We start from the raw sequence: 55809 nt of genomic DNA, 5'->3' as shown, positions 1-55809 counted from the left end.
CGAGCGGATGAAGCAGAAGGTCAACGACGAGCTCAAGAAGCATTTCCGGCCCGAGTTCCTGAACCGCATCGATGACATCATCGTCTTCGAGCAGCTGACTCAGCAGCAGATCATCGAGATGGTCGATCTGATGATCGGGCGGGTGGGCAAGCAGCTCAAGGTCAAGGACATGGCGATGGAGCTCACCGACAAGGCCAAGTCGCTGCTCGCCAAGCGCGGGTTCGACCCGGTGCTGGGTGCGCGGCCGCTGCGCCGGACCATCCAGCGCGAGATCGAGGACACCCTCTCGGAGAAGATTCTCTTCAACGAGATCGGTGCCGGCGAGCTGATCACGGTCGATGTCGAGGGCTGGGACGGCGAAGGCGCCGGCGAGGACGCGAAGTTCACGTTCGTCGGCCGTCCGAAGCCCGCGCTGGTCACCGGTGAGGAGCCGGCCGCCGACCTGGCGGCCTCCGCCTCGGAGTAGACAACCCACAAAGCGCCGGGTGCGAGCCTCACAGCTCACACCCGGCGCTTTGTGCGTATTGGGACCTCAGGCGTGCAGCAGGGGTCGCACTTCCTGGCCCAGGCTGTGGATGTATCCGATGAGATCGGGTTCGTTTCCGGTCGGTGATGCGATGAAATCCGTGACGCCGAGGTCTCGTAGCGCGTGGAGCTTCCCGGCGACCTCGGCGGCATCTCCGCCGATGCTCGCCGAAGCGTCGAAGGAGATCCCGGGGTAGTGGCCGGGGTCGTTCGCGATGAGTTGGGCGGCGCCGGGCCCGACACTGATGGTTCGGCTCAGGAAGATCCGGTGATCGGGGCCGGGGTCAATCAGAGCGCAGTGCGCGGCGATGGTGTCGGCGGGAACCATGCTGGTCAGCAAGGTGCCATCGCCCAGGCGGCCGGCCAGTCGTAGCGAGCGGGGCCCGTTCGCGCCGATCATGATGGGCAGCGGTTCCGCGGGCGGCCAGTCCAGCCGGACCTCTTTCAGCCGCACATATCGCCCGGCGGCACTGACCTCCTTGCCCGCCAACAGATCCCGCAGTGCCGTCGCGTACTCCTGGAGCAGCGTCAGGGGCGAGCCGACCTTGGCGCCAATTTGTTCCATGTGAGGCTGCCAGCCGTGCCCGATCCCCGGCAGCACCCTGCCGGGGAAATTGCGCGCCAGGATGCTGTAGTCCATTGCTGCCGTCACGACATTGCGTACCGGTGCCGAGAGGAAACCAGTTCCGACACTGATCCGTTCGGTGGACGCAAGGGCCAGGGAGGCGTACGCGATCGATGTGGTGGCGAAGCAGTCCTCGCAGACCCACAGGTGGTCGAGCCCGGCGGCTTCGGCCGCACGCGCGATCTCGAGCAGCCGTTCCGGTGGAAGTGATGGCGGCACCATGAGGCCGAGGGTGGTGGGCGAGCTCATGTCGCCACCCTAACTCCAGAAGCCGACAGCGTTCAGAATCCCTTGTCGCGCAGATAGTTCGCCAAGGTGACGATGGCATCCGGATTGCGCGGTCCCTCGACCAGGGCGGCGTAGGGCAGCACGATGAAGTTCCCATCGCGGACCGCCTGGGTGTGCTTCATCAGTGGCTGTGCCTTGAGCAGGTTGATCTTTGCGTCGGCCGTGTTGTTGGGGCCCACCCCGTAATCGCAGATGATGATCACCTGAGGGTCGCGCTGGGCGGCCGTCTCCCACGCGCTGGTGGTCCAGCTGTCGTCGAGATCTGAGAAGACGTTCCGGCCCCCGGCCTTCTCGATGATCTGTTGGGGTGCGGCGTTCCTGCCGGAGGTGAACGGTTCGGCCTCGCCGCTGTCGTACAAGAAGACACGTGCGGGCGGCTTGCCCTGCGGCAGACGTGACTGTACGGCCTCAATGGTCCTGCGGTATGTGGCGATCAACTCTGTTGCGCGGTCCTGAACTCCGAAGATGGCCCCGAGGTTGGCCAGATCCTCGTAGAGCGCGTCAAGGGGAGGCTTGATACCGCGCCGGACGGTTCCGGGCTGACGGCACGCCTCGGTCAGCTGATAGGGCACCGCCCCGATGGACCGCACCCAATCCGGGGTCAGCCCGGAGGTCTCGTTGAATCCGTAGCTCCACCCCGCGAACACGAGATCGGGACGCGCGGCTTGCACTGCCTCACGAGTGAATCCCTGCCCCAGGTTGGTGGCGGACTCGAACTGCGCCTTCCACGGCGAGGTGTTGATGTCGCGATCTTGTCCGGCGTCCAGGAAGTAGCCGGCCATCCGGTCCTGTAGGCCGAGCGCGAACATCAGCTCGGTTACCCCGGTGTCATTGCTGACGGCTCGGGTAACCGGGACCGGGACATCAAGCGGTGCACCGCAATTATCGACGGACACCCGCTCGGTTCCGGGGCTCTGCGCCTCGATGGTCGCGCAGCCCGCTGAGAGCACCGACACCACCACCGTCACGCCGATGAGTGCCTTCATTCCTTCTCCTGTCTTTCGGGCTGAGCGTCGAAGATGATCTGCGGAACACCGCTTCGTGGGTGTGCGATGACATGACAGCCGATGCCGAACCACTGGCCGATGGATTCGGCAGTGATGACCTCGCGCGGTGGGCCCGAGAGCACGATGCGCCCCTCGGCCATGACGTGGATCGTGTCGCAATACTGTGCCGCGAGGTTGAGGTCGTGCAGAGCGGCGATGACCGTAACGCCCAGCATCTGTGCCGAGCTGAGTATCGAATACTGATGGCGCACATCCAGATGATTGGTGGGCTCGTCCAGCACCAAGACACGCGGTTGCTGTGCGAGCGCGCGGGCGATGAGAACCCGTTGGCGTTCCCCGCCCGAGAGGGAACTGAACCTACGGTCGGCCAGCGCGGTCACATCCGCCGTCTCGGTCGCCTCCGCGCAGATGCGCCGGTCCTGTTCGGAGGTGCTGCGCAGCGACGTGCCGTGCGGCAGCCGGCCGGTGGCGATCACTTCTGCGGCCGTGAAATCAAAATCCAAGGACATGTCCTGAGTCAGCGCCGCCACCTGACGGGCGTTCTCCCGCATGCTGATGGCCCGTACCGACACGCCGCTGACCGCTACGTCGCCGGTGGTGGGAGTGAGCGCGCGGTACAAGCAGCGCAGGGTTGTCGACTTGCCGCTGCCGTTGGGGCCGACGATTCCCACGAACCCCCCGGCCGCGACCCGCATGTCGATGCCGGAGACGATCCGGTTGCCGGCGATGTCGACCGACACGCTCCGATAGGTGACGTCCATCAGCCGACAGCTCCCGCAGACATCGCGCGCCGGCGCATCAAGCCGACGAAGACCGGTACTCCGACGGCCGCGGTGATCGCACCCAGCGGAAGCTCCTGGGGCGGAATCATCGTCCTTGCAACGAGATCGGCGGCGACGAGGAAGCACGCGCCCAGTACCGGCGCCACGATCAAGACCCGGCGGTGGTCCGCGCCGACCAGCAGCCGTGCCGCGTGCGGAATGACCAGTCCCACGAATCCGATGGCTCCGCATATGGAGACAAAACATCCGGTCATAGCGGCCGACAGCACGAACAGTGCCACCCGGAACCGCCCGGCGTGCAGACCCAGGGACGCGCTCACCTCGTCGCCCATGGACAGGGCGTTCAGTTGGCGGGCCAGCCCCGCGACGCAGACGATCCCGATTACGGTTGCCGCGAGCGCCACCGGAACCTTGTCCCAGGACGCCGCCCCCAGGCTGCCGAGCAGCCAGAACATGACGCTGCGCGCCGCTTCGCCGTTCGGCGCCAAGAACACCAGCACGGTCGTCACCGCGGACAGTCCGTAGCCCACCGCGGTGCCCACCAGAACAAGTCGCAGCGGCACCAAACCCTGTGGTGTTCGAGCGATTTGGTACACGAGTGCGGTCGCTGCGAGGGCGCCGAGGGATGCGGACAGCGACAGCGCGTAGGCGCCGAAGGTGCCGAGCACCCCATAGACCACCACGGCGGTGGCGCCCACCGAGGCCCCCGACGAGATGCCGAGAACGTACGGATCGGCCAGGGCATTGCGGACCATTGCCTGCACGAGCACGCCCACCACTGCCAGTCCGGCGCCGATAAGGATCGCAAGAATCACCCGGGGCAGCCGGGACTCGATGACGATCCGGTAATTCGCCGCGTCGGCGGCCCGAATGGACCCGCCCGTGGTGCCGACCCAGAGGAAGTGCAGACAGTCGCGCCAGGGCACGTCGGCGGTACCGAACGCGAGCGCACCGACAGACAGCAGCACCAGTGCCACCAGGCCACCGGCCGCCGCGAGGACCACCGGCCGCTCGTGTTGTGCTGCGGGCATCGGTCTTCCTGCGTCGTCGGGTCGCCGACCGCGGGGCATGACGGATACGCCAAGTCAGGCACTACCCACCAGGCGATCCCTCGGCACTGGCGAATGACTGCACCGGGTGGTGCGGCCGCGTTGGCAGGTCTTCGGACTCGTGGACACGAGGCCTTGCGAGCCTCACCTACTGGCGGCTGCTTCCCGGGCCTGGACCCAGTGCTCTTAGGTGCCGCTGTCGTTTCCACATACCGCTGCGGGGCAGTTCCGGATTCACGCCGGATTCCCTCTTGCGATCTCCGGGAGCACTTCCCTGGCGCTCTCGGAGAAACCAATGCGGGGCCAAAACTATCACTCGAACGCGCAGCCCAGCCGCGTCGACTAAGCTCAACTGGTCCTTCGACAGGACGGGAACCTGGTGTAATCCCAGGACGGTCGCGCCACTGTGAGAGTCAGACCCCGCCGTCGACAAGAACAGATCGGGACGCGGTATTCCGAAAAGGAGCAACATGGCACACACAACGTCCGCCAGCCATCCGGTTGCGGTGTCGATTCCCCAGGCCGCGCTGTGGTTGAGCGTGACCACCCTCCTGGGTCTGCTCGCCTATTACTTCATCGGCATCGACCAGGGTGCGGTGTCGATCTTCGGCAGCGATATGCACGTTCACGAGTTCGTGCATGACGCCCGCCACCTGCTCGGCTTCCCCTGCCACTAGCAGCGGGCCGAATACATGGAAAAGTCAATAATTCTGCGCGGCTTAGGTTTCGGCGCACTGGGTGGCCTGCTGTCCTTCATCTTCGGATGGATCTTTGTGGAGCCCGTCATCAACAGGGCGATCGCCTATGAGGAGGGCAGAGGCGAGGCGCAGGGCGTGCTCGATGAGGCCGCCGGTATCCACGCCCATCACGAGGGCGCGGAGCTGTTCAGCCGCTTCGCACAGGCCAATGCGGGCCTGGCGCTCGGTGTCATCGGATTCGGAATCGCGATGGGCGCGCTGTTCGCGGTGGCGTACGTGGTGGCGATCGGACGGGTCGGCAATCTGAGCCCGCGCACGCAGGCTCTCGCCGTCGCGGGCGGGCTGTTTCTGGTGCTGTATGTGGTGCCGTTCCTGAAGTTCCCGGCCAACCCGCCTGCGGCCAGCGCAGAGGGCACCATCAAGGAGCGCACCGGGTACTTCGTGCTGATGATCCTCGTCGCCGCGATCGCGTTGGCGGTGGCGCTGTGGGCGGGTCGAAAGCTCTCCGAGCGCGTCGATACCTGGACGGCCACTCTTGTTGCCGCTGCGGTGTTCATCGTGCTGGTCGGGCTCGTCATGGCTGTGACGCCGGGATTTGTCGAAGCGCCGCAACCGCTGCTCGATGCCGACGGGAAGATCGTCTATCCGGGTTTCCCGGCGCACGATCTGTATCTGTTCCGGCTGTACTCGTTCACAACGCAGGCGATTATGTGGGCGACGATCGGTCTCGGGTTCGCGACGGTTATCGGGCGTAAGCCCGTCAATGCCGAGACATCCGTTACCGGCTAGCTAGAGAGCCACGGTGGCCGCGCGGGTGCTCATCGGGGTGTGACGGTCTTCGCGCGGGCGCTCATCCCAGCTTCTTGAAGACGCCCTTGGCCAGGCCGATGACCCATCCGGCCGCGCCGGGGCCGAACGCGCGGTCCCAATTCAGCTGGAAACTCACCACATACGGCTGGCGGTTGCGATCCTCGGCGTACCAGCTGAATGTGAGGTCGCCGGGCAGGTTGCCACCTTTGGCGCCGATGTAGCGCCAGTTCTCGCTGTGCAGATCGATACCGGGTTCTGCTGACAGGATGCCGCGAATCGGAGCCGCCGGGCCGACGGCGACCTTCTGTAGTGCCGCGTGGACCCGGCAGATGTCTTCGGCGCTGCCGTACCACTCGATGCCGAATTTCGATGCGGGCGTGGTCGTCCGGTCCGGATCCAGCTTGTAGTCGTGGGTGTCGGCTTCGGCGAGCATCTGCCCGCGCTGGGCCGGTGTGGTGGCGTCCTTCCATTGCTGGCGGACATCGGGTATTCCCCACCCAATGTTGAACAGCTCATGCATGGTGGGGAAGGGGGTCATCGATGCCGGGTCATGATGCCCGCCGTCGGCAAGGGCCTTTTCTATCGCCTGCCGACCGAGGCGGTTGATCAGCATGTCCGTGCCCATGTTGTCGCTGACCGAGATCATCTTCTGGGCGGCGGTGCGCACCGACACCGTGGAGCCGGTGGGGAGCTTGTCCATCGAACTTCCGAGCGCCTTGCCGCGATCGGTGACGGTGAGTTGGTCGTCCCAGGTGAGGGTGCCCGCATTGATGGCGGTACCGGTGGCCAACAGCACGTAGAGCTTGAAAACCGAAGCCAGCGGCATGGATTCGGAGGTATTGGTTCCGGCGACCTGCTCGCATTGACCGTTGACGATCTTGGACGCCCGGTAGGAGTACCGGCCGCCCGATGCCGACAGCACGGCGTCGACGTCGGACCAGTCGGCGATGGTCGGGGGCTGCTGATACGGAACCAGCCTGTCGACATCCCCCTTGGTGTTGGTGCGCAGCCCGATATCGACATTGGCGCCATAGGGTGCGATCAGGTGGACGGTGGAGCTATTGGCAGCCAGATCCACGGAGCTCACCTTGTATGGGCGATCGACCCACAGTTTGGTCATGATCTCGGTGTAGTCGTCGACCTTGTTGGCGGCGGCGAGCGTCGCCACGCCCTGCTTGCCGATCGGCCAGTTGGAGTTCAACATGTCGATCAGCTGTTGTGAGCGCAGGCCCGGGGGCGTGCTCGTATCCACGTCGCCATGCGGCACCTGTCGCAGCTTGATGCCACACCCCGCTGTGCTGCCCACCGATAAGGCCACCACTGCCACCGTGCATACCGAAACGGCGCGCGTCATGCGCGCGCGCAGCAAACTCCTACTCACGCCTTGGCGGCGGCCCCGGTCACGTCGAGCACAACCTCGAACTCCAGCAGGTGGGCACCCTTAGCCACGGGCTTGGCCTGCTGGCCGGCATGTGCTTCGACCGCCGGACCGGTGGCCCAGGCCTGGAAGGCCTCTTCGGACTCCCACTGGGTGACCACGAAGTAGCGGTCTTCTCCCTTGACGGGGCGCAGCAGCTGAAAGCCCAGGAATCCTGGCTGGTTCTCGACTGCTCCGGCGCGGTGAGCGAACCGCTTCTCCAGCTCCGGACCTGCACCCTCGGGGATCTCGATTGCGTTGATCTTCACCACGGACATGGGTTCAGGCTACCGTGCGGGCTCCCGCATGATTCGGGGCGATGATTGGGGCGATGATGACAGACATGGACCCAGACCGTCTGTTCGATCAAGGCGGTCTGCCGGAAGACTCGGGGGCGCCGTCCATCGTCCTTGTGCACGGTCTGATGGGCCGTGGAAACACGTGGTCACGGCAGTTGCCATGGCTGCGGGAGCTGGGCCGGGTGTACACCTATGACGCGCCGTGGCATCGCGGACATGACGTCGTTGATTCCCAACCGATTTCGACAGAGCGTTATGTCGAGGCCCTCGCGAATGCGGTGGGTGCCCTTGGCGGTCCGGCCGTCCTCGTTGGTCACTCCATGGGTGGACTGCATTCGTGGTGTCTGGCGGCGGAGCATCCGGAGCTGGTGTCGGCCCTGGTGGTGGAGGACATGGCCCCCGATTTCGTCGGCGGCACCACGGGCCCCTGGGAACCCTGGCTGTATTCCTGGCCAGAAGTCTTCACGTCTGCCGCCGACGTCACCAGTAGGTTCGGAGCTGTTGCGGGACAGTACTTTCTGGAAGCGTTTGACCGAGTACCCGAGGGCTGGCGATTGCATGGCCCGATCGACAAGTGGATATCCACCGCCGCGGAATGGGGCGTCCGTGAATTCTGGGACCAGTGGCGGGGAGTGCGTTGTCCATCGTTGTTGCTGGAGGCGTCAGTCACGGTGGCGCCGACCGGGCAGATGCGCCAGATGGCTGAAACAGGTTGGAAGACAACTTATTTGAAGATTGAAGGAGCGGGGCACCTGATACACGACGACGCTCCCGAACGGTACCGGTCCGCGCTCACGGAATTCATCGCCGCGCATCGAGTCCGGTAGTCCGCTAGCGCCGAGAGTGGATTACTTCCATTTCGTGCAGCTGCCGTTGTAGGTCGCGGTCATCGGCGAAGGTTCCGCCGAGGGGCGCTGCGACCCGGAACTGATCGAGGTGGATGCGAAAGGTCTTGTTTCGGCGGGCGATCCAGCTCAGTGCGACCGCCAGGGCGAACGGGGATATAAGGACGAGGATGGCGGCGAAGATGGTCATGGCAATAATTGTGTGCTGGTAAATATCACGCCAACAGTGGCGGTATTGACGATCTTCGATAATATTCAGCCATGTTGCGTTCGGTGGCGGCCCTGGTCCTCGATCAGGTTGCCGTTTTCGAGTTCGGGGTGATCTGCGAGGTCTTTGGCATTGACCGCGCCCGAGACGGCGTTCCGAACTTCGATTTCCGCGTCTGCGGGGTAGAGGCCGGTGTTCCACTGCGCACCACGGTGGGGGCGTCGATCATCCCGGATCGCGGACTCGAGGGGCTCGCCGACGCCGATCTGGTGGCGGTTCCTGCCCGCCCCTTTACTCATGGCTATCCGCCGGAGGCTCTGGAAGCACTGCGTGCGGCGGCAGACCGCGGAGCCACCGTGCTTACCGTCTGTTCGGGTGTCTTCATCGCGGGAGCGGCGGGGCTGCTGGACGGACGCCGCTGCACCACGCACTGGATGTACACCGACGAGTTGGCCCGCCGGTATCCGACGGCGACCGTCGATCGCGATGTGCTGTTCGTCGACGACGGCGACCTCATCACCAGCGCGGGGACGGCCGCCGGCATCGATGCCTGCCTGCATCTGGTGCGGCGTGAGTTGGGTAGCGAAATCACCAACAAGATCGCGCGACGCATGGTGGTGCCGCCACAGCGTGCGGGCGGTCAACGTCAATTCATCCCACAGCCAGTGCCCGATGTGGATACCAACGGCTTTGGCGGGCTTTTCGATTGGTTGATCGAAAACATCGACCAGACGCATACGGTGGCCGATCTTGCTGCACGCGTGCACATGTCGACCCGCACATTCGCCCGTAAGTTCACCGATCAGACCGGTGTGACGCCGATGCGCTGGATCATCGACCAGCGGGTGCTGCTCGCCCGGCGATTGCTCGAAGAGACGGATCTGGATATCGATACCGTCGCGGCGCACAGCGGTTTTGGTACCGCGATCCTGCTGCGTCATCACTTCCGCCGTGGCGTCGGCATCACACCCACCGATTACCGCAAGACCTTCGCGGTGGCTGTCGGCTAGCCGCCCTCGCCAGCCAGCGCGAAGCGCCCATCCGCGGTCTGCTCCACCAATCCATCGACCAACAGTGAATCCAACGCGCGGTCGCGCTGGGCGATGTCGGAAAGCCACACCACGTCGAGCTGTGCCCGCGTTACCGGAATGCTGCTGCCGCGCAACACATCCAACAGTCGCCCACGTACCTGACGATCGGTGCCGGCATACTTCTGCACCGCCCGCACCGGTGTGTCCAATTCGGGGTGTCCCGCCTCGTGCCACCCGCAAGAACTGAGCGGACACAGCGGGCACTGCGGTGCGCGGGCGGTGCACACTAGGGCGCCCAACTCCATCAGCGCCGCTGAGAACCGTGCCCCGTTGTCGACGGGCAGTAGCGCCTCGGCGTCCCGCAAGTCCCGCGCCGAGGGTGCCGAGTCCGCGACACCGTGCACCACTCGCGCGATCACCCGGCGAACATTGGTGTCCACCACGGGAACCCGCTGCCCGTACCCGAAGCAGGCAATGGCGCGCGCCGTGTACGCACCCACGCCAGGAAGCGTGAGCAGTGTCTCCACATCGTCGGGCACCTGATCGCCATGGTCACGGGCCAGCACGGTCGCGCACTCATGCAGCCGCATGGCGCGGCGCGGATAACCGAGCTTTCCCCATGCCCGTAACACCTCTGCCACAGACGTTTTCGCCATCGCTGAGGGCACCGGCCAACGTGCCACCCATTCCCGCCACACCGGCTCTACCCGGGACACCGGGGTCTGCTGGAGCATCACCTCGCTGATGAGGATGTGCCACGGTGTCGCCCCGGGGTGACGCCACGGTAGGTCACGCTCGGCGACATCAAACCAGTCCAAAAGTTCGTCAGGGCACAATGACGGGTATGACAGCTGATCCGAGGTCCGCCTGGAAGGCACTCAAAGAGGGTAACCAGCGTTTTGTCGGCGGTTATCCGCAGCACCCGAGCCAGAGCGTCGCGCGTCGTACCGAGCTGGCTAATGGCCAGAACCCCCATGTGCTGCTGTTCGGCTGCTCGGATAGCCGGGTGGCCGCGGAGATCATTTTCGATCAGGGCCTGGGCGACATGTTCATCGTGCGCACCGCGGGGCAGGTGATCGACTCGGCAGTGCTGGGTTCGATCGAATATGCGGTGGCGGTGTTGGGTGTGCCGCTGATCGCGATCTTGGGGCATGACTCCTGCGGCGCGGTGGGTGCCACGGTGCAGGCTCTGGACACCGGTGAGGTACCGGGCGGGTACATCCGGGATCTGGTGGTGCGGGTGATGCCCTCGATCCTGGGCGGCCGCAAGGACGGGCTGACCCGGATCGATGAGTTCGAGGCCCGCCACGTCGAGGAGACCGGCATCAAGCTGCTGCAGCGCTCGCAAGTGGTGGCCGATGCGGTCAAGGCCAAGAAGCTCGCGCTGGTGTATCTGACCTACAAACTCGCCGACGGGCGCGTCGTTTTGCACGGACACGTCGGCGACATCGGCCAGTAACAAGCTCTAAGCCCCAGGTCAAAGCCTGTTCGGCAAACGTCACATGGCATCTTGCTGTCTGTGATGGGAGAATTAGAACGAATGCAGATTTCTCTGGGGGAGGGATGGGTAGTTCGGTGTGTACGTTGCTGCCACATCGGGGTAGTAACCGATGAGCCGCGACACTGGTCGCAGTCGGCCAAAGCACGCACTACCTAAGTCGAATAACCGCTGGTTGGTAAGCAAAACCGCGGCCGGTCGGGTCATCTTCGCACTGCTGGCCTGCGGCAGCCTGGTGGTAACCGGCGCCGGTTGGCAGGTGTTCTACAAGGCGTTCAGCCACGTCCCCACCTCGGGGGCGGAGGCCGAAGGTGGCAAATCGAGCGACGGCTCCATGAACATGCTGCTGATCGGTCTCGACTCGCGGAAGGATCAGGACGGCAACGACCTGCCGAAAGCGGTCCTGAACCAGCTGCACGCCGGTGATTCGGATGCGGGCGGCTACAACACCAACACCCTGATCCTCGTGCACGTCGGCGCCGACAACAAGGTCACCGCGTTCTCGATCCCCCGTGACGATTGGGTCCCGGCCGACGGCATACCGGGCTACAAGCACATCAAGATCAAGGAAGCCTATGGCCTGACCAAGGCCAACGAGGCGGACAAGCTCGTCAACGAGGGCATCACCGATCAGGCGACACTGGAGCAGCAGAGCCGTGAGGCGGGCCGCCGAGCCACCCTCAATGCCGTACACCGTCTGACCGGTCAGCCCATCGACTACTTCGCCGAGGTCAATCTGGTCGGCTTCTACGACTTGGCCTCCGAGCTTGGTGGGGTCACCGTGTGCCTGAACAATGCCGTCTACGACAGCTACTCGGGCGCCAACTTCCAGGCGGGAGAACAAACCCTCAACGCCTCACAGGCATTGGCGTTCGTGCGTCAGCGCCACGGGCTCGAGAACGGCGACCTCGATCGCACCCACCGTCAGCAGGCCTTCCTGATCTCGGTGATGCAGCAGCTGCGTAATGCCGGCACCCTGACCGACATCACCAAACTCACCGGACTGATGAACGTCGTCCACAAGGATGTCGTGCTGTCAAAAGGCTGGACCGAGAAGCAGTTCCAGCGCATCGGGCAGATCGCGGACGGCAACGTGAATTTCCAGACGTTGCCCGTGGTGCGATACGACACCATCAACGGTGCGGACGTCAACATTGTTGACCCGGTCGCGATCCGGGCCAAGGTTGCTGCGGCCTTCACGGGTTCGGATTCTGCGCCCGCGTCGACCCCGGCGACGCCCACCAGCACCGTCGATGTCGTGAACGCCACCTCCACCTCCGGTCTGGCGTCGACGATTTCGTCGGCGCTCGTCAGTCGCGGCTACACCAAGGGCGACGTGCGGGATCCGGAAAGCGGCGAATCGACCACTACCACCATCGATTACGGCGCAGGCGCCGATGCCGATGCCAAGGCGATGTCCACCATGTTGGGTATCGATGCGAAGCCCAGTGTGGATCCGACGTTGGCGCCCGGACGAATTCGCGTCATGTTGGGCGTCGGGTACTCCGCGCCATCCGATGTATTGAGCGCTGAAGACAGTGGCACCGCGAGCTCGATGTCCAGCTACTCGAGTTCGGAGTCCTCGAGTGATTACGCGCCGCCGGACTCGGGTAAGCCGGTGGTCGGCAGCAGCAGTGGCGTTCCCTGCGTGAACTGACGTGGGATGGCTGTAGATAGCCCCAAACGGGGCCCAAATAGCACTGTGAAGTCTGCGTAGCTCGCCGACACGCCGAGCGAGGTCGGCCATCCCGTAGTGACCTGCGCTTACCGTTGAATCGTGATTGACATGCACCCCTCAGGCCCGCTGCCTTCAGAGATCTACTGGCGGCGCCGCGCCCTCGCGATCGGCGTGGCGGTGGTCGTGGTTGCCATCGTCGCCGCGGTGATCTTTGCGCTGGTAGGTGGCAGTGCAGGAGCCGATACCAAGGCCGCGGATCAGCCCGCCGAAGCGGCGGCCCCCGCCGGTCAGCCGGTCATCCTGCCGCCGAACGAGATCAAAAAGCCGTCCGACAAGCCCGCGGATGCCCCGGTCCATGACGGACCGCCCATTGCCAAGCCCGAGCTGGTGCCGCCGGTGGCGCTGAACCCCGGTGATGACTGCCCCGACGCGACGCTTGCGGTGAAGGCCTCCAGTGATAAGCCCAGTTATCTTGCCGGTGAGCAGCCCAAGTTCACCATGGTGGTCACCAACATCGGCCTGGTGCAGTGCAAGCGGGATGTGGGCGCAGCCGTGCTGGCCGCGTCGGTGTTCAGCGTCGACAACAAGCGGATCTGGGCCAACTTGGACTGCGCTCCGTCGCAGGAGAACTCCATCAAGACCTTCAACCCGGGTGAGCAGGTGACCACCGAGGTCACCTGGACCGGAATGGGCTCCGCGCCGAACTGCCCGCTGCCGCGTCCGGCCATCGGTCCGGGAACCTACTCGCTGGTGGTGCAGCTCGGAGATCTGCGCAGCGCGCCAGTGCCTTTCATCATCGGTGAGAAGCCCGCCGACGCACCTCCGGCGGCGGGGCCACCGGCCTAGCCGGTCTGCTCGGTAAGAGTCGATTCGGCGAGTCGGGACAGACCCTCCCTGATGTGCCGGGCCCACATGGCCCCGATGCCTTCCACCGACTGCAGGTCTGTCGCGCTGGCGGCCAGGAGCCCCTGTAGGGATCCGAAGGCTCTGACCAGCCTGTCGATATGTGCGAACTGCAGCCGTGGGATGTGCGTCATGACCCGGTAGCCGCGCGAGCTCATCGCGGTGTCCTGGGCTTCGACAGTGGAGGGGTATCCGAATGTCCGGGACAGCACCGTCAGATCCAGCAGATCGGTGTCCGAGAGGGCGTCCAGATCCTCAAGAGTTGAGGCGATCTGCGCTTGCGTCGGTGGCTCGGGGTTGGCGTGATAGTCCCGGACCAGCAGCTCGCGTTCGGTGTCGTTATCGCCGACTAGCTCGCCGATCTGCAGTTTGAGCTGCCGTCCGTCGGTACCCAGCTCGATGACGTCGAGCTCGATGTCCTGACTGATCCGGCGCACCAGCTCCAGGCGCTGCGCCACCGTCATGACATCGCGCAGGGTGACGAAGTCCTCGATCTCCGCGGTGGACAGCGACGAGGTCACCTCGTCCAGGCGCGTTTTGTAGCGCTCCAGGGTGGACACCGCTTGGTTGACTCGCGACATGACTGTCGCCGAATCCATGACCACGTGCCGGATACCGGCGGTGTACACGCTCACGATGTTCATCGAATGACTCACGGACACAACGGGGTAATCCGTCTGAATGGCGGTGCGCTCCGCGGAGCGGTGCCGGGTGCCGGACTCGTCGGTCGGAATGGACGGGTCGGGCACCAGTTGCACATTGGCGCGCACGATGCGCGATCCGTCCGTGTCCAGCACCACGGCGCCATCCATCTTGGACAGCTCGCGAAGGCGGGTGGGTGCGAAGGCGACGTCAAGGGAGAAGCCGCCGTCGCAGATGCTCTCGACCTTGTCGTCGTAGCCGAGAACGATCAGTGCCCCGGTGCGACCACGAAGAATGCGTTCCAGCCCGTCGCGCAGGGGTGTGCCCGGCGCCAACCGGGCCAGGGTCTCCCGCATCCTTGCGTTGGCTTCCGCGTTGTCCATCGCGCCCCTCCCTCTCCAGGCTCGGTTCGCCGCAGTTAGATTACGTGGTCATGTCGACGTGGACGTTGCCCGAGGGGCTAGAGGCGGTTAGTCGCGGCCCAGAAGCACCCGCTCCCGGTGCGGTGCTGAACCCGGGTTGGCCCCGCAGGTTTAGCCACCCGGGGCCCGAGGAGGACCTGTGGGGGACACGGTTCTACGCCGGCGAGGGTGCCAGCGTCACGGGACAGTTCGAGGTGCTTCCCGAGCTGGAGGGTGGACCCGGCGTCATCCATGGCGGCGTCATGGCGGCGATTTTCGATGAGCTACAGGGTGTTTTGGGCATCGTGACGCAGTTGATCGCTGTCACAGCGCATTTGGAGATCGACTATCGCAGGCCGATTCCCGTTGGGTCGACGGTGGACTTGTCCTCCGCTGTGGAGGGCCGAGCAGGACGCAAGCTGTACACAACGGCGAGTGCGCGCATCGACGGTGATGTGGTGGCCAGTTCGCAGGGCATCTTCGTGATCATCGACCCGGACGCGCACTACGGAGAGGGCGCCTCACGCGCGCTGGGTATCAGTCCGTAGCACCGTCGGCGCGGCTCCGCGCCAGGCGCAGGCTCGGGCGCTTCTCCGGTTCTATTCGGCGGGCCTCCGAAAGTACCTCGAGGGCCCTGCTCACCGTGGGGCAACGCAGCAGATGCATTCCGGCAGGATGCAGGTCATCGCCCTCGGGGGGAATCACCGCGTGCGTGTATCCGAGGCGTGCCGCCTCGGCGATGCGCCGACCCACGGCGGCGGTGCGCCGGATATCGCCCGCCAGTCCGACCTCGCCGATGAACACCATGTTGGCTGGTAGGGCAATGTCGGTGTACGCAGAGGCCACTGCCATCAAGATGGCCAAATCCGCCGCAGGGTCGGTCATACGCATCCCACCCACCGTTGCCATGTAAATGTCATTGTTGCCCAAGGGAATTCGGCCGTGACGCTCGAGTACGGCGGTGACCATCGCCGACCGTGCGTGATCGAGTCCGCTGACCGCGCGCCGCGGCGAGGGGTTGGTCGATGTGGTGACGAGAGACTGCACCTCGCCGAGTAGCGGGCGCTTGCCGTCGAGGGTGACGGTCACCGCGGTGCCCGCCGCGGCGTTCTCACGATGCTCCAGGAACAATCCGGATGGGTCGGTGACACACTCGATTCCCTTGTCGCGCAGCTCAAAACATCCAACCTCGTCGGCGGCGCCGAATCGGTTCTTAATCCCGCGCACCATCCGCAGCGCCGAGTGTTTGTCGCCTTCGAAATGCAACACCACATCGACCAGGTGTTCCAGGGAGCGCGGGCCCGCGATGGCGCCATCCTTGGTGACGTGACCCACCAGCACCATCGCCACACCTGACGACTTTGCGGCCATGGTTAGTGCCGTGGTCACCGCGCGCACCTGCGTAACGCCACCGGTCACGCCGTCGGCATCGGTGGTCGACATGGTCTGCACCGAATCAATCACTGCCAGAGTGGGTTTGACGGCATCGATGTGGCCCAACACGCTGTGCAGATCGGATTCGGCCGCCAGGTATACCTCGTCGTGTACGCAGCCGGTGCGTTCGGCCCGTAGCCGGACCTGAGCCGCCGACTCCTCGCCGCTGATGTACAGGGCTCGTCCACCGGAGACCGCCCACTGGTGGACAACCTTCAGCAGCAGTGTCGATTTCCCCACTCCGGGCTCGCCGGCCAGCAGATTCACCGAGCCGGTGATGACGCCGCCGCCGAGCACTCTGTCGAGTTCGGAGACACCGGTGGGCCGATGTTGGGTGTCATCGGTCGCAATGCTGGTGATCGGTACCGCCGCGGTCGCCGGGGCCACCGCGCGTACGGCGCCCAGCCCCCCGATCGAGGACAGTACGGCGGTCTCACTGACGCTGCCCCACGTTCCGCAGTCGGGGCAGCGGCCCACCCATTTGGCGGTGGTGTGCTGGCATTCCGAACAGCGATACTGCGCGCGGGGTTTGGCCACACCGCGACGTTAGCCTCCGGGTACGACAAGACCGGGCCAGCACAGCCCAAGCGTGGCTAACGGTTGTGTTTGTCGCAATCGGGCTCGGTAGATGTCCGTACGGTCCGTGTCGGTCACGCTTCGGGCTTGGGGGCTGGTCGAGCATTCGGGCCAGGTATGTTCCCTGCTGTTGCCGTGATTGGCGTGCAACTGTGCACTTTCTCTTAGAACTCCGAACGAATTGTTCGCGGAACCGCATCGCTCGGAAAGTGCAGTGAAGAACTGTATAAATAGTCCCTTGAACTGCGTCAATATGTCGACGTTGCGAGCGTCGCAGTGGAATAACTTGCGACCGAAGATGTCCTGCCATACTGTAGTTGGTGTACAACTGTTAACCGAAATGGAGCCGAGTATGTCTCTCAAACTTCAGGCTTGGACTTCTTCTCGGCTTGCACGTCGGGTGCTGACCTCTTCGTTCGTCAAGGCGGCTGCAACTCCGCACGGTGTGGACCGCTACTTCGAAATGGTCGACCCGCTGTGGTCCACGACTGAGACCCGCGCCGAGGTAACCGACGTCGTCCGGAAGACCAAGGACAGCGTCACCCTGACGTTGCGTCCCAATGCCAATTGGAAGGGCTTCCGGGCCGGACAGTTCGTCAAGCTCTCGGTTGAGATCGACGGCGTCCGCCGCACTCGTTGCTACTCGCCGGCGAACTCGCAGTTCCGCCGCGACGGCCAGATCGAGCTCACCGTCAAAGTAGACCCGAACGGCCTTGTTTCGCCCTGGCTGCTGGCCAACGCCAAGCCCGGCTTGGTCGTACAGATCTCGGCTGCGCAAGGCGAGTTCTGCCTGCCGCTGCCGCATCCGCGAAGCATCCTGCTCATCAGCGGTGGTTCGGGAATCACGCCGGTGATGTCGATGCTGCGCACACTCACCGATAAGGCGTACATCGGGAAGATCACCTTCCTGCACTACGCGTTCACCAAGGACGACGTGATCTACCAGGCTGAAATCGATGAGATCAAGGCCAAGTACGAAGGCGTCAGGATCGTCCGTGCGTATACCGAAGCATCGGACGGAGACCTTGAGGGCTACTTCTGCAAGGAGCACCTGCTCGCCGCTGACCGCCACTACGCAGAAGCCGAAACATACCTGTGCGGGCCGATGCCGCTCATGAACGCGGTCCGTGAGATCTTCGATGCCGAGGGTCTCGCGCACAAGCTCCACCTCGAGCAGTTCGCCGCTCCGATTCGGACCGTCGGCACCGACGATGCCGAAGGTGACCTCACCTTCTCCGAGTCGAACCTGGCTATCGCCAACAACGGCCAGACGATCCTCGAGCAAGCTGAGGCCGCAGGCCTGACTCCGGAGTACGGCTGCCGCATCGGCATCTGCTTCACGTGTGTTCGCAAGAAGGACAGCGGAACGACGCAGAACGTTCTCAACGGCGACCTCTGCAGCGACCCTGACACCAACGTCAAGCTCTGCATCAACAAACCCGTTGGCGATGTCGTCATCGCCCTCTGATCAACGCCGAGTCAGCCTCTATCAACGCCCTGAAGGAGACCCGAAATGACTACTTTCGCACCTGCCAGCAAGCAGAAGAACCAGAAGAAGCCGACCACGTACGCACCCCCGGCGAGGCCGAATGACCTCAAGAAACTGCCTTCCGAGCAGATCGAAGAGTTCGGCAAGGAAATGGACGCCCTGCGTGCCCGCATCGTCGCCGACCTCGGTGAAAAGGATGCCAACTACATCCGCGACATCGTGAGCAAGCAGAAGAAGCTCGAAGTCGCCGGCCGCGCGCTGTTGTGGGCTGGCTGGTTCCCCCCGGCCTGGCTGGCCGGCGTTGCTGCGCTGTCGTTGTCGAAGATCATCGACAACATGGAGATCGGGCACAACGTCATGCATGGCCAGTACGACTGGATGCAGGACCCGGCTCTTACGTCGAAGAACTTCGACTGGGACAACACCATCCACGCCGACAGCTGGCTGTACACGCACAACTACGTGCACCACACCTTCACCAACATCGTCGGCAAAGACCACGACGCCGAGGGTTACGGCGTCATGCGCATGACCGAGGAGCAGCCGTGGCACCCGATCTGGCTACTCAACCCCGTCTTCTGCGCCACCCTGCAGATCTTCTTCCAGTGGGGGACCGCGCTTCAGGAGCTCGAGTCGGAGAAGTTCTTCAAGGGTGAGAAGTCGTGGTCCGACATGAAGGACGGGCTTGCCAGGTTCCGCGCGAAGGCCGGCAAGCAGGCGCTCAAGGACTACGTCATCTTCCCGCTGCTCTCGGGTCCGGGCGCGCCGTTTACCTTCCTCGGAAACATGGCGGCCAACCTGGTCCGCAACCTGTGGGCATCGTCGGTGATCTGGTGCGGTCACTTCCCTGAAGAGGTTCAGACGTTCTCGATCGAAGAGACCGAGGACGAGAGCCATGCTGCTTGGTACTACCGCCAGATCCTCGGCTCGGCCAACTTCACCGGTTGGAAGGGCATCGACATCCTGTCGGGCAACCTGAGCTATCAGATCGAGCACCATCTGTTCCCCGACCTCCCCGCGTACCGCTATGCGGAGATTGCAGTGGAGGTCCGCGCGATGTGCGAGAAGTACGGCATCGCCTACCACGAGGCTTCGATGGCGAAGCAGCTGGGAAGCGTCTACAAGAAGGTGTTCAAGCTTTCGTTCCCGGACAACTTCTTCCAGAAGTCGCCGATTGCAACGGTTGCAGACATCATCGCGTTCCCAGTGCGGATGGTGAGGCGCCGATTCCAGGCGCGCTAGTCAGGGGGCAGCGGGACGATGCGGTCCTGACAGTTCACGGTCTTCTCGCCGTCATTGGACAGGACGGTCTGCCCGTCCACCAGAATCCGGCAATGGATGTGGCCCGTGCCCCAGATGGCCGTCACCTGCTTGACGGTGTCCTTGTACGGCCAGGCCACGGTGACCGACCATGGCAACTTGACGCCGTTGACGGCCTGCGGCAGTCCGGAGTAGTCGCCGTAGCTGATGGTGCCGGCCTCCGGTGTCTTGCCGGCAGCCCACACCAGATAGGTCACCTTGGGGGGTGCGGCCTGCGCCGTCCCCGGAAGAACCAGACCAATAACCGCAGTCGCTGCAGTTGCCGCTGCCCACGTTCGCTTCACGGTGTCCTCCCGGTTCTGGCTTTGGGCCGGAAGCTATCACGGCGAAGACGGCCCGATGGGCCGAATCGTCACACCGCCGGCGTTACTGAGCGCGACTGCATGGGTCGCCATCCACCTTGGTCAAGATGCCGACAATGGAGCCGGAATTGCCGCGCATGCAGTGCTCGCGGGGTAGGCCGTCGGTGGCGTAGCTGCAGGTGGCTAGCTCCACTCTGTCGTCTTCGTCGACCACCTGGCCGTCGATGAGGATCTGACAGAAGATCCGGGGGCCATCGCCGGTGTTGTATCCAGTGACATTGATGAGGGGGTGCTTGGTGTCGTCGGTCCACGTGACGTCCTTCCCCCACGGCAACTGCGGATTCATCGCGCCGTGCCGGGACCCGTCTGCCTCGTTGTAGCCGATGGTTGCCGCGACGAGCGGGCCGTACTCCGCCCACACCCTGTAGGTGACCGTTTTGGGTGCCGCGTGCGCGGCAGGCGCGGTCAGTACCGAGCCCATCATGGCCACTACCGCCGTGCAGGTGACGAGCCGTTTCATGGGCGCAAGCTAGCACGAAAAAAGCGAGGGCCCGAGACGGCCGATCGCCGTTCCGGGCCCTCGCTAGGCGACTGTGTTAGTGTCCGCCGCCCTCATGTCCGCCCTCATTGGCGGTGTGCTGGCGAGGTGCACTGGGTCCGGCATCGATGGGCACCGCGACGGTGACCTCTCCGGCCTTCTCGAACGTGAAGGTGAATCGGTAGGTGAGGCCGTCGGCCAGGTCCTTCGTCAGCTGCAGCTGCGCCTTGCCGTGCTTGATGGTCGGATCAGACGAGGCCAGTGGCTTGGATTCCGGCGCCTTGACCTCTGTGGTCGTGGCTCCGGGCTCAGCGGACGGGGCTGCGCCGTGCTCACCGCTGCTGGCCTCCGGGCCTGCGGCCTCGGCAGCGGGCTCCTGGCCTTCGGCGGCTCCGACGAACAGGCGGCCGGTGGCCGGAATGTCGCTGTCGCCGCTCAGTGTCACCTTGCCGATGTCGTCGGGAGAGGAAACAGAGGTGAGCTTGTCGTTGACATCAGCGGATTCATTCGTGATGACCAGAACCAGCTCGGCCTTCTGTCCCGCACGCTGCTTCACCGGGTCCGGGCTCCCGACGAGGTGGACATTGCGCAATGCGAGCTTGCCGAGGTTGGCACTGCCGCCGTTGATTGCCGATGACTGGTTTGCTGTCTGCGAGATCTGCCCAGCACCGCAGCCGGCGAGGGCGGTCGCGAGAACCGCGGCGCCGAGAAGTGTCATCACGCGAGCGGTGCTGCGCTGGGACCGAGTGCGAAACACAGGCATCTCCCTGATTCGATAGCGGCTCCGGACAGTCCGAAATCCACCTGCGGCCGATATGTCCTATAGACAGTAGTAGGTGCCGCGCGAGGACGAAAACAGCGGGGCACTCGCGATGAGCCGCGTGCACGAGGACGGTGCAGATCCGTCCGGATCTGGTGTTCGAGTCCAGCTTCAGGGAATCGATGTGACCTGGATTACCGCTTGTGGGGGCTGGTTTATGGGCCCGTCAGCGGGGTTGCGGAGGGGCGCTGGATGCACGAAATCGTCACCCTGTCAACCCCGAGGGTTCATCTGCAGTGCCCCTGACCTGCGCTGTTGGTGGGCGTGCCGAGATACGCCGTGATAGAATTGGGTATCGAAAGGGGCACGAAACAAGATGATATTTAAGGTCGGAGACACCGTTGTCTATCCACATCACGGTGCAGCACTGATCGAAGCGATCGAGACCCGGACGATTAAGGGCGAGCAGAAAGAGTATCTCGTCCTCAAGGTTTCCCAGGGTGATCTGACGGTCCGCGTGCCCGCCGACAACGCCGAATACGTCGGTGTCCGCGACGTGGTGGGACGCGAGGGTCTGGACACGGTCTTCCAGGTGCTGCGTGCACCGCATACCGAAGAGCCGACCAACTGGTCCCGTCGATTCAAGGCCAACCAGGAGAAGCTGGCTTCCGGTGACGTGAAGAAGGTCGCCGAGGTTGTTCGCGACTTGTGGCGTCGTGAGCAGGAGCGCGGCCTGTCCGCAGGCGAGAAGCGGATGCTGGCCAAGGCCCGCCAGATTCTCGTGGGCGAGCTGGCGCTGGCGGAGAACACCAACGCCGCCAAGGCCGACACCATCCTCGACGAGGTGCTCGCAGCTGCCTCGTAGGACAGCGGCGATAGTCCCGGCCGCCGGTCTCGGTGTGCGGCTGGGTGCGGATGTTCCGAAAGCCTTCGTTGCCGTCGGCGGCCGGACAATGCTCGAACGTTCTGTCGATGGTTTGTTGTCTTCAGGTGCCATCGACGAGGTAGTAGTCGTCGTCGGCGCCGATCAGCTCGATAAGGCCGCGGCGCTGGTAGGCCCGTCGGCCAGGATTGTGCAGGGCGGTGCCGAGCGCACCGATTCCGTACGTGCCGGGTTGGCCGCCGTGGCTGGTGCCGACTGGATTCTTGTTCACGATGCGGCCCGTCCGTTGACCCCTCCGGACATGATCGCCCGCATCGTGGCGGAACTGCGTGAAGGCCGCTGCGCGGTCATCCCAGCGATATCGGTCTCGGACACCATCAAGTCGGTCGATTCGTCCGGTGATGTGAGCGGCACACCCGACCGGGCATGCTTGCGTGCGGTGCAGACCCCGCAGGGGTTTGCGGCCAACGTGCTCAGGCGCGCGTATGCGGCCGCAGGCGATATCGCCACCGATGACGCCGCGCTCGTCGAACAGATCGGTGAGCGCGTTCATGTGGTGGAGGGCGACCGGCTGGCCTTCAAGATCACCACAGCGCTGGACATGATGCTGGCCGAGGCAATCCTGAGCAGAGAGGTAGCCCAATGACCGCATTGCCCCGGGTAGGCATCGGCACCGATGTGCACCCGATAGAGGAGGGCAAGCAATGCTGGCTACTCGGGCTGCTCTTCGCGGATGCCGACGGTTGTGAGGGACATTCAGACGGTGACGTTGCCGCACACGCCCTGTGTGACGCCCTGCTCTCAGCGGCAGGACTCGGGGATGTGGGCGCGGTATTCGGTACCGGTCAGCCCGAATGGTCGGGAGTCAGCGGCGCGACGATGCTGACTCACGTACGGGAGCTGCTGCACAACAGCGGTTTCCGGATCGGCAATGCCGCGGTTCAGGTGATTGGGAATCGGCCGAAGATCGGACCGCGCCGGGTGGAGGCCCAGGAGCTGCTGTCCGGCCTTCTGGGGGCACCGGTCTCGGTGTCCGCGACCACAACCGACGGGTTGGGGCTGACTGGACGCGGCGAAGGCTTGGCCGCGGTGGCAACGGCGCTCGTCACAGCGCTGTAAGCTCGCTGGTCGTGACCGGTCACGCTCCGCTTCGGCTGTACGACACCCGCGTGGGTGCCGTGCGTGACTTCGTGCCTCTGCATCCCGGGTCCGTCTCCATCTACCTGTGCGGCGCAACGGTGCAGGGTCTGCCCCATATCGGGCATGTGCGCAGCGGTGTCGCCTTCGATGTGCTGCGCCGCTGGCTCGCCGCCCGCGCCTATGACGTCCTGTTCGTCCGCAATGTCACCGATATCGACGACAAGATCCTCAATAAGGCGGCCGATGCGGGGCGGCCGTGGTGGGAGTGGGCGGCAACGTATGAGCGCGCCTTCGACGAGGCGTACGACGCCCTCGGAGTGCTGCCGCCCTCGGTATCGCCGCGCGCGACGGGGCACATCACCCAGATGATCGAGCTGATCGAGCGGCTCATTGATACCGGGCATGCCTACGCCAGCGGTGGCGACGTCTACTTCGATGTGCTGAGTTACCCGGAGTACGGGCAACTGTCCGGGCACAAGATTGACGATGTGCACCAGGGCGAGGGTGTTGCGACCGGAAAACGCGATCCGCGCGACTTCACCCTGTGGAAGGGCGCCAAGCCCGGTGAACCGTCGTGGCCGACCCCCTGGGGCCCCGGCCGCCCGGGCTGGCATACCGAGTGTGTGGCGATGTGCGAGTCATATCTGGGGCCGGAGTTCGACATTCACGCGGGCGGGATGGATTTGATCTTCCCGCACCACGAGAATGAGATCGCGCAGAGCCGCGCCGCTGGCGACGGATTCGCCCGATACTGGCTGCACAACGGCTGGGTCACCATGGGCGGCGAGAAAATGAGCAAGTCCTTGGGCAATGTGCTGTCCATTCCCGCTGTGCTGCAACGTGTTCGGGCTGTCGAGTTGCGCTACTACCTGGGCAGTGCGCACTACCGCTCCATGCTCGAGTACTCCGAGACCGCACTCGCTGACGCGGTAAAGGCCTACTGCGGCATCGAAGATTTCCTGCATCGGGTGCGGGTCCGGGTGGGCGAGGTGCCAGTGGGTACCTGGACTCCTGCCTTCGCGGCAGCCCTGGACGACGACCTGTCGGTGCCGATCGCGCTTGCCGAGGTGCATTCCGCGCGCGCCGACGGGAACCGGGCGTTGGATGCCGGCGACCACGAGGGCGCGCTATCGTCGGCGGCAAGTGTCCGCGCCATGATGTCGATCCTTGGCTGCGACCCGCTCGATGAGCGCTGGGAGACGCGCGATGAGACCTCCGCCGCATTGAACGCCGTCGACGTGCTGGTCACCGCAGAGCTGGAGCGGCGGGGAAAAGCTCGGGCAGAGAAGGATTGGGCGCTCGCAGACGAGATCCGGGATCGGCTCAAGCGCGCGGGCCTGGAGATAACCGACACCGCAGACGGCCCGCAGTGGTCCCTTACGAGTAGCGACGAAGAGTAGCAATGGCAGGAAATTCTCAGCGCCGTGGCGCAGTACGTAAGCCCGGTACCAAGAAGGGGCCCACCGTCGGTTCTGGCGGTGTGCGCCGGCGCGGACTGGAGGGCAAGGGCGCCACCCCGCCGGCCGAACAACGGACGAAGCATCCGGCCGCCAAACGCGCCGCTGTCCAGCGGAAGGTCAGCGACGCCAAGCAGCGTCGGCTCAAACAGGGCGACGAGTCCGAGATGGTGCTGGGCCGTAATCCGGTGCTCGAATGCCTGCGCACTGGTGTGCCGGCAACCGCGCTGTACGTGGCCGTCGGCGCCGATAACGACGAGCGGCTGACCGAATCGGTGTCGCTGGCCGCCGACGCCGGGATCGCGATCCTGGAGGTGCCACGACCCGACTTGGATCGCATGAGCACCAACGGATTGCACCAGGGGCTCGCGCTGCAGGTGCCGCCGTACCGCTACGCGCACCCCGACGACCTGTTGGCTCGTGCCCGCGCGGAGGCGCAGCCCGCGTTGTTGGTGGCGCTTGACAACATCTCGGACCCGCGCAACCTGGGTGCCATCGTGCGCTCCGTGGCTGCCTTCGGCGGGCACGGCGTGGTCATTCCACAGCGGCGCAGCGCGTCGGTGACCGCCGTCGCCTGGCGTACCAGTGCGGGTGCGGCAGCGCGCCTCCCGGTCGCTCGTGCGACGAATCTCACCCGGACACTGAAGGATTGGCAAGATAAGGGCCTCACCATCGTCGGGCTTGATGCTGGCGGCGATACCGAGCTCGACGATCTCGACGGTGTTGGCGATATCGCTGTTGTCGTCGGGTCGGAGGGCAAGGGGCTGTCTCAGCTGGTCCGCAAGACCTGCGATGCCGTGGTGTCGATCCCCATGGCGGGGCCCGTCGAATCGTTGAACGCCTCGGTGGCCGCGGGCGTGGTACTCGCGGAGATCGCGCGTCAGCGTCGCTGATTCCCGGCGCGATAAGCCAACCGTGTACGCAAGATGGCTGTTTGGTGTACGCGAGTGCCTTCTCGGCGAGAGTGACATAACCTCATCGCCATGAAGCGCTTGGCCGCCATTCTCGCCGTCACCCTGGCGTTGGCATCCTGCGGGGAAAAGGACAGGGCGTCCTTTGATCTGCAGGCGCACCGGGGTGGACGTGGAGAAACCACCGAAGAATCGTTGCGCGCCTTCGCGAAAGCCCTTGAACTTGGGGTGAGCACCCTCGAGCTCGACATCGTCATATCCAAGGACCGCAAACCCATGGTCTGGCACGATCCGATGATCGATTCCGCGAAGTGCTCCGATACGGCCCCGGTGATACCCGGCGACCCGCAGTTCCCCTACGTGGGAAAGCTCGTGAAAGACCTGACTTCCGATCAGCTGCGCACACTGGACTGCGGCAAGCTGCTCAAGGATTTTCCGCAGGCAGAGGTGGTCAAGAACGACAGGATCGCCTTGTTGCCAGAGGTTTTCGCCCTCGCAGATTCCTATCACGCCGATGTGCGGTACAACGTCGAGACCAAGGTGGAGGCCGCGGAACCACAGAAATCCGTGGAGCCGCAGGTGTTCGTCGACGTCATCCTCGACGCGATCCGCGCGGCGGGCAAAGTCGGCAAAGTGGAGATTCAGAGCTTCGATTGGCGCACGCTCCCGATGACCAAGCGAGCCGAACCGGGCATCCCGCTCGTCGCACTCTGGGATGAGACCACGTGGTACCCAGGCTCACCCTGGCTCGGTGGGGTGGACCCCGCCGTCGTCAAGGACCCGATTGACGGGGCCAGGCAGATTGGTGCCACGATCCTGTCGCCCGGATACACGGCGCCCTATGGAGGCAAGGCGGGTGACCCGGGTTTCGCGTTGGTCGCCGACAAGAAGTTTGTCGAGAAGGCGCACAGTTTGGGGCTCAAGGTCATTCCCTGGACCATCAACGATGCCGAGACCATGAAGGCGCAAATTGACGCCGGCGCGGACGGGATCATCAGCGATTACCCGACGGTCTTGCGGAGGGTCGTGGCCGAGAAGGGTCTGCCGCTGCCACCGGCCTATCACCGCTAGGCGCATTGCCATCGGCCCTACACGAACGAGGCCAGCTCGATTCCGTTGGCGGTCAGCGCCGCGCGGACAGCTCGCGCGATCGTCACCGCATCCGGTGAATCGCCGTGCACACATATCGATTCGGCTGTGTGGCTGAGTGCGGGGATCCGTACGGCGACCGCGGCGGGATCGTGCAACACCGCACCCGGCTCGCCGCGCGGCACCAGAGTGCCATCGTCACGGTAGGCGCGGTCGGCGAAGGCCTCGGTCACTACGCGCAGCCCCAATGCGCGTGCGCGGTCCCGGAATACACCATGCGGCAGCGTCAACACGGGGAGATCGGCACTGACATCCCGCACCGCACGCGCTACCGCGTCCGCCTGCGCCTCGTGGTGGATGATCGCGTTGTACAGCGCGCCATGCGGTTTCACATAGGTCACCGACGATCCCGCGGTTCGGGCCAACGCGTCCAGTGCGCCGATCTGATACACCACGTCGGCATACAGGTCGTCGGCAGCGATATCGATGAATCGGCGACCAAATCCGGCGAGGTCGCGGTAGCCCACTTGTGCGCCGATCCGGATCCCGCGTGCCGCAGCGGCGCGACACGTGCGAAGCAATGTCGCAGGATCGCCCGCGTGGAAACCGCAGGCGAGGTTGGCGCTGGTGACCACGTCCAGCATCGCCTCGTCATCGCCGAGGCGCCAGGCCCCGAAACCTTCACCGAGGTCAGCATTCAGGTCGATGCGGTCCATCGTGCGAGCCTAGCTCGCTCAGGCGTGCCGATACCGCCCGATGACACGGCAGAGCAGATAGATGGATACGGCGATCATGGTGACAAAGACCGAGATCGGTACGCCCGGCGCCAAGGACAGCACGATTCCACCGATGGCAGCGATCTCAGCGAAGACAATCGACAAGCCGATGGCGCGCGCCGGGGATGAGGTGATGCGAGCGGCGGCCGCCGCGGGTGTGATGAGCAGTGACATCACCAGCAGCGCGCCGACGATTTGCACACCCTGCGCCGCGGTGAGGCCGACGAGGGCAGCGAACACAATCCCCAAGGCACGCACGGGGACTCCGCGCGCCTCGGCCACGTCGGGGTCGACCGTGGCGAACAGCATCGGCCGATAGGTGACCGCCAGTACCGCGCCTACCACGATGCTCACCACGACGAGCATCAGTAGCCCGCTGTACCCGACGCCGACGATCTGCCCGGTGAGGAGCGCGAAATTGGTGCCGGTGCGCCCCGGATACATGTGGATGAACAGCACCGCCAGCCCCAGCCCGAAGGCCATGACGACACCGATCGCCGAGTCGCGATCCTTGGTGCGTTGTCCGAGGATGCCGAAAAGTATGGCTGCGACCACGCTTCCGAGTAACGCGCCGGTGCCGACGTTGGCGCCGGCCAAGAGCGCCGCGGCGGCACCCGTTAGCGATAGCTCACTGGAACCGTGCACCGCGAAGGACATCTGGCGCATCACCACAAACGGGCCGATGAGCCCGGCCAGCAGCCCCAGCAGCGCGGCCGCAAGGATCGCCTGCTGCACGAAGTCGCGTCCGAGGAGGTCGGCGGTGAGGGAAAGGTCGAAGAAGTTATTCATGTGCGTGCTCCGCACATTCCTCGGTGACCTGTCGGTTTTCGCCCACGACCACGTACTGTCCGCGCACCTTCACCACGTCGATCTGGGCGCGATACAGCTCCGACAAGGTCTCGGTCGTCATCACCTCGTCGACGGCGCCGATTCGAAAGCGCCCGTCTACCAGATAGAGGATCCGGTCCACGTACGGCAGGATCGGGTTGATCTCGTGGGTCACGAACAGCACAGCCGTCTGCGCGCTATACCGCCTCTTGTCGAGCAACGCGCAAATCTGTTGTGCACTTGCGGGATCCAGATTCAGTAGGGGTTCGTCGCAGAGCAGGAGTGCGGGATCGCCCGCCAGCGCCTGCGCGATGCGCACCCGTTGGAGCTCGCCACCGGATAGCGACGAGACGGCTTTGGTGGCCAGATGACTGGCATCCACTTGATCCAGCGCAAGGTCGATAGTTATGCGACGGCGCGCTCGGCTGGCGGGATTCAGTGCCGCCAAACCCCAACGGTGCCCGTCGATCCCGAGGCCCACCAGGTCCTCGGCGCGCAGAATCAGCGCGTTGTCGGCAAGCCGATGCTGGGGGACGTATCCGAGGTCGTCGGCAACGGTCATCGTGCCGCGCGTCAGCGGGACCTCACCCAACAGCAGCCGCAGCAGCGATGTCTTTCCGGAACCGTTGGGGCCCAATACCGCGATGAACTCACTCGGTTCGATCGTGAGGTCGAGATCCTCCCAGAGGGTGCGTCCACCGCGGTTCAGCGAGGCATTGCGCAGCGTGGCGACACTCATGCGGCCATTATCTCAGGGCCGTAGCGAGCTGCTCGGTGGTGCGTCGCTGCCAGGTGATGTAGTCGGTGCCGTCCGGCAGGGTTTCGGTCACCGTCACCACCGGGACCCCGTGGGATTCGGCGGCTTGCTTGAGCTGGTTGGTCACCGGTCCGGCCGTTTGGGAGTTGAAGAGCAGTGCCGCAACCTGTTTGGTGTTGATCAGGTCCAACGCGGTCGCGAGATCCGCGGGGGAGGGGTCCTGGCCTTGCTCGGCAGCTTCGGCGAAGTCGTGGGGCGTGCGGTCGACCAGTTCACAATGAGAGACCAGGTGACTGGCCACCGGTTCGGTCGCCAGGATCGCTTTGCCGTGGTCCTTCTCGGCGATCCCGTGCTGCAGATCTGAGATGGAGTCAAGCTGCTGCCCAAATGTTTTGGCATTCGCGAGGTAGGTATCGGCGTCGTCCGGGTCGGCCTTGGCGAGCTCGTCTGCGACGTGATCGGCTACCTTTTTGGCGGTGCTCAGGCTGTAGAACACATGCTCATTCTTGTCGGTCGAGTCGGTGGGGAGCAGCTGGTAGGCGTTGATCCGGGGCTGGCCGTCCTTGAGCAGCTTGTCGATGAACGGGTCGTAGCCGTCGCCGTTGTACACCACGAGGGTGGCGTCCTGGACCTGCGCGGCCGCCGCGGGCGTCACCTCGAATGAATGCGGGTCTGTGTTGGCGCCGCTGACCAATGCGCTCACCGTGGCATGGTCGCCTGCGACGGCCTTGGCCACCGAAGCCCAGGCGTCGGTGGAGGCCACCACCATGGGTTCATCGGGCCGTTGGGCGGCCTGGCCGCAACCGGAGAGTACGAGCGTTCCGACGGTCGTAACCGTCACAGCCAACCCAGCCACGCGAGCGTGCACAGCGGACCTCCAGCCCTCCAGTAATGAAAACGGTTTTCATTATGGGGGATGGGTGGTGAGAGTGCAAAACGTGTCAGCGCTCGCTGAGCTTGGTGGCGACGCGCAGCGCCGGTAGCAGCAGTGATCGTGGCGTGTAGCGCCCGGCGACGGTCATCGCCTGCGGCACCGCTCCGGGGATTACGCTGCGCGATCCTTGCTGCATGCCCTTGATCGCCGCCGTGGCGACCTGCTTAGGCGAGACCTGCACACCCGGCACGCTGAATCGCTCGGCACTCGCGATCTCTGCCCACTCCGTCGGCACCGGTCCCGGGCACAGCACCGTGCAGGACACACCAGTGCCCCGCAGCTCCTCGTGCACGGCCTCGGAGAAGGACTGCACATATGCCTTGGTCGCCGCATAGGTCGCCATAAACGGAATCGGCTGGAATGCGGCGACCGAGGCGATGTTCAGCACGGCCCCACTGCCTCGATCCACCATGCCAGTCACCGCGGCGTGGGTCAGTTCGACCAACGTGATGACGTTGACCTCGATCTCTTCGCGTTCGCGGTCCAGCGGTAGCTCATGGAAGACCCCGCTCGTTCCGAATCCGGCGGAATTGCATAGTCCCGCAATGCGGTGGGCGGCAATCCATTCGCGTAGCTGGGTGCGGCCCGGCTCAGTGCCTAGGTCAAGCGCTTGCACATCGACTTCGATGCGGTGGCGCGCACAGAGGATGTCGGCGAGCTTGTCCATCCTGTTCTTGCGGCGGGCGACCAAGACCAACGAGTATCCGCGCTTGGCCAGCCCATAGGCGAGCTCGGTGCCGATCCCCGAGGAAGCTCCGGTGATGACGACGGGCCCGGCGGCGCCCGGCTTCGGCAGGCTCACCAGTGCACCCCGGGCGTGGCGTCGATGAAGATCTGCTGTCCGCTGTCCACTTCCTCGGGCTTGAGGTTCTTGACGCCTTTGGCGGCATCGGAATCCGGGAACATCTTGTATCCCTGATTGCGTACCGCGTCCATGATCTCCGGTGTCAGCGAGTCTGCGAACGAGGCGATTCGTCCGAACGTCGAGGCCACCCGCCGCGGCCGCTCGATGATCGCCTTCGCGATGACCTCACCGGCCTCGTCCGGGGTCAGGGCCGGAAACTTCTGGTACAGCGTCGTCGGCGCGATCATCGGGGTACGCACCAGCGGCATGTGGATGGTCGTGAAGCGCAGTCCCTCGTCGGAGGTCTCGGCCTGGAACGCATCAGAGACCGTGTCCAACGCGGCCTTCGACGCGATGTAGGCGCCGAATCGCGGGACCTTTGTCTGCACCCCGATGGATGAGATGTTGATGATGTGGCCGAACTTGCGCCCGCGCATACCCGGCATGAATCCCAGGATGAGATGCAGGGGTGCAAAGTAATTCAGTTGCATGGTGCGCTCGAAATCGTGTGGCCGGTCGTAGGACAGCGCCAGCGAGCGCCGGATCGATCGACCGGCGTTGTTAATCAGGATGTCCACCCTGCCGTGGTCGGCGAGTACGTCCTTGACCATGCGATCGATCGCGTCCATGTCGGACAGATCGCACGGGGACACGTGGGCGGTGCCGCCAACGTCACGGACCTGTGCGGCGGTCTCCTGCAGCTTGTCCTCGGAGCGGGCCACCAGCAGCACCGTGCCGCCTGCCGCGCCAATCTGGAATGCGGCGGCCTGGCCGATGCCCGACGAGCCGCCGGTGATCATGACGATCTTGTTGCGGACCGACGAGCGCAGACTTCGGCTCGGTGTCACGAGCTTGGCGATGGCGTGCGGGGTGAGTTGTCCGGTCGGCGTCGTCAGGGCCTTGTTGACCTTGCCAAACTGTTGCGACGCCAGAGAGCTGAGACGTTGCATGGGGTTCATGGCTGAACGCTATGCCCGCGGGCGCCAGTAGCGCGGCGAAATGGGCCCTTAGGAAAGCAAGGCCGCGCAGCGCAGCAGCCCGATATGGCTGTACGCCTGCGGATGGTTGCCCAACGAGCGTTCGGCCACCGGGTCGTACTCCTCGGACAGCAGGCCGGTGGGGCCGGTGGCCTTGACCAGCTGGTCGAACAGGAGCTCGGCCTGCGATCGCGCACCGATGAGCAGATACGCCTCGACGAGCCAGGCGGCGCATAGATGGAAGCCGCCCTCTCCGCCGGGTAGACCATCGTCCCGGTGGTATCGGTAAACCGTTGCACCACTGCGCAACTCGGCCTCAGTGGCGATCACTGTCGCGGTGAAGCGGGGATCGGTGGGTTCGATCAGTCCGGATAGCCCGATGTAGAGGGTGGCGGCATCCAGATCGGTGCCGTCATAGGCGGCCGTGAAGGACTTGACCGACTCGTTCCACCCCTTTTCCACGACCTCGGCGGCGATCTCGTCGCGCAATGCGCCCCAGGATGGAGGTGATTCACGCTGGAACTCTTCGGCGAGCTTCACGGCGCGGTCCACGGTCACCCAGCACATGACCTTGGAGTAGACGTGATGCCGGGGATTTCCGCGGATCTCCCAGATTCCGTGATCGGGTTCGTACCATCGACGCTCGACGGCGAGAACCATGTCGGAAACCAGGTTCCAATCGGCATCGGTCAGCGGGTCGGTGTGTCCGAGGCGCTGGCGCGCGTGGGTCAGGTCATGGATCAGTTCCACGACGGGCCCGAAGACATCCAGCTGCACTTGCGAATTGGCGGCGTTTCCGACGCGGACCGGGCGCGAGCCCGCATACCCGGGCAGCGAGTCGATCACCGCTTCGGGTGGCAGCACCGTTCCAGCCAGTGTGTACAGCGGGTGTAGGCGATCGGGGCCGGGCAGATGCTCCAGCACCCGGTGCAGCCAGCCCAGCAGACCTTCGGCCTCGCTCAGCGATCCCAACGCCACCAGTGCCGATGCGGTCATCGAGGCATCGCGTAACCAACAGTACCGGTAATCCCAGTTACGAATACCGCCAATGTCTTCCGGTAGCGATGTGGTGGCTGCGGCCAGGATCGCGCCCGACTCGGAGTGCACCAGCCCACGCAACGTCAGCGCTGAGCGCTTCATCAGTCCGGGCTTGCGCTCGGGAAGAGTCAGGGTGTGGGCCCAGTCGCGCCAGTAGGATTCGGCCCGTTCCCGTAGCTCGGGCTCCGTAACCGAGCTTTCGCCGAGATCCTCGGTGCCGCAGCGCAGCTCGAGGACCACCGGGCCCTTTGCCGGGCTGATGGTCGCGGTGGCGCTCTGTTCGTCGGCGCCGATTGTCCAGGTGACACCGGGGGCGCGCAGCACGATGGGATCGTTGGTGCCGAGTACGCGCACGCCGTTGTCTTCGGCGACCAACTGCACGGGAGCCTGGCCGAACTCGGGACGCGGGGCGAAGGTGACCACGGCATCGGCCTCGCCGGTGACAACCCGGATCAGGTCGGTGCGTCCGGGGATCTCGTCGGGCGCCAAGTAATCGGTGACTTGCAGACTGGCCCAACGTGTTTCAACAGTCATGGTGCTGTCGATGTACTTCTGGCCGAGTGGTAGCGCGGATCGTGCGGGGCCGATGGTGAAGTGTCCTGCCTCGTCGCCGCCGAGGAGGTGGGCGAAGATGGCGGCCGAGTCGGGTTCGGGGTGACACATCCAGGTGACGCCACCGGTGGGGGTCACCAGCGCGATGGTGCGCGAATTGGCGAGCATGGTGAGTCGCTCGATGGGGGTGGCGTGTCCGCCGAGCAGCCAGGTGCGGCGCTCCTCGAGCAGGAAAGCCAGCGCTGTGCCCACCGATTCGGTATCCGGAATGCGGTATCCCGCCAGGGTTTCGCCGTCGCCCACCTTGACGCCCAGGTCGGGGCCGTGTAGCCGCTTGAACACCTTTTCGTCGGTGACGTCATCGCCGAAGAACACGGCGGCGGTCGCGCCCTCCTGATGGCGCAGGATGTCGAGCGCCTGCCCCTTGTCGGTCGGTATGACGGCGAATTCGAGGACCTTCTTGCCCTCGGTGACCTGCGCGCCCCAACCGTTGGCCACGGTAAGTGCTTGGGCCAGCGCGGCATCGCCGTCCTCTACTGAGGCATTGCGTACGTGCAGTGCGACGCTTGCCGGCTTTAGCTCGATGGCTACCCCGGCGTACTCGGCGGCGATCGCCGACAGCTTGTTGGCAATGGTCTTCAACAGCGCCTTGGCGTCTCCGTCGATGGCGTGCACGAATCCGGCATCGAACTCCGAACCGTGGCTTCCGACCAGATGCACTTCGGAGGGCAGTCGCGACAGGGTCGCCAGATCACGCAGTGCCCGCCCGGAGATCAGCGCCGAAGTCGTCGACGGCAGTCCCGCCAAAGCCCGCAGCGCCGTAGTCGATTCGGGATGTGGGCGTGCGTCATCGGGGTTGTTGACCAGCGGGGCTATCGTTCCGTCGTAGTCGGAGGCCACCAGCAGACGGGGCGTACGGGCCACCTCGGAAAGAGCGCGGCGCAGTTCGACGGGCAGATCTTGGGCACTCACCACGGGTCCCGAGTCTACGTCCGCTACCTACTCAGGGTTGGTTAGGCCAAGCGTCGCAGGTCAGGTAATTCCCAGCAGCAATCTGACGGTGCGATCAAGCCGGTGGCTCACATCAGTTGCCGACGCTCGCCGCGTCAACCAGGCAATCATGTTGGAGGTCCAGACATCCGAGATGACGCGGGCGATGTGGAACTGCCCGTCGGAGGGATCGTCGTCGCCGGCCATCGCGCGGGCGAAGATGCCGTCCATCAGTCGGCCCACGTGATCAACCTCACCGGCGGCAGAAGCGTCCGCGAAGACCAGGGCGCGGGTCATCGCCTCGGTGAGTAAGGGATTGCGCTGCATGTTGCGGTTCAGCCGGGTGATTGCCGTATGCAGCCGTTCGTATGCGGTGCCGCCGCTGACGGCACCGCGATCCGATCTGGCGTCGATCTGCTCGAACTCGCGCTCCAGCGCGGACACCAGCAGATGCACTTTGGAGGGGAAGTATCGATACAGGGTGCCGACGGCGACGTCCGCACGCTCGGCGACGGTGCGCATCTGCACCGCTTCGTAGCCTCCTTTGGAGGCGATGGCCAAAGTGGCGTCCAAGATGCGCTTGCGGCGCTCGCGCTGCGCGGTCGAACCGAGATCATCGTCGGATAGTGCTGAGACGGCAGCAGGCTGATTCGTCGCGTCGGTATCACCGCTAGCTGACTGCGCGGCTTCCGATGCGCTAGATGTCCGAGGCGTTGCCATGGCGTCTCTACTCCCTGCGTTCACGTTCTGGTTCAGCGCACGACTATACGGATCACCATCGGCCGTTTCAGGTCTCCCTGGCCCGCTGGTAGTGCTCTGTACAGCCTGAATGCGTTCCTACTACACTGAACCCAATCACGATATTAGAACACGTTCTAGTCTCATGTACCCGAATCAAGCCGAGGAGAATCTGTGTCGTCCGACGTGCAGGAAGCCGCCCGCGACGCTGTCCGTCAATGGGCCAAGAGCACGGCTGTCATCGAGTCGGTCCGGAAGATGGAGTCCGAGCCCCACGGGTGGGGCCCTGCCTATGCCGGGCTCGCTGAGCTGGGCATTTTCGGTGTCGCGGTGCCGGAGGCCGCCGGCGGTTCGGGAGCTGGATTCGACGACATGATCGCCATGGTCGACGAGGCCGCAGCGTCCTTGGTGCCGGGGCCGGTTGCCACCAGTGCGCTGGCCGCGGTGGTGCTGGCGACCGACGGACCCGCGGAATTGGTCGCAGCGCTGGCGGCCGGAGATCGCACGGCGGGACTGGCGCGTACCGGGGACCTGACCATCGCCGACGGGCTGGCCTCGGGCGTGTTGCCCGCGGTGCTGGGAGGTACGGCCGACGGAGCGCTGTTGGCCCCGGGGCCCGACGGCTGGGTGCTGATCGACTGCGTGGGCGCTGGCGCCACGGTGGACGTCAAGAAGGCGACCGACTTCTCGCGTCCGTGGGCCGCGGTCACCCTGCGCGGCGCTGCGGTACATCCGGTGAGCCTGCCGGCCGCCGTGGTCGCCGATCTGGCGACGGTGACCCTCTCGGCCGAGGCGGTCGGCGTGGCGCGTTGGGCGCTGCGGACCGCAGTCGAATACGCGAAGGTGCGCGAGCAATTCGGTAAGCAGATCGGCAGCTTTCAGGCGATTAAGCACATGTGTGCGGAAATGCTGTGCCGTGTCGAGCAGGCCGATGTCGCTGTCTGGGACGCCGCCGGATGTGCGCAGGATGCTGTTGCCAATGGCGTTGATTCTCAGCAGCTTTCGCTTGCCGCTGCCGTTGCGGCGGCGGTTGCCGTCGATGCGGCGCTGGCCAACACCAAGGACTGCATCCAGATTCTTGGTGGTATCGGATTCACCTGGGAGCATGACGCACACCTGTACCTGCGGCGCGCATACGCGCTCCAGTCCTTCCTGGGTAAGCCCGCGGCATGGCGGCGAACGGCCGCCACGCTGACGCTAGGGGGAACGCGCCGGTCCCTGACCGTCGACCTCGGTGAGGCGGAGAGTCAGCGCGCACAAGTTGCGGCTACCGCTGCGGAAATCGCTTCTGCGCCAAGTGATGAACACCAGATCCGACTGGCTGAGTCGGGCTTCCTGGCTCCGCACTGGCCCGCGCCGTACGGGTTGGGTGCGGGGGCCGCGCAGCAGCTGCTCATCGACCAGGAGCTGCATGCCGCGGGCGTCACACGCCCCGATCTTGTCATCGGATGGTGGGCGGCCCCCACCATTCTGGAGCACGGAACGCCCGAGCAGATAGCGCAATTCGTGGCACCCACGCTTCGTGGTGAGATCGAATGGTGCCAGCTGTTCTCCGAGCCCGGCGCCGGTAGTGACCTTGCGGCGTTGCGTACCAAGGCAACCCGGGTCGACGGCGGGTGGAAGCTCGACGGTCAGAAGGTGTGGAACTCCAAGGCGCAGATCGCGGACTGGGCGATCTGCCTGGCGCGCACCAACCCCGATGTTCCCAAGCACAAGGGCATTACGTACTTCCTGCTCGATATGAAGACCCCCGGGATCACCGTGCGGCCGCTGCGTGAGATCACCGGAGAGGAGATGTTCAACGAAGTCTTCCTGGACGGTGTGATCGTCCCGGACGAGTACGTGGTCGGTTCGGTCGACGACGGGTGGCGCCTGGCCCGCACCACACTGGCCAACGAGCGGGTGGCGATGGCGGGAGGCGGCACTCTCGACGAGGCCATGGAGTCGCTGCTTGCCCTCATCGGAGACACCGAACTGGATGCGGCGCAACTCGATACGCTCGGCGTTTTCGTGTGCTCGGCGCAGACGGGCGCGCTGCTTGATCTGCGCACCGCGCTGCGCGCCATCGGTGGTCAGGATCCGGGTGCGGCCTCGAGTGTGCGCAAGCTCGTCGGTGTGCGTCATCGTCAGGGACTTTCGGAGCACATCCTCGACTACGTGGACACCCATGGTGCGGTGGAGTCCCACGAGATGTGGCTGTTCATGCGAGACCGGTGCCTGTCGATCGCCGGAGGTACCACCCAAATCCTGCTCAGCGTGGCAGGGGAGCGGCTACTCGGCCTGCCGCGTTGACAGCCAGCGGTCAGCTCGGGTGCCCGGATCCCGCGCTAGTGTGGCGGCGCTGAGATCAACACCCTGGTGACGGCTAGCTGAAGCGGGCCTGCGCGCAGGCATCGGGCGAGATCACGCTGCGGCCACCGATACTGGCCTCGACGTGACTGCACACGATGTAGTCGGCATCGAGCTTGGGCTGCCCCGTCGCCCAATCGGTCGGCTGGGTGGTGCCGGTGACCCGGAAGCGGTCGACATCGCCTCCGCCGAAGTAGACGGTGGTAAGCAGCCAGGTGCTACCGCCGTTGTGCTCCACGGTGTTCGGATTGTCGGCCCACTGCACCCACAAGTAATTCATCCGGTCCGAGGTGCGTAGTTCGGTGGTCTGCTTGGCCCACAGGTCGCCCCCGAATCCCTCAATCCCGCTGGGGGTCCGCAGGTTGAAGCTCGCGGTGTAGTAGCACTGCCGTTCTGCCCTGCGACAGTCGGCGGTGGCGTGCACCTCGAGTTGGCGCCCCTCGTCGACGGGAGTGCTGACGTCGGTGGTCTTGACCTCTGCGGTGGCGGTACCTGGGAAAACTAGGGAAGTAACCACCAGTGATGCGGCGGCCAGCGCCGATTTCAGGGACTTCATGATGTCGGAATCGTATCGGCCCGCTTGGGCAACGGCGCCGGGATCTTCTTTCTGTACCTGGCGTTCACTCATCGAAGGTGACGTTGACGTCGTCGGTCTCGGGAACGGCCTGGCACGCCAGGATGTACCCGTCGTCGATGTCGTTCTGGGACAGTGCGTCGTTGACGAGCATGCGGACCTTCCCGTCCTTGAGGATGCAGGCACATGTCATGCAGTGCCCCTCGCGGCAGGAGAACGGCGCGTCCAGCCCCTTGGCGAGCAACACGTCGAGCAGGACGGTGCTGCGCGGCCAGCTGACGGTGTGGGTCTCACCATCGAGTTCCACGGTGGCCGTGGCCGGCGGTTCGTCATCGTCGGAAGGCTCGGCAAGGACTACCTCGGCGAACGGATCGCTTTCCAGGGAACGGAAGACCTCGATGTGTACGCGGTCCTCGGGCATGCCGTTGCTCTTGAGTGCGGCCTCGGAGGCGTCCATGAACGGTCCGGGGCCGCAGATAAAGGCCTCATGCCCGGCAAACGGTGCGGCCAGCGTGGCCAGTGATTGTCGCGAGGGCAGCCCCTGCACCGATTCGAGCCAGTGAATGACGGTGAGCCGCTCCGGATATTGCGTGGTCAGCTCCCGAAGTGCCGCTCCGAAGATGACCGACTGTTCGTCGCGGTTGGCGTAGATGAGAACGACCTTGCCGCTGCCCTGGGAGAGCGCGGACTTGCAGATCGCCATCATCGGGGTGATTCCGCTGCCGCCGGCAACGAGGAGGAGATCCCGGCTCAAGTCTTTGGGGACGAACACTCCCGAGGGCGCCAGTACGTGCATGTGCATACCGGCATGGGCGTTATCGCAGATCCAGTTGGACCCGTAACCATCGACGGTCCGCTTGACCGTCACCGTCAACCGGTCGTCGATATGCGGTGAGCTGGACAGCGAGTAGCAGCGCGCCACCGATCCGGTGCGGTCGGATGGAATGCGCAGCGTGAGGTACTGGCCGGGTGTGTACGCGAACTTGTCGGCCGCGTCCTCGGGAATATCGAAGACCAATGACCTGGAGTCGGCGGTCTCGTCGATAACCTCGGCGATTCGAACCTCGAGGACGTGCTTTCCCAGCGGAACGTCCGTCACGTGATTTCCTCCGTCGTTGACTTCGTCTGGCCGAGCCCAACTACAACCGAACTAGAACAGGTTACAGAATTGACCTTTGGCCCTACAACACCGTCGTCGCTTCGTTCCAGATGAGCCCGCCTTCCCGGGGTGGGCGAGGCGGTGTCGACACAGATCGAAACGTGTTCTAGTCTCAGCAGGGAACACGCGCTACCACCGTGGGTGTACAGCGGGTGTCGCGAACTACTAGCCCTAGTTTGTGCCGACTGATGCTAACTACAGCAGTGGAGGAAATGCAGTGACGACGACCGAACAGCGGGACGAGATTCAGGCGGTTCTCGCAGGAATTGACGACCTGCTGCCGATCCTGCGCAAGCGCGCGCAGGAGACCGAGGACCTGCGGCGTCTGCCCGACGCCACGGTCGCCGAACTGCAGGAGATCGGCTTCTTCAAGCTGTTGCAGCCCTCGCAGTGGGGTGGATACGAGACGGCCCCCACTACCTTCTACGAGGCGGTGCGCCGGCTCGGCAGCGCCTGCGGCTCAACCGGCTGGGTCTCCTCGATCATCGGTGTGCACAACTGGCACCTGGCCCTGTTCGACCAGAAGGCCCAGGAAGAGGTCTGGGGCGACGACACCAACGTGCGAGTCTCCTCCTCCTACGCGCCCATGGGCGCCGGTGTCGTTGTCGATGGCGGGTACCTGGTCAACGGCGCGTGGAACTGGTCCTCGGGCTGCGATCACGCCACCTGGGCGTTCCTCGGTGGCCCCGTCATCAAGGACGGCCGTCCGGTCGACTTCGGTAGCTTCCTGATCCCGCGTACCGAGTACCGCATCGACGACGTGTGGAATGTCGTCGGTCTGCGTGGCACCGGCAGTAACACTGTCGTGGTCAAAGACGTGTTCGTGCCGTCACACCGCTTCTTGTCGTACAAGAAGATGAACGACCAGACCGCCGGTGGTTACGAGACCAACACCGCGCCGGTGTACAAGATGCCTTGGGGCACCATGCATCCCACCACCATCACCGCGCCCATCATGGGCATGGCGTATGGCGCCTACGACGCGCACGTCGAGGCTCAGGGCAAGCGGGTGCGCGCGGCATACGCCGGTGAGAAGGCCAAGGACGACCCGTTCACCAAGGTGCGGGTGGCCGAGGCCGCTAGTGACATCGATGCCGGTTGGCGTCAGTTGATCGGGAATGTGGGCGACGAGTACGCCCTTATCTCGGCCGGCCAGGAGGTTCCCTTCGAGCTGCGCGCCGCCGCACGCCGCGACCAGGTGCGTGCCACCGGACGGGCCATCGCCTCGATCGACCTGTTGTTTGAGAACTCCGGGGCCACCGCGCTATCGAATGACGCACCGGTACAGCGTTTCTGGCGTGATGCGCACGCCGGACGCGTGCACGCGGCCAATGACGCTGAGCGGGCTTACCAGATCTGGGGTAACCACGCCTTCGAGCTGCCCGCCACCGACACGATGGTTTAGGAGAGCGTCAGCAAGATGAGCATTATCAAGGCACTCGGGTACATGCGCATCGAGGCCACCGATGTAGCCGCCTGGCGTGAATTCGGTACCAAGGTTCTCGGCATGATGGAAGGCACCGGCGACAACCCTGCCGCGCTCTATCTGCGGATGGACGATGTCGCGGCTCGCCTGGTGATCGTGCCCGGCGAGAACGACCGGTTACTCGCTTCGGGATGGGAGGTCGCGGACGCCCCGGCGTTGCAGGCAATTCGCGACCGCCTGGACAACGCGGGTGTTGAGTACGTCGAGGGCACCAAGGTCGAGGCTTCCGACCGTAAGGTCGAGGGGCTGATCAGGTTCCAGGATCCGTCGGGAAACGTGCTGGAGGTGTTCCACGGAGCCCAGTATCTGGGGCGCCGATTTGTGAGCCCATACGGCCACAAGTTCGTCACGGCTGAGCAGGGACTGGGGCACGTGGTGCTTACCTGCACCGATGACGCTGCGGCGCAGGCGTTCTACGAGGGTGTGCTCGGCTTCCGGCTGCGTGACTCGATGCGGCTGCCGCCGCAGCTTGTCGGCCGCCCGGCCGACGGTGACCCGGTGTGGCTGCGCTTCTACGGATGCAACCCGCGCCACCACGCGCTGGCGTTCATGCCGATGCCCAACCCGACCGGAATCGTGCACCTGATGGTCGAAGTGGAGAATTCCGATGATGTCGGTCTCTGCTTGGACCGCGCGAACCGGCGAAAGGTCAAGATGTCGGCCACCCTGGGGCGGCACATCAATGACAAGATGCTGTCCTTCTATATGAAGACTCCCGGCGGGTTCGATATGGAGTTCGGTTGCGAGGGTTCTGAAGTCGATGACGAGAGCTGGATCGCGCGCGAGAGCGTCGGTATCAGTCTGTGGGGTCACGATTTCAGCGTTGGGTTCAAGTAGAGATGCCCGCATCGCAGATCGACCCCAGGGCATTCCGGAATGTGCTGGGGCAGTTCTGTACCGGCGTCACCATCATCACCACGACGCATGAGGACGTACCGGTGGGTTTTGCCTGTCAGTCGTTCGCGGCGCTGTCGTTGGAGCCGCCGCTGGTGCTGTTCTGTCCGACCAAGCAGTCGCGGTCCTGGGCGGCGATAGAGGCCTCGGGCAAGTTCTGCGTGAATGTCCTCGGGGAGGACCAGCGGGAGGTCTCGGCGCGATTCGGTTCGCGGGAGCCGGACAAGTTCGGTGGAATCGATTGGCGTCCCTCTGGTCTCGGATCGCCGATCATCAACGGATCGCTTGCGCACATCGACTGCGAGGTTGCCACCGTTCACGACGGCGGGGATCACTGGGTGGTGTTCGGGTCGGTCAACGAATTGAGTGAGATTCCCGAGAACCCGACAGCCACCCGGCCGTTGCTGTTCTACCGAGGGCAGTACACCGGCATCGAGCCCGACAAGACCACGCCCGCCGATTGGCGCAACGACCTGGAGGCTTTCCTCACCGCCACCACCGAGGACACCTGGCTGTAACCTGCCCTCCGCTCGTTTCCTGTGCGGGCCTGGCCAATCCGGCGTAACGTCACAGCTCCAGGTGCTACCTCGGTGAGGGCGGGTCATGGCGTTGTATGAGTATCGGTGCACGAACTGTGGCGATACCTCGCGTAAATTTCCGATGGCCACGGCCCCCGATACGGTGCCGTGCCCCGGCTGCCCCGCGTCGGCACGACGGCTTTTCGGCATCGCCGGAATGAGCCGTGGTTCCTCGTCGCGCATGCGCTTGCTCGATGCCACCCAGCGCAGTGCCAGTGAGCCGCCCGTGGTTTCCGCGCCGCCTCCCCTGCGCCGATCAGCGCCGGTGACATCAAATCCCTTGCATCGCAAACTACCCCGCCCCTGACCGGAAGGACTGCCATGCCCGAAGTGTTGTTCCCGCTGGATTCGAGCAAGAAATTCACCGAACAACAGATCATCGGGCACAACCGGTGGCACCCGGACATTCCGCCGGCAGCGGTCGTGAAGCCCGGTACTTCCTTCCGTGTGCATTGCCGCGAATGGTTCGACGGCGCGATTCGCAACGACGACTCCGCCGACGACATCCGTGATGCCCCACTGACCACGGTGCACGCTTTGTCGGGACCGTTCTCGGTGGAGGGGGCACAGCCGGGAGACCTGCTGATCGTCGATATCCTGGATGTGGGTCCCATCCCGCAGGAAGACTCCGGGCCGCTGGCCGGCCAGGGGTGGGGTTACACCGGCATCTTCCCGACGACCAACGGTGGCGGATTCCTCACCGAGCAGTTTCCCGATGCGTACAAGGCGATTTGGGACTTCTCAGGTCAAACCGCCACCTCCCGCCATGTGCCTGGGGTCAGCTTTACCGGGATTGTGCATCCAGGGTTGATGGGGACGGCGCCATCGGCGGAACTGCTGGCGAGGTGGAACGCCCGTGAGGGTGCGCTGATCGCCACAGATCCCAACCGTGTTCCCGCGCTGGCACTTCCGCCGGAGCCACGGGATGCGGTACTTGGCGGGCTTACCGGGGAAACCTTCGAGAGAGCGGCGGCTGAGGCGGCCCGGACCGCGCCACCCCGGGAGAACGGTGGCAATCAGGACATCAAGAACCTGACCAAGGGCAGCAGGGTGTTTTACCCGGTGTTCGTGCCGGGCGGAAAGCTGTCGGTCGGCGACTTGCACTTCTCCCAGGGCGACGGCGAGATCACCTTCTGTGGGGCCATCGAGATGGGTGGCTTCATCGACTTGCATGTCGACGTCCTCAAGGGAGGTATGGACACCTATGGGGTGTCAGAAAACGCGATCTTCATGCCAGGTAATACCGATCCGCAGTATTCGCAGTGGTTGGCGTTCTCGGGGACGTCGGTCACCCTTGACGACGAACAGCGTTACCTGGATTCACATTTGGCGTACCAGCGCGCTTGTCTGCACGCCATCGATTACTTGACCAAGTTCGGCTATAGCCCGGAGCAGGCCTATCTTCTACTGGGCGCCGCACCCATCGAAGGCCGACTGTCCGGCGTCGTCGATATCCCGAATTCCTGTGCCACTGTGTATATTCCGACGGCGATATTCGACTTCCCGGTGACGCCCTCGGCCACGGGCCCGGTGCAGATCGACGCCGGGCCGGGTGCGCCGCGATCGGTTGCGCACTGAGTCAGCGCTATCGGAGTTCTTGCTGGGTGGCGCAGTGGATGCCACCGCCACCGGCGGCAATACCGTCGATATCGAGCTGCACGATCCGACGGTCGGGAAAGACGGCTTCCAGGGTGGATTTGGCCGCCGCGTCGGCGTCCGGGTCTCCGAATTCGGGTGCGATGACGCCGCCGTTGCACACATAGAAGTTGATGTAGCCCGCGGCGAAATCCTTTGACTCGAAGTCATCACGCCCCTGCTCGGGTGCTTCGAGCACTTCCACACGCAGAGGGCGTCCGGCCGCGTCCGTCGCCTTTTCCAGGATCGTGAGATGCTCACGTGTTACGTCGTAGTCGAACGAGTCGGGGTCGTTATCCAGCCCCGCGACTACCACGCCCGGTCCGGCGAATCGCGCGTAGAAATCGGTGTGCCCATCGGTGATGTCCATGCCCGCGATACCCGGCAGCCAAATGATCTTTTGCAGACCAAGTAGTCGCCGTAGCTCCGCCTCGACATCTTTTTTGGAGCGTCCCCGGTTGCGGTTGTTGTTGAGAACGCAGCTTTCGGTGATGATCGCGGTGCCCTCACCATCGACTTCGATCCCGCCGCCCTCGAGCACGAGATCGGTGTGAAGGACCCGTACTCCAGCGCGCTTGGCGACCTCGGCGGCGACCTTGGCGTCGGAGTCGTGCTTCTGTTTGTTGCCCCAGCCGTTGAAGTTGAAGTCAACAGCTGCCTTGCCGGTGTCGTTGCGGACGAACACCGGACCGCTGTCACGGATCCACAGATCGTCCAAGGGTGCGGGAACCAATTCCACATTAGGTCCGGCCAATTGGCGCGCCAGTTCGATCTCCTGCGGTCGCACCAGCATCGACACCGGTTCGAACTGTGCGATGGCTTGGGCGATCGAGCCCAGATTTTGCTGGACCTCTGGGTTCAGCCTTCGGCCCCAGATCTCGTCACTGGCGCCGAAGGCCATCCAGGTTCGCAGGTGTGGTTCGCCCTCGTCGGGCATGCGCCAGGTCTCGCCGTCGCTCACGTCACCATCATTGTCGTCGCGTTCATCGGCACAGGAAGTCAGCGCGAGGCCCGCTGCCACTCCCGCTCCGAGTTGGAGCAAGTGTCGTCGGCGCATAACCAGGATTGTGCCAAGTTATGCCGCGTGGGGGCGCAGGGCCGCGATGAGCCCCTCCGGGTCGGTGACGCTGAGCTGCAGGCCGCCGACCGCGCCGAACGACATGGGCGCCTTAGGTTTGATGGGCGGGGAGTATTGGATGTCGACAATGCCGCAGCGTGAGCCGTTGACGAGCCAGCCGGTGCCGCTGGGGTGCACCCCCCAGGCGAACGGCTTCTCCTCGCGAGCTTTTGCCGATCGGATGCTCGTCAGCGGGATCTGGATAGAGAAGGCCCATCCGTGCTTGACAGTGAGCGCGCCGTCCGCAACCCGGATGCTCGTGCGCTTGCGGCCCATCAGGAATGCCGTCGCGAGCGGCAAATACCAGCGGTCGTAGCGCAGTTCAAAGTCCATCGGATCCCCTGGTCATACAGTCACCATACCGCGTGCAGCAAATGCTAGAGGGGTCGGTGTCTCGATGCGGCGGGCAGGTGATGCCCCTGGTCTCGAGCACGGTGGCTGCACCTGTTCTTGTCCATTGAGCTACTGGGCGCCACCAGAATTCGTGACCCAACCGTTTCTGATAAGTGGCTGTGGGTTTCGACCTTGCATTGCTGTAATCAAGATCACTCGAGTTCTTCCTAACGAAGGGATCCGACGGTGACCAAGACGAGCACCAAATTGCTGGCCGAGTTCTTCGGCACGTTCTGGCTGGTTTTAGGCGGTTGTGGCAGCGCCATATTCGCTGCCAAGAACGTCGCCGATGCAGGAGAAGGAAGTACGGGCGCGATCCAATTGGGCATCGGTTTCCTCGGCGTTGCGTTGGCCTTCGGGTTGACGGTCGTGACCATGGCTTACGCGGTAGGTCATATCTCGGGCGGGCACTTCAACCCGGCGGTGACGCTCGGAGCGGTGGTCGGTGGGCGTCTACCCGCTAAGGAGCTGCCCGGTTACTGGGTGGCGCAGGTGCTCGGCGGTCTGCTTGCGGGCACCGCGCTGTGGTACATCGCGCGGGGTAAGCCGGGTTTCGAGGCCACGGGGAACATGGCGGCCAACGGCTACGGTGAGCATTCGCCCGACCATTATTCTCTGACGGCCGTACTGGTTACCGAGATTGTGCTTACCGCGGTGTTCATCATGGTGATCCTGGGCGCCACCGACGCAGGTGCGCCCAAGGGATTCGGTCCGCTCGCAATTGGTTTGTGTCTCACGCTGATTCATCTGATCTCGATTCCGATCAGCAATACGTCGGTGAATCCGGCCCGGTCGACTGCCGTCGCCTTCTTCAACGGCGGTGCGGCGCCCGGGCAGCTGTGGCTGTTCTGGGTGGCGCCACTGATCGGCGGTCTGGCTGGCGGTCTCCTGTACCCGTTCTTGTTCGACAACAGAAACTTGGGGCTGGTCACCGAACAGGACTGAACACGCTAGCCGTACCAGCGGCTGGCGTGTTCGGCATGCGTCGACAGGTAGGCGCCGGAGCCGAAGTGCGTGTCGTAGAAGTCCAGGTCGATGTTTTGCGCCTGCAGATACATCAGGGTGTGCACGGTGGGAACGGTGCCGGGAATCTTTCCGAAGGTGTCGTAGACGTAGGAGGCCTCCGTCGTGACGATCTCCTGGATCGCCTCGGCCGGTAGGGCGGCCGCGCGCACCGTGCGCGAATCTGCCCAAGCGCCGGGGGTATCGGGGTGGAAGGGCCCGCCGGGGCCGTATTTACGCTCGATGTACTTCTGGACGCCCGCTGCGACCGTCGGCACGTGCGGGGGACTGAGGGTTTCGAAGAATCCATCCAGACCGGTGGCGTTCGGAAATGGCCACCGGTCATCGTTGTCGGAACGGAACCCGATACCGGGCGCGCGCGGGTCGCCGGAGCCGCCGAGCACCGACAGCCGGTCGAGACCGTCGAACATCCAGCCGCCCAGCCCGAGCGCCTGAAGGAGGAGCACCCCGTTGTGGGTTGCGGTGGCCAGTTCGGCGCTGGCCTCGGTGAGCGTGTACTGCTCCACGAAGGACAGCGGAATGGGGTCGTCGTAATTCCTTAAGCTGCTGAACTTTTCGGTGCCAGGGATGCTCCGGTTGTTGACATCGTCGTAGACCAGATAGCCATTCGCGGCAAAGAAGGACAGGTTGGCGATCAGGTGTTCTGCCAGATCGGCGACCGGGAAGGCCAGCAGGCTGCCCGGGTGATTTCCGATCCAGATGTTGTGGCCCTCCATGTACGGCTCTTCCCGCGGTAATTCCAGGCGTTTGTCCGAGATCCGCACGTAGGAGTCGGCGGTGTGGGTGATCCAGTCCTCGATGGACGTGAACTCCCGAGGGGGTTCATCGCGTGTCGGCAGCAGGTAGATCCCGGTGTCATCGGTGAAGAAGAGCTGGCTGGTGTGAAAACCCGCCGCGGAGGGGAAGGTGCGTCCGGTCGCGGTGCCGGAATAGTTCGGGAATGCGGGGGCGTATCCGGGGTGATAGGTGATGCCGTAGTGCCACCCGGTGACGCCCCCGACCACCGAAAGAATCAGTGCCCGTTCGACTTCCGATATCGGTCTGACGGGATGAGCGCTGGTGTACGCGAGCGGACCGTCGGGGATGCGCCCGCCGAGGGGGAATCGTCGTGACCGGCGCCCGGTGATCGCTGCCAGCAGCGGGAATGTAGTGACCTGCGCCAGGGCTTCGCGTTCGCGGTCGGATATCTGCAGCGGCATGGGTCAAGCCGACCACTGAGCGATTGCGGGGTCAACCTTTTGGCTTGTCTCCTTTCAAAATATGGCATGAAGGGGGGCTTGCGGCAAGACCCCCACCGTGGCGCAGAATCCTGCGACCACGAATGTCGACTGATGGGAACGGGTATGACGATGCCGAACTTTTTCGAGGCGCACGAGTCGGGCGCGTACTTCCATGGCACCAAGGCCGCCCTGGAGATAGGCGATCTGTTGACCGCCGGGCATCTGTCGAACTACGAGGAAGGCCGCATCATGAACCACGTCTACGTGACGAGGACATTGATTGGCGCGGGGTTGGCGGCCATGATGGCCAAAGGCGAGGGCAGGGGCCATGTCTACATCGTGGAGCCGGAGGGCACTCTCGAAGACGATCCGAACGTCACGGACAAGAAGTTCCCTGGGAATCCGACCCACTCGTACCGCACCCGCGAACCCGTACGCATCGTGGGTGAGGTCGCGGACTGGGAAGGGCCCCCGCCCGAATTCATGGAGACCTTTCGGGCGGGGCTAGCCGACCTTCAGCGCACGGGAAATGCCGTCATCTATGACTAGAACACGACGAAGCGACTACCCCGTACGTCGCACCTTGAGTGCCTCGGTGATCATCGGGATCTGCAACGGCAACCGGGCAAGCGCCCCCAGTCGCAGCGGCCATGGCTTGTCCCACCACTGCCGCGCCATGTTGATATTCGCGGGGAAGACGGCGATGAACAGCAGCGCTGCGAGGGTGCCGCCAAGCCTGCGTGTCTTCGGGGCCAGCAGAAGCGCACCGGTTCCGAGCTCGGCAACACCCGAGGCGTACGTGTAGAACCGGGCCTCACCAGGCAGTTCGGTCGGGACGATGTCATCGAAGGGTTTAGGGGCGACGAAATGTACGACGCCGACACCGAGGAGCACGGCGGCGAGCCGGTAGGCGGGCCAGGGGCTGGCTGTGGTCTCCATGCCCGGAGTCTAGGCCGGGAACCTACAGTCCCGCGGCGCTCTCCAGACTTGGGAGTAGCTGACGCGGTGTTCCCAGGAGCAGCGCGCTGCCGTGTGCGCGCTTGAAGTACAGGTGGGCGTCGTGCTCCCAGGTGATGGCGATACCACCATGCAACTGGATCGATTCACCGGCCACAATCGAAAGTGCCTCGCTGGCTTTGATTCTCGCCACGGTCGCGGCCTCGGTAGTGAGATCGTGGATGGCCTGATAAACGGTCGCGCGTGCCGACTCCACCAGCACGTACAGGTCGGCCATCCGGTGTTTGAGAGCCTGGAAGCTGCCGATCGCGCGTCCGAACTGGACCCGCGTCTTGGTGTACTCGACGGTGAGTTCCAGCGCACGCGCCGCCGCGCCCACCTGCTCGGCGGCCAGCAGCAGCCCGGCCTTGTCGATCAGTCCCGCGGCACTGCCGATCGGTTCGCTTCCGCCGACCGCGACCGCGGCCAGCCGACGGGTGGGATCCATGGTGGACAGCGGCGTAGCGGTGATGTTCTCCGCTCGGTGCACGTCATCGCCGTCCAGGATGAGCACTACGTCGGCGTTGGCTCCATTGACGACATATCCCGGGTCGAAGGCCACTGCACCGATCGATTCACCGGAGGCCAACGATTCCAGCAGCTCACCTTCGTACCCGGCGCCCAGGAGAGCGAGCTGTGCCCACAGCGTGCCCATCAGCGGGCTGGGCACGAGCCCGCGGCCGAGCTCCTCCACCACGACGGCCGCGTCCGCGAGCTCGCCCCCGGCACCGCCCAATTCCTCGGGAACCAACAACGCCGCGGCACCTACCTGTTCGCACAGAACGGTCCACAGGCTCTCGTCGTAGCCGCGTTCGGATTCCATCGCCTTGCGCACCGCGGCCGAGTCGGCTCGCTTGGTCACCAAAGAGCGGACGGTGTCACGCAGCATCTGCCGTTCGGAACTCATGCGAGCGCTCCAAGCACGCGCGCACGGTGCCATTCCGGTGTGCCCCAGGCCGACATCAGTGCCCGCACCTTGAGGATCCACAGTGACAGGTCGTATTCGGCGGTGAAGCCGATGGCGCCGTGGGTCTGCAGGGAGGATCGCCCGGCAAGGTAAGCGGCCTTGCCGGCAGCGACCTTCGCGGCACTCACATCGCGTGCGGCGGTGGGAGAGTCCTCGGCCACGGATAACGCCGCGCCGTACACCAACGGGCGGGCCAGCTCCAGTGCGATGTGGACATCGGCCAGTTTGTGCTTGACGGCCTGATAGGACCCGATCGGCCGCCCGAACTGCGAACGCTGCTTGGCATACTCCACAGCGCGGTCCAGTAGTGACTGCCCCAGACCGACAAGCTGCGCCGAAATCGCAAGCACACCAAAGTTGATCGCGCGGCTGGTGTCCAGAGAGACGCCGCCGCCTGCCGGTGTTACGTCGAACACCCGGCGGGTGGCGTCGATCGACTCGTGCTGCGTGCCGGCCTGGGCCTCGCGGAACCCGATGTCGTCGGCGATGAGCACCAGCCCCGCAACATCCGCATCGAGCGCGCGTGGCGTCATGGGAGGTGCGGCCACGGTGGCGATGAGTTCTCCGGAGGCCAGTTGTGAGGAACGCTCAGCTCCGTTCTCATCCTCGGCGAGCAGGATTGGTGCCACCGCAAGGGACTCGACGACTGGTCCCGGTACCGCCCACTTGCCTAGACCTTCCAGCGCGACAACGAGATCGACGGGATGGGCGCCGATGCCGCCGTACTTTTCGGAGACCGCGAGGGCGGTGACACCGAGATCGGACAATGTCGACCACACCGCGAGCCCGGGTTCATGGTTGCCGGTTGCCCACGCGCGAGCCGCGCCGGGAACATCGGCGGACCCCAGGGCCGCGTCGATGCTTGCCGCGAAATCTCGCTGCTGCGTGTCCAGATCGAACCTCACTTGGCACCTCCCGTGCGAGCGCTTTCCTTGGGGAGGCCCAGAATCCGCTCGGCGATGATGTTGCGCTGAATCTCGTTGGTGCCAGCGTAAATCGGACCGCCGAGGGAGAACAGGTACCCGTCTGTCCATGGTCCGGTGAGCTCGCCGTCGGCGTCACGCAGGTCGATCGCCGTCTCGTGCAGGGCGACATCCAGCTCGGACCAGAACACCTTGGTGATCGAGGATTCGGCACCGAGCTCGCCGCCGCCGGACAGCCGGGTGACGGTGCCGAAGGTATGCAGCCGGTAGGCCTGCGCGGCGATCCAGGCGTCCGCGACTCGCTCGGACGCGAACCCGTTCTCCGGAACCGATTTCCACAGATCCACCAGCCTGTCGGCGGTGGCCAGGAAGCGGCCGGGGCTACGCAGTGACATGCCGCGCTCATTGCTCGACGTGCTCATGGCCACCCGCCAGCCGTCGTGCACAGCACCGATGACATCCTCGTCGGGGACGAAGACGTCGTCCAGGAAGATCTCGGCGAAACCGGGATCGCCGTCGAGCTGGGGGATGGGGCGGACAGTGACGCCCTCGGCCTTGAGGTCGAACATGAAGTACGTCAAACCCTGGTGGCGCTGCGATTCCGGGTCGGAGCGCCAGAGCCCGAATGCCCTGTCCGCGAACGGCGCTCGTGAGCTCCAGATCTTCTGCCCGGACAAGCGCCAGCCCCCGTCCACCTTGCGGGCGGGGGAGCGCAGCGATGCCAGATCGCTTCCCGACTCCGGCTCCGACCAGGCTTGTGCCCAGATCTCCTCGCCGTTGGCCATCTTGGGGAGAATGCGATCCAGCTGGTCCTTGCTGCCGTGCGCGAACAGCGTGGGCCCCAGCAGGAACATGCCGTTCTGGCTGATACGCGCGGGGGCTCCTGCCTTGAAGTACTCCTCCTCGAAGATCACCCACTGCAGCAGGCTGACATCGCGGCCGCCGTACTCCTTGGGCCAGGACACCGCGGAGAAGCCCGCGTCATAGAGGGTCCGCTCCCACTGGCGGTGCAGTACAGCGCCTTCGGGTGAGTCATAGGAGGGTAGCGGCGGATTCGGGGTGTTGGCGGCGAGGAACTCGCGCACCTCCGCCCGGAAAGCCTCGGTCTCGTCGTCAAGCAACAGGTCCATTACGCAGACTCCTCATGCATGGCGCGCAGGGTGGGTTTGACCACCTTGCCGCCCAGGTTGCGGGGAAGTTCGTCGAGAAACTCGACGAACCGCGGTTTCTTGAAGTTCGCCACATGCGCTGCGCTGTAATCGATGACGGCCTGAGCGTCGAGGGACGCGCCGGGCCTGCGCACGATGTAGGCCTTCCCAACTTCGCCAAGCCGCGCGTCGGGCACTCCTATCACGGCAACGTCCGCTACACCGTCGAGCCGCATCAGCACCTGTTCGATCTCGGCGGGATACACGTTGAACCCGCCGCAGATGTACATGTCCTTGAGCCGGTCGGTGATGGTGAGGTTGCCGCGCTCGTCGAGCTTTCCGATATCGCCGGTATGCAACCAGCCAGCCGAGTCGATGGTCTCGGCGGTGGCCTGGGGATCGTCGAGATAGCCCTTCATGACGTTGGCACTGCGCAGCAGCACTTCGCCCTCGTCGCCCGGCTTCTGCGCGCCGTCGATCCGCAGCTCGTAGCCGATCATCGGACGTCCGCAGGTGGTCGCGACGGTCACCGCGTCGTCATCGGAGCGGCAGATCGTGGCGAAGCCCTGAGTCTCGGTGAGGCCGTACGCGGTAAGCACCAGATCGAAATCCAGCTCGGATTGCATGCGCTCGATGAGCACCACCGGGACAACGGCCGCACCCGTCACGGAGTACCGCAGTGAGGTCAGGTCATAGTTTTTACGGGCGGGGTGGTCGAGCAGCATCTGGAAGATAGTGGGTGCGCCCGGCAACACGGTGATCTTGTGTTCCTGGACTGCGGCCATTGCCTTTTCGGGGTCGAAGGTCAGCTGTGGCATGAGCGCCGCGCCCGTCTGCAGACAGGCCAGGATGCCCGCCTTGTATCCGAAATTATGAAAGAACGGATTGACACACAGATACCGATCGTTCTCGGTGAATTCTCCATAGGTAGCCCACGCCAGGGAGGCCGCCAGTGGTTGGCGGTGCATGCAGAGCACACCCTTGCTGCGTCCGGTGGTGCCGGAGGTGAAAAGGATGTCGCTGATGTCTTCGGAACTCACCGACGACTTCCGCGCATCGATGTCCTCGTCGCTCACGTCATCTCCGTGCGCGACGAATTCGTCCCAATTGGCGTGATCGCCGGCTTCCACCGCGACCCGCACGACATGGGCGAGATCGGGGAGCGTCGCGGTGTCCAGTTGAGTGATTCGATCCGAACCGAGGAAGACTCCCACCGACACCAGCACGCGAGCCTCGCTGCGCTGCAAGATGTCCGTCGCCTCGTCGACCGTGTACCGGGTATTCATCGGGACGACGACGGCTCCGGCGTACTGCGCGCCCAGGCAGGCGATGGGCCAGTGCCACGAGTTGGGAGACCAGATGGCCACCCGGTCTCCGTGCTTGATGTCGAGGGCGATCAGCGCCGCCGCGAAGCGCCTGACGCGGGTGCGAAGTTCGGAAAAGGACAGCCACGAGCCGTCGGCATAGAGGGCATCGCGATCACCAAAACGGGCTTCTGCCTGGTCTAACGCGGCCGGAATGGTGGGCTCGGGTGTCTGCTGCGCCGACTCCATACGCGTCCGACCCACCTTCCAATAACAAGCAAGTGCTTGGTAGGTTAGCCTACATGTGTGGGTGAGTTCCAAGCGGCTTCCGAGCGTCCGTTATCGGAGATGTCCGATGATCAGGTGCGTACCGAGATCCGGGAATGGCTGGCCGAGAACCTTGTCGGTGAGTTCGCCGAGCTGAAGGGCCTTGGTGGCCCCGGCAGCGAGCATGAAGCCTTCGACGAGCGCCTCGCCTGGAACCGCCACCTGGCCGCCGCGGGCTGGACCTGCCTGGGCTGGCCCGTCGAGCACGGGGGACGCGGCGCCACCGTGAGCCAGCGCGTCATCTTCTACGAGGAGTACGCGCGGGCCGAGGCGCCGCACAAGGTGAACCACCTCGGCGAGGAGCTCCTCGGTCCGACGCTCATCGCCTATGGCACCCCCGGGCAGCAGCAGCGCTTCCTTCCGGCCATCCGCGATGTCACCGAGCTGTGGTGTCAGGGCTATTCGGAACCCGGTGCGGGGTCGGACCTGGCGAATGTATCCACCACCGCGGTGCTCGACGGTGATGAATGGGTGATCAACGGGCAGAAGGTGTGGACCTCCCTGGCCCTGCAGTCGCAGTGGTGCTTCGTGATCGCGCGTACCGAACCCGGATCGGCGCGGCATAAGGGCCTGTCGTATCTGCTTGTGCCCCTCGATCAGCCGGGGGTCGAGATTCGGCCGATCATCCAGCTGACCAGCACCTCGGAGTTCAATGAGGTGTTCTTCGACAACGCGCGTACCGCCGCTGATCTGGTGGTCGGAGAGCCCGGCGATGGCTGGCGGGTCGCTATGGGCACCCTGACCTTCGAACGCGGTGTCTCGACGCTGGGTAACCAGATCACCTATGCCCGTGAACTTTCCCGGCTGGCCGGGCTCGCCAAGTCCAACGGTGCGGCGGACGATCCGGCGATCCGGGAGCGTCTTGCGCAAGCCTATGTAGGGCTTCGCGCCATGCGTGCCTATGCGCTGGCCACAATGGACGAGGAGCGGCCCGGTCAGGACAACGTGTCAAAGCTGTTGTGGGCCAACTGGCATCGCGATCTGGGCGAACTTGCGATGGAGATCATCGGAAAGTCGACCCTGTTGACCGATGACGGTGAGATGGACGAATGGCAGCGGTTGTTCCTCTTCTCGCGCGCCGACACGATCTATGGCGGTTCCAACGAGATCCAACGCAACATCATCTCCGAGCGGGTGCTCGGTTTACCCAGAGAGGCGCGCTAGTGAGCTTGTCGCAGGCACCGGAAGAGATTGCCGGACACGGACTTCTGAAGGGCAAGGCGGTTGTCATCACGGCCGCGGCGGGCACGGGTATCGGATCCTCCACGGCGCGCCGTGCTCTGGCCGAGGGGGCCGATGTCGTCGTCTCCGACTACCACGAGCGTCGCCTTACCGAGACCCGCGACGAGCTCGCGGCGCTCGGGCTGGGCAAGGTGGCCGCGGTGGTGTGTGATGTCACCTCCACCGAAGCTGTGGATGCGCTGATCACCGAATCCGTCGCGGCACTTGGCCGTATCGACGTGCTGGTCAACAATGCGGGACTCGGTGGTGAGACCCCCGTCGCCGATATGACCGACGAGCAGTGGGACCGGGTTCTCGACGTCACCCTTACCTCCACCTTCCGTGCGACCCGTGCGGCGCTGCGGTATTTCCGCGAGGCCGGCCACGGCGGCGTCATCGTCAACAACGCGAGCGTGTTGGGCTGGCGTGCGCAGTACGGACAGTCGCACTACGCCGCCGCGAAGGCCGGCGTCATGGCGCTCACCCGGTGCAGTGCCATCGAGGCCGTCGAGCATGGGGTACGCATCAACGCCGTCGCCCCGAGCATTGCCCGGCACAAATTCCTCGACAAGGTGACGTCCTCGGATCTACTGGACAAACTGTCCTCCGATGAGGCATTCGGTCGTGCCGCCGAGCCATGGGAGATCGCTTCCACCATTGCCTTCCTGGCCAGCGATTACTCGAGCTACCTGACCGGCGAGGTCATCTCGGTGTCCAGCCAGCGGGCGTGACATGCGCCATGAAGCGCACTCAACGGTGACCAAACAAGCGCTTGGTTGATACAGTGGGGAGGTGGACAACGTGGCAGAAGTGCGAGAGTCGGACGCTCTTCGCGCAAGCGGCTCATCGCAGCCGTCTCGGCGTGACGAGCTGCTGAGCCTTGCGGCCGCCATGTTCGCCGAACGCGGTCTGCGGGCCACCACGGTGCGTGACATCGCCGATGCTGCGGGAATCCTGTCCGGCAGCCTCTATCACCACTTCGACTCCAAAGAAGCGATCGTGGACGAGCTGCTCCGCGACTTCCTGGAGGGACTGTTCACTCGGTACCGCGAAATCGCGGCGGCCAACCTGAATCCTGTCGACACCCTCAAGGGCCTGTTTCTTGCTTCGTTCGACGCGATCGAAAGCAAGCACGCGCAGGTCGCCATCTACCAGGCGGAGGCCCCCCGACTGTTGTCGCAGGAGCGGTTCGCCTATCTGAACGAGCTCAACACCGAGCAGCGCGAGCTGTGGCTGGAAGTGCTGCGTGACGGCATTGCGCAGGGCTACTTCCGCCCGGATCTCGATGTGGCCGTGGTGTACCGGTTTATTCGCGATGCGACCTGGGTATCGGTGCGCTGGTTCCGGCCTGGTGGTTCACGCACGGCGCAGGAAGTCGCCGAACAGTACCTCTCGATAGTTCTCGGCGGGATCACCACGAACAACGCCGTTCAGTCACCCGAATAGACAAAGGAGA

59 protein-coding genes and 1 riboswitch (1 of these 60 only partly in view) are annotated in these 55809 nt (G+C 64.5%); of the genes, 28 read left to right on the top strand and 31 right to left on the bottom strand.

Going from position 1 to position 55809, the window contains the following annotated elements:
- On the top strand, positions 1-466 hold the 3' portion of the coding sequence (clpC1, locus tag B4400_RS10290) for an ATP-dependent protease ATP-binding subunit ClpC (protein ID WP_078311509.1). The gene continues 2069 nt to the left of window position 1, outside the view; only the last 466 of its 2535 coding nucleotides appear in the window; its start codon lies off the left edge, out of view; the stop codon is at positions 464-466.
- A gap of 66 nt (positions 467-532) precedes the next feature.
- Here the strand turns inward: clpC1 and B4400_RS10285 are convergent, their stop codons facing one another.
- The 4 genes from B4400_RS10285 to B4400_RS10270 are packed head-to-tail and all read right to left on the bottom strand — an operon-like array spanning position 533 to position 4258.
- Entirely contained in the window at positions 533-1399 is an 867-nt protein-coding gene (locus B4400_RS10285; RefSeq protein ID WP_078311508.1) for an LLM class flavin-dependent oxidoreductase, read from the bottom strand.
- Positions 1400-1431: 32 nt separating this feature from the next.
- Positions 1432-2424: an ABC transporter substrate-binding protein gene (locus tag B4400_RS10280; RefSeq protein WP_078311507.1), complete on the bottom strand. Its 993-nt coding sequence runs from the start codon at positions 2422-2424 to the stop codon at positions 1432-1434.
- Complete coding sequence (locus B4400_RS10275) at positions 2421-3206, bottom strand: ABC transporter ATP-binding protein (protein ID WP_078311506.1); 786 nt, start codon at positions 3204-3206, stop codon at positions 2421-2423. The genes B4400_RS10280 and B4400_RS10275 overlap by 4 nt, the downstream gene beginning before the upstream one ends.
- Positions 3206-4258, bottom strand: coding sequence for a FecCD family ABC transporter permease (locus B4400_RS10270; protein WP_078311505.1), 1053 nt, complete (start codon positions 4256-4258; stop codon positions 3206-3208). Before B4400_RS10270 ends, B4400_RS10275 begins: the two co-directional genes overlap by 1 nt.
- 105 nt (positions 4259-4363) lie before the next feature.
- Positions 4364-4588, bottom strand: a riboswitch (cobalamin riboswitch).
- A 158-nt stretch (positions 4589-4746) separates the two neighbouring features.
- On the opposite strand from B4400_RS10270, the gene B4400_RS10265 reads away from it, so the two are divergent.
- Both B4400_RS10265 and B4400_RS10260 read left to right on the top strand, forming a co-directional pair.
- Complete coding sequence (locus tag B4400_RS10265) at positions 4747-4953, top strand: CbtB domain-containing protein (protein ID WP_078292593.1); 207 nt, start codon at positions 4747-4749, stop codon at positions 4951-4953.
- A 15-nt stretch (positions 4954-4968) separates the two neighbouring features.
- Positions 4969-5763: a CbtA family protein gene (locus B4400_RS10260; RefSeq protein ID WP_078311504.1), complete on the top strand. Its 795-nt coding sequence runs from the start codon at positions 4969-4971 to the stop codon at positions 5761-5763.
- 61 nt (positions 5764-5824) lie between these two features.
- Here the strand turns inward: B4400_RS10260 and B4400_RS10255 are convergent, their stop codons facing one another.
- Together B4400_RS10255 and mhuD are read right to left on the bottom strand one after the other, a co-directional pair.
- Positions 5825-7138, bottom strand: a complete 1314-nt coding sequence (locus tag B4400_RS10255) for a serine hydrolase (protein WP_078311503.1) — start codon at positions 7136-7138, stop codon at positions 5825-5827.
- A 23-nt stretch (positions 7139-7161) separates the two neighbouring features.
- Positions 7162-7479, bottom strand: a complete 318-nt coding sequence (gene mhuD, locus B4400_RS10250) for a mycobilin-forming heme oxygenase MhuD (protein WP_046252406.1) — start codon at positions 7477-7479, stop codon at positions 7162-7164.
- 65 nt (positions 7480-7544) lie between these two features.
- On the opposite strand from mhuD, the gene B4400_RS10245 reads away from it, so the two are divergent.
- Positions 7545-8327 carry an alpha/beta fold hydrolase gene (locus B4400_RS10245; RefSeq protein ID WP_078311652.1) on the top strand — a complete coding sequence of 261 codons (783 nt, stop codon included), beginning with the start codon at positions 7545-7547 and terminating at the stop codon, positions 8325-8327.
- 4 nt (positions 8328-8331) lie between these two features.
- On the opposite strand, the gene B4400_RS10240 is transcribed toward B4400_RS10245, so the two are convergent.
- Positions 8332-8535 carry a hypothetical protein gene (locus B4400_RS10240; protein ID WP_078292596.1) on the bottom strand — a complete coding sequence of 68 codons (204 nt, stop codon included), beginning with the start codon at positions 8533-8535 and terminating at the stop codon, positions 8332-8334.
- Between the two features lie 71 nt (positions 8536-8606).
- Here B4400_RS10240 and B4400_RS10235 point away from each other — a divergent pair, with 71 nt between their 5' ends.
- The gene (locus B4400_RS10235; RefSeq protein WP_078292597.1) at positions 8607-9563 is read left to right on the top strand and encodes a helix-turn-helix domain-containing protein; all 957 of its coding nucleotides are present in this window, start codon (positions 8607-8609) and stop codon (positions 9561-9563) included.
- Here B4400_RS10235 and B4400_RS10230 read toward each other — a convergent pair.
- The gene (locus B4400_RS10230) at positions 9560-10402 is read right to left on the bottom strand and encodes an HhH-GPD family protein (protein WP_139360357.1); all 843 of its coding nucleotides are present in this window, start codon (positions 10400-10402) and stop codon (positions 9560-9562) included. The genes B4400_RS10235 and B4400_RS10230 overlap by 4 nt on opposite strands.
- Positions 10403-10428: 26 nt before the next feature.
- Here B4400_RS10230 and B4400_RS10225 point away from each other — a divergent pair, with 26 nt between their 5' ends.
- From B4400_RS10225 to B4400_RS10215, 3 genes are all read left to right on the top strand, one after another.
- Complete coding sequence (locus B4400_RS10225) at positions 10429-11043, top strand: carbonic anhydrase (protein ID WP_078311651.1); 615 nt, start codon at positions 10429-10431, stop codon at positions 11041-11043.
- Between the two features lie 151 nt (positions 11044-11194).
- Entirely contained in the window at positions 11195-12739 is a 1545-nt protein-coding gene (locus tag B4400_RS10220) for an LCP family protein (protein ID WP_078311502.1), read from the top strand.
- A 123-nt stretch (positions 12740-12862) separates the two neighbouring features.
- Positions 12863-13606, top strand: a complete 744-nt coding sequence (locus tag B4400_RS10215; RefSeq protein ID WP_078311649.1) for a hypothetical protein — start codon at positions 12863-12865, stop codon at positions 13604-13606.
- Here B4400_RS10215 and disA read toward each other — a convergent pair.
- A complete protein-coding gene (disA, locus tag B4400_RS10210) occupies positions 13603-14688 on the bottom strand; it encodes a DNA integrity scanning diadenylate cyclase DisA (protein ID WP_078300464.1) in 1086 nt (361 codons plus the stop codon). The two genes, B4400_RS10215 and disA, sit on opposite strands and share 4 nt — an antisense overlap.
- Before the next feature lie 50 nt (positions 14689-14738).
- Here disA and B4400_RS10205 point away from each other — a divergent pair, with 50 nt between their 5' ends.
- A complete protein-coding gene (locus B4400_RS10205) occupies positions 14739-15254 on the top strand; it encodes a PaaI family thioesterase (RefSeq protein WP_139360348.1) in 516 nt (171 codons plus the stop codon).
- Here B4400_RS10205 and radA read toward each other — a convergent pair.
- The gene (gene radA / locus B4400_RS10200) at positions 15244-16677 is read right to left on the bottom strand and encodes a DNA repair protein RadA (RefSeq protein WP_078311501.1); all 1434 of its coding nucleotides are present in this window, start codon (positions 16675-16677) and stop codon (positions 15244-15246) included. The genes B4400_RS10205 and radA overlap by 11 nt on opposite strands.
- A gap of 391 nt (positions 16678-17068) precedes the next feature.
- Here radA and B4400_RS10195 point away from each other — a divergent pair, with 391 nt between their 5' ends.
- Both B4400_RS10195 and B4400_RS10190 read left to right on the top strand, forming a co-directional pair.
- On the top strand, positions 17069-18184 hold the full coding sequence (locus B4400_RS10195) for a ferredoxin reductase (RefSeq protein ID WP_078311500.1): 1116 nt from the start codon (positions 17069-17071) through the stop codon (positions 18182-18184).
- 171 nt (positions 18185-18355) lie between these two features.
- The gene (locus tag B4400_RS10190) at positions 18356-19447 is read left to right on the top strand and encodes a fatty acid desaturase family protein (protein ID WP_286142229.1); all 1092 of its coding nucleotides are present in this window, start codon (positions 18356-18358) and stop codon (positions 19445-19447) included.
- Here B4400_RS10190 and B4400_RS10185 read toward each other — a convergent pair.
- From B4400_RS10185 to B4400_RS10175, 3 genes are all read right to left on the bottom strand, one after another.
- Complete coding sequence (locus B4400_RS10185) at positions 19444-19809, bottom strand: MmpS family transport accessory protein (protein ID WP_078311498.1); 366 nt, start codon at positions 19807-19809, stop codon at positions 19444-19446. The two genes, B4400_RS10190 and B4400_RS10185, sit on opposite strands and share 4 nt — an antisense overlap.
- An 82-nt stretch (positions 19810-19891) precedes the next feature.
- A complete protein-coding gene (locus B4400_RS10180) occupies positions 19892-20347 on the bottom strand; it encodes an MmpS family transport accessory protein (RefSeq protein ID WP_078311497.1) in 456 nt (151 codons plus the stop codon).
- A 76-nt stretch (positions 20348-20423) separates the two neighbouring features.
- Positions 20424-21122: a copper chaperone PCu(A)C domain-containing protein gene (locus B4400_RS10175; RefSeq protein WP_078311647.1), complete on the bottom strand. Its 699-nt coding sequence runs from the start codon at positions 21120-21122 to the stop codon at positions 20424-20426.
- A gap of 379 nt (positions 21123-21501) precedes the next feature.
- Between B4400_RS10175 and B4400_RS10170 the strand changes: the two genes are divergently transcribed.
- From B4400_RS10170 to B4400_RS10145, 6 genes are all read left to right on the top strand, one after another.
- Complete coding sequence (locus tag B4400_RS10170) at positions 21502-21990, top strand: CarD family transcriptional regulator (protein WP_078292605.1); 489 nt, start codon at positions 21502-21504, stop codon at positions 21988-21990.
- Complete coding sequence (gene ispD / locus B4400_RS10165) at positions 21980-22654, top strand: 2-C-methyl-D-erythritol 4-phosphate cytidylyltransferase (RefSeq protein ID WP_170914971.1); 675 nt, start codon at positions 21980-21982, stop codon at positions 22652-22654. Before B4400_RS10170 ends, ispD begins: the two co-directional genes overlap by 11 nt.
- A complete protein-coding gene (gene ispF, locus B4400_RS10160) occupies positions 22651-23127 on the top strand; it encodes a 2-C-methyl-D-erythritol 2,4-cyclodiphosphate synthase (RefSeq protein WP_078311496.1) in 477 nt (158 codons plus the stop codon). The genes ispD and ispF overlap by 4 nt, the downstream gene beginning before the upstream one ends.
- Before the next feature lie 11 nt (positions 23128-23138).
- A complete protein-coding gene (gene cysS / locus B4400_RS10155; protein ID WP_078311495.1) occupies positions 23139-24548 on the top strand; it encodes a cysteine--tRNA ligase in 1410 nt (469 codons plus the stop codon).
- A 2-nt stretch (positions 24549-24550) separates the two neighbouring features.
- The gene (gene rlmB, locus B4400_RS10150) at positions 24551-25498 is read left to right on the top strand and encodes a 23S rRNA (guanosine(2251)-2'-O)-methyltransferase RlmB (RefSeq protein WP_078311494.1); all 948 of its coding nucleotides are present in this window, start codon (positions 24551-24553) and stop codon (positions 25496-25498) included.
- Between the two features lie 90 nt (positions 25499-25588).
- The gene (locus B4400_RS10145; protein WP_078311493.1) at positions 25589-26587 is read left to right on the top strand and encodes a glycerophosphodiester phosphodiesterase family protein; all 999 of its coding nucleotides are present in this window, start codon (positions 25589-25591) and stop codon (positions 26585-26587) included.
- Between the two features lie 17 nt (positions 26588-26604).
- Here the strand turns inward: B4400_RS10145 and B4400_RS10140 are convergent, their stop codons facing one another.
- From B4400_RS10140 to kstR, 8 genes are all read right to left on the bottom strand, one after another.
- Positions 26605-27321 (bottom strand): LamB/YcsF family protein, encoded by a 717-nt coding sequence (locus B4400_RS10140; RefSeq protein WP_078311492.1) that lies wholly within the window; start codon positions 27319-27321, stop codon positions 26605-26607.
- Positions 27322-27339: 18 nt separating this feature from the next.
- Positions 27340-28170: a metal ABC transporter permease gene (locus tag B4400_RS10135; RefSeq protein WP_078311491.1), complete on the bottom strand. Its 831-nt coding sequence runs from the start codon at positions 28168-28170 to the stop codon at positions 27340-27342.
- Positions 28163-28948 carry a metal ABC transporter ATP-binding protein gene (locus B4400_RS10130; RefSeq protein ID WP_078311490.1) on the bottom strand — a complete coding sequence of 262 codons (786 nt, stop codon included), beginning with the start codon at positions 28946-28948 and terminating at the stop codon, positions 28163-28165. The genes B4400_RS10135 and B4400_RS10130 overlap by 8 nt, the downstream gene beginning before the upstream one ends.
- A 7-nt stretch (positions 28949-28955) precedes the next feature.
- Positions 28956-29834, bottom strand: coding sequence for a metal ABC transporter solute-binding protein, Zn/Mn family (locus B4400_RS10125; RefSeq protein WP_139361352.1), 879 nt, complete (start codon positions 29832-29834; stop codon positions 28956-28958).
- Positions 29835-29907: 73 nt separating this feature from the next.
- Positions 29908-30702, bottom strand: a complete 795-nt coding sequence (locus B4400_RS10120) for an SDR family NAD(P)-dependent oxidoreductase (protein ID WP_078311489.1) — start codon at positions 30700-30702, stop codon at positions 29908-29910.
- Positions 30699-31703 (bottom strand): SDR family NAD(P)-dependent oxidoreductase, encoded by a 1005-nt coding sequence (locus tag B4400_RS10115; protein WP_078311488.1) that lies wholly within the window; start codon positions 31701-31703, stop codon positions 30699-30701. The genes B4400_RS10120 and B4400_RS10115 overlap by 4 nt, the downstream gene beginning before the upstream one ends.
- Before the next feature lie 48 nt (positions 31704-31751).
- Positions 31752-34283, bottom strand: a complete 2532-nt coding sequence (otsB, locus tag B4400_RS10110; protein WP_078311644.1) for a trehalose-phosphatase — start codon at positions 34281-34283, stop codon at positions 31752-31754.
- A gap of 60 nt (positions 34284-34343) precedes the next feature.
- Positions 34344-35021, bottom strand: a complete 678-nt coding sequence (kstR, locus tag B4400_RS10105; protein WP_078311487.1) for a cholesterol catabolism transcriptional regulator KstR — start codon at positions 35019-35021, stop codon at positions 34344-34346.
- Positions 35022-35213: 192 nt separating this feature from the next.
- Between kstR and B4400_RS10100 the strand changes: the two genes are divergently transcribed.
- Complete coding sequence (locus tag B4400_RS10100) at positions 35214-37331, top strand: acyl-CoA dehydrogenase family protein (protein ID WP_078311486.1); 2118 nt, start codon at positions 35214-35216, stop codon at positions 37329-37331.
- 73 nt (positions 37332-37404) lie between these two features.
- Here the strand turns inward: B4400_RS10100 and B4400_RS10095 are convergent, their stop codons facing one another.
- A complete protein-coding gene (locus tag B4400_RS10095) occupies positions 37405-37944 on the bottom strand; it encodes a hypothetical protein (protein ID WP_078311643.1) in 540 nt (179 codons plus the stop codon).
- 64 nt (positions 37945-38008) lie between these two features.
- Entirely contained in the window at positions 38009-39061 is a 1053-nt protein-coding gene (locus B4400_RS10090) for a ferredoxin--NADP reductase (RefSeq protein ID WP_078311485.1), read from the bottom strand.
- 277 nt (positions 39062-39338) lie between these two features.
- Here B4400_RS10090 and hsaA point away from each other — a divergent pair, with 277 nt between their 5' ends.
- From hsaA to fmdA, 5 genes are all read left to right on the top strand, one after another.
- A complete protein-coding gene (gene hsaA / locus B4400_RS10085) occupies positions 39339-40526 on the top strand; it encodes a 3-hydroxy-9,10-secoandrosta-1,3,5(10)-triene-9,17-dione monooxygenase oxygenase subunit (RefSeq protein WP_078292617.1) in 1188 nt (395 codons plus the stop codon).
- Positions 40527-40541: 15 nt separating this feature from the next.
- Positions 40542-41444, top strand: a complete 903-nt coding sequence (gene hsaC, locus B4400_RS10080; protein ID WP_078292618.1) for an iron-dependent extradiol dioxygenase HsaC — start codon at positions 40542-40544, stop codon at positions 41442-41444.
- A gap of 2 nt (positions 41445-41446) precedes the next feature.
- Complete coding sequence (gene hsaB, locus B4400_RS10075; protein WP_078311484.1) at positions 41447-42019, top strand: 3-hydroxy-9,10-secoandrosta-1,3,5(10)-triene-9,17-dione monooxygenase reductase subunit; 573 nt, start codon at positions 41447-41449, stop codon at positions 42017-42019.
- A gap of 85 nt (positions 42020-42104) precedes the next feature.
- Complete coding sequence (locus B4400_RS10070; protein ID WP_078311483.1) at positions 42105-42386, top strand: zinc ribbon domain-containing protein; 282 nt, start codon at positions 42105-42107, stop codon at positions 42384-42386.
- A gap of 14 nt (positions 42387-42400) precedes the next feature.
- Positions 42401-43657 (top strand): formamidase, encoded by a 1257-nt coding sequence (gene fmdA / locus B4400_RS10065; protein WP_078311482.1) that lies wholly within the window; start codon positions 42401-42403, stop codon positions 43655-43657.
- 7 nt (positions 43658-43664) lie between these two features.
- On the opposite strand, the gene B4400_RS10060 is transcribed toward fmdA, so the two are convergent.
- Both B4400_RS10060 and B4400_RS10055 read right to left on the bottom strand, forming a co-directional pair.
- Positions 43665-44771 carry an agmatine deiminase family protein gene (locus B4400_RS10060; RefSeq protein WP_078311481.1) on the bottom strand — a complete coding sequence of 369 codons (1107 nt, stop codon included), beginning with the start codon at positions 44769-44771 and terminating at the stop codon, positions 43665-43667.
- Between the two features lie 18 nt (positions 44772-44789).
- Positions 44790-45164, bottom strand: coding sequence for a hypothetical protein (locus tag B4400_RS10055; protein WP_078311480.1), 375 nt, complete (start codon positions 45162-45164; stop codon positions 44790-44792).
- Positions 45165-45410: 246 nt separating this feature from the next.
- On the opposite strand from B4400_RS10055, the gene aqpZ reads away from it, so the two are divergent.
- A complete protein-coding gene (aqpZ, locus tag B4400_RS10050; RefSeq protein WP_078311479.1) occupies positions 45411-46169 on the top strand; it encodes an aquaporin Z in 759 nt (252 codons plus the stop codon).
- A 5-nt stretch (positions 46170-46174) separates the two neighbouring features.
- Here aqpZ and B4400_RS10045 read toward each other — a convergent pair whose 3' ends face one another.
- The gene (locus B4400_RS10045; RefSeq protein WP_078311478.1) at positions 46175-47446 is read right to left on the bottom strand and encodes a hypothetical protein; all 1272 of its coding nucleotides are present in this window, start codon (positions 47444-47446) and stop codon (positions 46175-46177) included.
- Positions 47447-47590: 144 nt separating this feature from the next.
- On the opposite strand from B4400_RS10045, the gene arr reads away from it, so the two are divergent.
- Complete coding sequence (gene arr, locus B4400_RS10040; protein ID WP_078311477.1) at positions 47591-48016, top strand: NAD(+)--rifampin ADP-ribosyltransferase; 426 nt, start codon at positions 47591-47593, stop codon at positions 48014-48016.
- Positions 48017-48031: 15 nt separating this feature from the next.
- Here arr and B4400_RS10035 read toward each other — a convergent pair whose 3' ends face one another.
- From B4400_RS10035 to B4400_RS10015, 5 genes are read right to left on the bottom strand one after another with little or no spacing between them, the layout of a single operon-like run.
- Positions 48032-48406, bottom strand: a complete 375-nt coding sequence (locus B4400_RS10035; protein WP_078311476.1) for a DoxX family protein — start codon at positions 48404-48406, stop codon at positions 48032-48034.
- Between the two features lie 22 nt (positions 48407-48428).
- Positions 48429-49370 carry an acyl-CoA dehydrogenase IpdE2 gene (gene ipdE2 / locus B4400_RS10030; protein ID WP_078311475.1) on the bottom strand — a complete coding sequence of 314 codons (942 nt, stop codon included), beginning with the start codon at positions 49368-49370 and terminating at the stop codon, positions 48429-48431.
- Positions 49367-50335, bottom strand: coding sequence for an acyl-CoA dehydrogenase family protein (locus B4400_RS10025; protein ID WP_078311474.1), 969 nt, complete (start codon positions 50333-50335; stop codon positions 49367-49369). Before B4400_RS10025 ends, ipdE2 begins: the two co-directional genes overlap by 4 nt.
- A complete protein-coding gene (locus B4400_RS10020) occupies positions 50332-51483 on the bottom strand; it encodes an acyl-CoA dehydrogenase family protein (protein ID WP_078311473.1) in 1152 nt (383 codons plus the stop codon). Before B4400_RS10020 ends, B4400_RS10025 begins: the two co-directional genes overlap by 4 nt.
- A complete protein-coding gene (locus tag B4400_RS10015; RefSeq protein ID WP_078311472.1) occupies positions 51483-53054 on the bottom strand; it encodes a FadD3 family acyl-CoA ligase in 1572 nt (523 codons plus the stop codon). Before B4400_RS10015 ends, B4400_RS10020 begins: the two co-directional genes overlap by 1 nt.
- Positions 53055-53153: 99 nt before the next feature.
- Here B4400_RS10015 and ipdE1 point away from each other — a divergent pair, with 99 nt between their 5' ends.
- From ipdE1 to B4400_RS10000, 3 genes are all read left to right on the top strand, one after another.
- Positions 53154-54296, top strand: coding sequence for an acyl-CoA dehydrogenase IpdE1 (gene ipdE1, locus B4400_RS10010; protein ID WP_078311642.1), 1143 nt, complete (start codon positions 53154-53156; stop codon positions 54294-54296).
- Positions 54296-55084 carry a (5R,7aS)-5-hydroxy-7a-methyl-1-oxo-2,3,5,6,7,7a-hexahydro-1H-indene-carboxyl-CoA reductase gene (gene ipdF, locus B4400_RS10005; protein WP_078311471.1) on the top strand — a complete coding sequence of 263 codons (789 nt, stop codon included), beginning with the start codon at positions 54296-54298 and terminating at the stop codon, positions 55082-55084. The genes ipdE1 and ipdF overlap by 1 nt, the downstream gene beginning before the upstream one ends.
- A 70-nt stretch (positions 55085-55154) precedes the next feature.
- The gene (locus B4400_RS10000) at positions 55155-55799 is read left to right on the top strand and encodes a TetR/AcrR family transcriptional regulator (RefSeq protein WP_170914970.1); all 645 of its coding nucleotides are present in this window, start codon (positions 55155-55157) and stop codon (positions 55797-55799) included.
- The last annotated feature ends 10 nt before the right edge of the window (positions 55800-55809 follow it).

The organism is Mycobacterium sp. D16Q13, from assembly GCF_002013375.1.
Lineage (GTDB): Bacteria > Actinomycetota > Actinomycetes > Mycobacteriales > Mycobacteriaceae > Mycobacterium.
Note: the sequence above shows the minus strand (reverse complement) of the source record. Positions and strands in the feature narration are given on the sequence as shown.

Excerpts from the sequence above, each read along its gene's own strand:
- B4400_RS10280 (WP_078311507.1), bottom strand. The coding sequence starts at position 2,424 with ATGAAGGCACTCATCGGCGTGACGGTGGTGGTGTCGGTGCTCTCAGCG.
- hsaB (WP_078311484.1), top strand. The coding sequence starts at position 41,447 with ATGCCCGCATCGCAGATCGACCCCAGGGCATTCCGGAATGTGCTGGGG.
- B4400_RS10130 (WP_078311490.1), bottom strand. The coding sequence starts at position 28,948 with ATGAGTGTCGCCACGCTGCGCAATGCCTCGCTGAACCGCGGTGGACGC.
- B4400_RS10275 (WP_078311506.1), bottom strand. The coding sequence starts at position 3,206 with ATGGACGTCACCTATCGGAGCGTGTCGGTCGACATCGCCGGCAACCGG.
- B4400_RS10070 (WP_078311483.1), top strand. The coding sequence starts at position 42,105 with ATGGCGTTGTATGAGTATCGGTGCACGAACTGTGGCGATACCTCGCGT.
- B4400_RS10195 (WP_078311500.1), top strand. The coding sequence starts at position 17,069 with ATGTCTCTCAAACTTCAGGCTTGGACTTCTTCTCGGCTTGCACGTCGG.
- B4400_RS10115 (WP_078311488.1), bottom strand. The coding sequence starts at position 31,703 with ATGAACCCCATGCAACGTCTCAGCTCTCTGGCGTCGCAACAGTTTGGC.
- B4400_RS10055 (WP_078311480.1), bottom strand. The coding sequence starts at position 45,164 with ATGGACTTTGAACTGCGCTACGACCGCTGGTATTTGCCGCTCGCGACG.
- mhuD (WP_046252406.1), bottom strand. The coding sequence starts at position 7,479 with ATGTCCGTGGTGAAGATCAACGCAATCGAGATCCCCGAGGGTGCAGGT.
- arr (WP_078311477.1), top strand. The coding sequence starts at position 47,591 with ATGACGATGCCGAACTTTTTCGAGGCGCACGAGTCGGGCGCGTACTTC.
- B4400_RS10140 (WP_078311492.1), bottom strand. The coding sequence starts at position 27,321 with ATGGACCGCATCGACCTGAATGCTGACCTCGGTGAAGGTTTCGGGGCC.
- B4400_RS10190 (WP_286142229.1), top strand. The coding sequence starts at position 18,356 with ATGGACGCCCTGCGTGCCCGCATCGTCGCCGACCTCGGTGAAAAGGAT.
- B4400_RS10060 (WP_078311481.1), bottom strand. The coding sequence starts at position 44,771 with ATGCGCCGACGACACTTGCTCCAACTCGGAGCGGGAGTGGCAGCGGGC.
- B4400_RS10235 (WP_078292597.1), top strand. The coding sequence starts at position 8,607 with ATGTTGCGTTCGGTGGCGGCCCTGGTCCTCGATCAGGTTGCCGTTTTC.
- B4400_RS10045 (WP_078311478.1), bottom strand. The coding sequence starts at position 47,446 with ATGCCGCTGCAGATATCCGACCGCGAACGCGAAGCCCTGGCGCAGGTC.
- B4400_RS10285 (WP_078311508.1), bottom strand. The coding sequence starts at position 1,399 with ATGAGCTCGCCCACCACCCTCGGCCTCATGGTGCCGCCATCACTTCCA.
- hsaC (WP_078292618.1), top strand. The coding sequence starts at position 40,542 with ATGAGCATTATCAAGGCACTCGGGTACATGCGCATCGAGGCCACCGAT.
- ipdE1 (WP_078311642.1), top strand. The coding sequence starts at position 53,154 with ATGTCCGATGATCAGGTGCGTACCGAGATCCGGGAATGGCTGGCCGAG.
- rlmB (WP_078311494.1), top strand. The coding sequence starts at position 24,551 with ATGGCAGGAAATTCTCAGCGCCGTGGCGCAGTACGTAAGCCCGGTACC.
- B4400_RS10260 (WP_078311504.1), top strand. The coding sequence starts at position 4,969 with ATGGAAAAGTCAATAATTCTGCGCGGCTTAGGTTTCGGCGCACTGGGT.
- B4400_RS10020 (WP_078311473.1), bottom strand. The coding sequence starts at position 51,483 with ATGGACCTGTTGCTTGACGACGAGACCGAGGCTTTCCGGGCGGAGGTG.
- B4400_RS10255 (WP_078311503.1), bottom strand. The coding sequence starts at position 7,138 with ATGACGCGCGCCGTTTCGGTATGCACGGTGGCAGTGGTGGCCTTATCG.
- B4400_RS10265 (WP_078292593.1), top strand. The coding sequence starts at position 4,747 with ATGGCACACACAACGTCCGCCAGCCATCCGGTTGCGGTGTCGATTCCC.
- B4400_RS10270 (WP_078311505.1), bottom strand. The coding sequence starts at position 4,258 with ATGCCCGCAGCACAACACGAGCGGCCGGTGGTCCTCGCGGCGGCCGGT.
- ispF (WP_078311496.1), top strand. The coding sequence starts at position 22,651 with ATGACCGCATTGCCCCGGGTAGGCATCGGCACCGATGTGCACCCGATA.
- B4400_RS10135 (WP_078311491.1), bottom strand. The coding sequence starts at position 28,170 with ATGAATAACTTCTTCGACCTTTCCCTCACCGCCGACCTCCTCGGACGC.
- kstR (WP_078311487.1), bottom strand. The coding sequence starts at position 35,021 with ATGGCAACGCCTCGGACATCTAGCGCATCGGAAGCCGCGCAGTCAGCT.
- ipdE2 (WP_078311475.1), bottom strand. The coding sequence starts at position 49,370 with ATGAGTTCCGAACGGCAGATGCTGCGTGACACCGTCCGCTCTTTGGTG.
- B4400_RS10095 (WP_078311643.1), bottom strand. The coding sequence starts at position 37,944 with ATGAAGTCCCTGAAATCGGCGCTGGCCGCCGCATCACTGGTGGTTACT.
- B4400_RS10170 (WP_078292605.1), top strand. The coding sequence starts at position 21,502 with ATGATATTTAAGGTCGGAGACACCGTTGTCTATCCACATCACGGTGCA.
- B4400_RS10205 (WP_139360348.1), top strand. The coding sequence starts at position 14,739 with ATGTCGACGTGGACGTTGCCCGAGGGGCTAGAGGCGGTTAGTCGCGGC.
- B4400_RS10015 (WP_078311472.1), bottom strand. The coding sequence starts at position 53,054 with ATGGAGTCGGCGCAGCAGACACCCGAGCCCACCATTCCGGCCGCGTTA.
- disA (WP_078300464.1), bottom strand. The coding sequence starts at position 14,688 with ATGGACAACGCGGAAGCCAACGCAAGGATGCGGGAGACCCTGGCCCGG.
- B4400_RS10035 (WP_078311476.1), bottom strand. The coding sequence starts at position 48,406 with ATGGAGACCACAGCCAGCCCCTGGCCCGCCTACCGGCTCGCCGCCGTG.
- B4400_RS10180 (WP_078311497.1), bottom strand. The coding sequence starts at position 20,347 with ATGAAACGGCTCGTCACCTGCACGGCGGTAGTGGCCATGATGGGCTCG.
- B4400_RS10225 (WP_078311651.1), top strand. The coding sequence starts at position 10,429 with ATGACAGCTGATCCGAGGTCCGCCTGGAAGGCACTCAAAGAGGGTAAC.
- B4400_RS10145 (WP_078311493.1), top strand. The coding sequence starts at position 25,589 with ATGAAGCGCTTGGCCGCCATTCTCGCCGTCACCCTGGCGTTGGCATCC.
- fmdA (WP_078311482.1), top strand. The coding sequence starts at position 42,401 with ATGCCCGAAGTGTTGTTCCCGCTGGATTCGAGCAAGAAATTCACCGAA.
- B4400_RS10245 (WP_078311652.1), top strand. The coding sequence starts at position 7,545 with ATGGACCCAGACCGTCTGTTCGATCAAGGCGGTCTGCCGGAAGACTCG.
- B4400_RS10240 (WP_078292596.1), bottom strand. The coding sequence starts at position 8,535 with ATGACCATCTTCGCCGCCATCCTCGTCCTTATATCCCCGTTCGCCCTG.
- B4400_RS10220 (WP_078311502.1), top strand. The coding sequence starts at position 11,195 with ATGAGCCGCGACACTGGTCGCAGTCGGCCAAAGCACGCACTACCTAAG.